This is a genomic window from Terriglobia bacterium, assembly GCA_035712365.1.
Taxonomy (GTDB): Bacteria; Acidobacteriota; Terriglobia; order UBA7540; family UBA7540; genus SCRD01.
Genome location: DASTAW010000038.1, coordinates 57,672 through 114,825 on the forward strand (window position 1 = coordinate 57,672; position 57,154 = coordinate 114,825).

The window sequence follows — 57,154 nt, forward strand, 5'->3', positions numbered from 1 at the left end:
CCGAAACACTCCACTTTTGGCAATCGCTGCTCGATCGCATGCGTGTTGTGCCGGGCGTGGAATCCGCAACTCTCACTGGACTCCGCATCGGCTCCGGCTGGAGCAACAACTCGGACGTTCAGGTTGATGGCAGGAACCCGCGTGGGAACGTTGGTTCAATGGTGCGGTGGAATGACGTGGGGCCGGCTTTCTGCCATGTTCTTGGCATTCCGCTCCTCGAGGGCCGCGACTTCACTGACGCCGATTCTGCCACTGCGCCGAAAGTGGTAATCGTCAACAAGACTTTTGCCGAGCGCTATCTTGCCGGAAGAAATCCCATCGGGCACCTGGTCGAAATCGAGAAGGGCCAGCCATTCACCATTGTAGGAGTCGTTACGGACAGCAAGTACGCGGGCGTCCGTGAAAACAGCATACCCATCGCTTACTTCCCGTATACGCAGATGTCGATTGGCGGCACGATGACGGTCGAGTTGCGCGCTGGCAGCAGTCCGCTCGCTCTGTTGCCTGAAGCGCGCCGCACAGTGGCCCAGTTTGGCCCGGACATTCCCCTTCTCCAGCCCATGACCCAGCAGGCGCAGATGGAAGAAGGATATTCCGAGGAACAGATGTTCGCCCGCCTCGCTGCGCTCTTCGGATTGCTCGCGGGGCTTCTGGTGGCGGCAGGACTTTACGGAACGGTCGCTTATAAGGTCAGCCGGCGGACGCAGGAGATCGGCATCCGCATGGCGCTTGGCGCCCAGCGGCCGCAGGTGCTCTGGATGATTGTGCGCGAAAGCATCGTGGTGGCGCTTGTCGGCGTGGCGGTTGGATTGCCGCTTGCGCTTGCGGGGGCCAGGCTGCTGGGCTCGATGCTCTTCGGCGTGAAGCCGACGGACCTGCTGTCGATCATCGCCGCTTTGGCCGGGGTCGCTTTGCTGACGATCGCCGCCAGCCTGGTTCCCGCGCGCCGGGCGGCGAAGGTCGATCCGATGGTGGCATTACGCTACGAGTAGCGGCGCGTTTATCGCGCCATTGATGATTGGTGGTTTGCGATTGGGCGATTGCATAAGATTATAAATTATAAATTATGAAGTATGAAATGAAGGGCCGACGTTGGTAGCGCAGACTGCCGCTCTTGCAGTCTGCGGCCTTTGCACTGTCCGGGGTGAGGTCGATGACCGCGAAGAGGAGCTTGGGCCAGCAGTGGAAAGAAAAAATTACGAATTACAAATTACAAGTTACGGTTGCCGAGTCGGCGCGCGTGATGCGGCGTGGTTCCCGACTCAGCACCCACAACTCATGACGCAGAACTGGTCATTGGTAATTCGTAATCTGTAATTGCAGAAAGGCAAAGCATGAGCACTCTAATTCAGGATTTAAAGTACGGCCTGCGCCAACTGGGACGAAGCCCCGGCTTCACCGCTGTTGCCGTTCTCACGCTGGCGCTCGGCATTGGCGCGACATCCGCAATTTTCAGCGTCGTTTACGGTGTTTTGTTGCGGCCGCTGCCTTATCCAAAGCCTGATCGGCTTGTAAGCATCTCAGAAGTTGCGTCGGATGGTCACCTGATGGGCTTTACGGACCCGAACTTCCGCGACCTGCGCGCCATGAACCGCACCCTTTCGGGCATGGCGCTGTGCAAGGCCCTGCCAGTTACAATTTCAGGTCCCTCCGGACCCTCCAGAGTGTTTGTCGCGCTGGTCAGCGCAGATTTCTTCCGCGTGATGGGAGTTGCTCCCTTCCGGGGCCGCAATTTCTCTGCCGATGAGCTGCGCCAGGGAGGCCGGCCCGCGGCGCTTGTCAGTTACGGGTACTGGCGGCAGGAAATGGGCACCTCGGACGATCTCTCACGTTTCGTGCTCTCGGTCGAACGGCACGCTTTCTCGGTTGTGGGCGTCCTGCCGCGGGGCTTCGACTATCCGGCTAATGCAGACCTGTGGATTCCGGCTGAAAGCTTTGGCGAGGGAAGTTCCAGCCGAACTGCGCACAACTGGTCGGAGGCTGTTGCAAGGCTGCGCGATGGCGTAAACGTTGCGCAGGCGCGCGGAGACCTTTCCGGCCTGGCTGACCGCCTCTACCGGGAATACAAACCCGAGATCGACATGACGAATGTCAGTGTGGAGCCGCTGCGCTCGGCGCTCACCGCCAAGGTACGCCCGGCGCTGCTGATCCTGCTTGCGGCCGTAGGCTTTCTGCTTCTCGTGGCATGCGCCAACGTCGCCAATCTGCTGCTGGCGAGGGCCGCAGCGCGCAGGCGTGAACTCGCGGTTCGGTCGGCCCTGGGCGCGGGTCGTGCCCGCCTGGTAAAACAGTTGTTGACGGAATCATTATTGCTGTCGCTCGCGGGAGGCGCGTTGGGAGTCTTGCTCGCCTTCTGGGGTGTGGAAGCCCTGCTGGCGCTCGCACCGCCCGGCCTGCCGCGAATCGAAAACGTTGCCGTGAACCTGCCCGTGCTGGGCTTCGCTTTGGGAATTTCACTGCTAGTGGCACTGAGCCTCGGCATGATTACGGCCTTGCGAGCCACAGCGGCCGGGCCGCAGGCTGCACTCGCTGAAGGCGGCCGCGGAGCCGCCGGCTCATTCGCGTCTCGACGCCTGGCGCGGACCCTGATCGGCGCCCAAATTGGGATCACGCTGGTGATGCTGGCCGGAGCAGGACTTTTGGGCCGCAGCCTGCTGCGCGTGCTTTCCGTCGATCCCGGCTTCCGCACGTCGAATATTGTGAGCATGGAACTCGAAATTCCGGCTTCACGCGGCTCTTCTTCTTTTACCCTTGCCACATCCCCAACAGGCATGGAGCCGGCCCGCTTTATGGAAACTCTCTTTGACCGGCTGCACGCTCTGCCGGGCGTCGAAGAAGTCGGCGGAGTGTCGAACTTACCCCTTGGGGAAGATGGTGACTGCGCCGATGGCAAGTTTCTGCTGCTCGATCACCAGCCTGATCTCAATTTTGCAAATCCGGAAGACGCTGCGCGCCTTGAGCACCTCTGGTCCACGGCTCCCGGTGCGAGTGCGGACTATTGCGTGGCGAGCGCAGGCTATTTTAAGGCGCTCGGCATCCCTCTGCTCAGCGGCCGCATATTCAACGATGGCGATAACGCCACGGCGGAGCAAGTTGCCGTCGTCAGCCAGTCGCTCGCTCGGGCCACCTGGCCCGGCCGGAATCCTCTGGGCCGCACCATCGAATTCGGCAACATGGATGGCGACTTGCGGTTGCTCACGGTGGTCGGAGTGGTCGGCGATGTTCACTATCGAAGTCTTGAAAAGCCGCCAGAGCCCACGGTGTACGTGGATTACCTCCAACGTCTGCGTGGCGGCCGGGATTTTACCGTGGTGATGCGCTCCAGCGCGCCGCCCCCGGAAATGATTTCGGACTCCCGGCGCATCATCCGCGACCTCGCCTCGAGCGCCGTGCCGCGCTTTGAAACTTTTAGGGCCGTTTTCTCCGCTTCGCTCCAGACTCGTCGGTTCAACCTGACGATGGTCAGCATTTTTGCAATTGCGGCATTGCTGCTGGCGGCCGTCGGCATTTTTGGAATGATGGCCTACTGGGTGTCGCAGCGCACGAAGGAGATTGGCATCCGCATGGCGCTGGGAGCCGAACGCAGAGACGTGCTGAAAATGGTTGTCGGGCAGGGTATCAGGCTGGCATTGATTGGCGTCGCGATTGGGATTGGCGGGGCGCTCGCGCTCACGCGATTCCTGTCCAGCCTGCTTTACGACGTCAAGCCGACCGATCCGCTCACATTCGCCGCCGTGTCGCTGATCCTTGTTGCTGTTGCTTTGCTGGCCTGCTACATCCCCGCCCGCCGCGCGGCCAACGTAGATCCGATGGTGGCGCTGAGATACGAGTAGCGGCGCGTTTATCGCGCCATTGATGATTTGTGGTTTGCGATTGAGCGATCGCAGAAGAATTATGAATTATAGATTATGAAATCAGTCAGCCGGTGTTGGCTAAGGAAGAAGCTCCGTGCGCCTCAGTTTCTTCCTTTCATCCTTCATAATTCAGAATTCATAATTTCCGCCCGGCGTCGGTCATTGGTAATTCGTAATTTGTAATTGCAGAAAGGCAAATCATGGGCGCGCTAATTCAGGATTTAAAGTATGGCCTGCGCATGCTGGCAAAAAGCCCCGGCTTCACCGCCGTCGCCGTGCTGACGCTGGCCCTGGGCATCGGCGCGAACACGGCCATTTTTAGCGTAGTGAACGCCGTCCTGCTTCGTCCTCTGCCCTACCATGACCCGGACCGCCTGGTGATGCTCTGGGAGCGCAGCCCAGCCAAAGGCATTGGCCAGGAGACAGTCACGGGGCCCGACTTCATCGACTGGCGGCAACAGAATCATGTTCTGGCGAGCATCGCATATTGGGCCGGCTTCCCCGGGTCCACGGAATTCAATCTCGTTGGCGCCCAAGGCACCAGAAAAGTTGCAGGTATCTACGCTTCCTCCGCTCTCTTCTCAGTCCTGGGCGTGAAGCCCTTGATGGGTCGAACCTTTCTTCCCGAAGAAGACAACTACCAGGGCAATCGGGTGGCGCTCGTGAGCCATGAGCTTTGGCAAAACCGTTTCGGCAGCGATCCTCATGTGCTGGGGCGCACTCTTACCGTCGACAGCTACGGCCGGCGGAATTACACAATCGTAGGCGTGATGCCGCCGGGCTTCCGTTTCCCTAATCGGTGCGATCTTTGGCTGCCGGCCGGATGGATTGACGTGCATCTCGGCGAGCGGCGGTCCGGGCACTGGTATTGCGTGATTGCGCGCCTTAAGCCGGGTGTAGCGCCTGACCAGGCGCAACCAGAAATGAGCGCGATTCAGGCGCGCATCGCGAAGGAACACCCGATCGATCTCATCGGTGACGCGGTCGCTGTGGTGCCTTTGCTCGACCAGACGATCGGGCAGTCGTTGCGAGCGACTCTGCTGATTTTGTGGGGCGTGGTGGCCTGTATTCTGCTGATTGCCTGCGCGAATCTGGCCAACCTGCTTCTGGCGCGCGGGGCAGGGCGCCAGAAGGAGATTGCCGTTCGGCTGGCGGTTGGCGCAAGCCGCTGGCGCGTGGTCCGTCAGTTGCTGACCGAGAGCATTCTTCTAGCCCTGGGTGGAGGACTCCTGGGCGTTGTTGGTTCAATTTGGGCCTTGCGCCTGCTTGTCGGAATAGCGGGCAGTCAAATCCCACGGCTGCAGGAAGCCAAGATGGATGGCACGTCTCTCGCTTTCACTGTGGGCCTCTGTTTGATAACAGCTCTGCTCTTTGGTCTCGCCCCGGCCTGGCAAATTTCCAAGCCTGATCTGAACAGTACGCTCAAGGAAGCCAACCGAAGCGGAAATGCGCAGCTCGAGCGAAGCCACCTGCGTCCCCTGCTGGTGATACTTGAAGTCGCACTTTCGCTGGTCCTTCTGATGGGCGCGGGATTGATGACCCGAAGTTTTGTCAGCCGTCTGCAAATCGACCGCGGCTTTCAACCGGACCATCTGCTGACGGCCGAACTGGATTTTTCCGTGTCTGGATTCACCACCTGGGTCGAGCTGACCTCGACCCGTCCTCAGGTAACGTTGAAGCAGATCATGGAGCGAATCAGGAATGATCCGGGAGTCGTGTCGGTCGCGGCAGCGAATGAACTCCCACGTGACGTGGACCAGGGGCTGGCGTCTCCCATCGTCATCGAAAATCGTCCTTCCGCCACTTCTGCCGAATATCCTACGGCTGACTTTGCAGGCGTGTCGCCCGATTACTTTCGCACCCTGGGCATTCCGCTTCTCGAAGGAAGGGCCTTCACCGAGGATGACATTTACGAAACGCCCTGGGTCGCCATCATCAATCAAACCATGGCGGGGCGTTATTTCCCCAATCAGAATCCCATCGGCAAGCGGCTGGCGTTAGGGGACCGGAAAAACCCTGGGCAACCGGGTTCCAACGGTCCCGACACACGGCCGCCGTGGAAGGACATCGTCGGTGTCGTTGCCGATACAAAAACCCTTGGCGCGCGCGCGGAAACCATGCCGGAAGTCTATGTCCCTTACTGGCAGTGGCCCATGCAAAGCCCGGCCCTTCTGGTCCGCACGACGAGCAATGCGGCGCTCTCCGCAGCCGCAATCAGCAGCGAAATTAGAGCGGTCAATAAAAACCTGCCTCCACCAGTCATTCAGAGCATGGACGAAATACTGGCCGATTCAGTTGCCCAGCCTCGGTATCAAACCATCCTTCTCGATTTGTTTGGTATTGCCGCACTGGTCCTCGCGGCGGTCGGTGTTTATGGCGTGATTTCCTATTCAGTGGCGCAGCGCACTCACGAAATCGGCATCCGGATGGCGCTCGGGGCAGGGAAGAGTGATGTTCTCAGGATGGTCGCCGGACAGGGTCTGAAGCTGGCGCTGATCGGTGTCGCGATTGGCATTGCCGGCGCGCTTGCACTGACGCGCTTTCTATCGAGCCTGCTCTATGGTGTCAAGCCAACTGATCCGCTCACCTTCGTTGCCGTTTCGCTCATCCTGATTATTGTGGCGCTGCTGGCGTGCTACATCCCCGCCCGCCGCGCGGCCGAGGTCGATCCGATGGTGGCGCTCCGCTACGAGTAGCGGCGCGTTTATCGCGCCATGGTTGATTGGTGATTTGCGATAGAGCGATTGAAAGAGGCGAAATTACGAATTATGAATTACGACTGACTTCTCGTTCTCAGTTCTGAGTGATGGGTTCTGGGTTTAACCACATGAACCCCTGTGCCTTCCAACGCTGAACCCAGAACCCATAACTCTGAACTCAGAACCTGTTACTCGTAACTTGTAATTCGTAATTGTAGTGAGGTGAATCATGGGCACTCTAATCCAGGATTTAAGGTACGGCCTGCGAATGCTGGCGAGAAACCCCGGCTTCACGGCTGTTGCCGTCCTCACGCTCGCGCTGGGCATCGGGGCGAATACGGCGATCTTCAGCCTGATCGATGCTGTGATGCTGAAATCTCTGCCAGTGCGCGACCCTTCACGCATCGTGCTATTCAATTGGACGGCGCACAAGCATTGGAATGGAAGCATTGAAACCAGTTCGTTCGGTGATTGCTCGTTCCAGGAGACGGAGAACCCTTCCGGGTGCACGTTTCCTTATCCCTATTTCGAGCTGATCAGATCGAATAACAATTTATTTTCCGGCGCTGCCGCCTTTGCCGGCCCGGCGGCGGTTGTCCTCAGCGGCAACGGTCCCGCTCGCCTGGCTGAAGGGGAACTGGTCTCCGGCGACTACTTCACGACTTTGGGAGTGGCCGCGGCGCTCGGCCGCACGCTGGGCCCGGAAGACGACCTGCTTTCTGCTTCTCCCGCGGTCGTTCTCAGTTACGGCTTCTGGCAGAGCGCATTTGGCGGCGACCGCTCCGTGATCGGCCGCACCATCGAACTGAATCGAATCCCCTTCGTCATCGTCGGTGTCACGGCGCCCGGCTTCAACAGTCTCTCGCCTGGCAAGGCTCAGGATTTTTTTGTGTCGCTTTCCGTTCTTCCTCTCAACATCGATTGGGCAAAGAATTCCCGGACGCTGCGCAACTGGTGGCTGGTGATCGTAGCACGCCTCAGGACCGGCATGACGCTGGAAAATGCCCAGGCGGCTGCCAGTCTGGCATTTCGCAATGAAATGGTGAACGGCGAAAAGCCGCTTTCCAAGCCGTCCGACGACCCGAGGGTTGTTCTCGTCCCCGTTCAGCAGGGGCTAACGGGAGACCGTGGTGAATTTTCGACCGCACTCTACGTCTTGATGGCGGCGGCCGGTATGGTTCTCCTCATTGCCTGCGCGAACGTCGCGGGCCTCTTGGTTTCACGAAGTGCGGCCCGGCAGAAAGAGATCGCCGTTCGCCTCTCGCTTGGCGCTCCCCGGCTCAGGATCCTGCGCCAGTTGCTCACTGAAAGCGTGTTGGTCTCCTTCGCCGGTGGCGCTCTCGGAGTGCTCTTTGCTTACTGGGGAGTGCACGCGATCACATCGCTGATTATGGCAGGCTCGAAAGACCCGTTTCCGTTTGCGGTGGAACCCGATTGGCGGCTGCTTGCATTCGCTCTCGTGGTTTCCGTTTCGGCCGGCATTCTTTCCGGCTTCGCCCCGGCTTTGCGAAGCACGAAGCTGGATTTGACGCCGGGGCTCAAGGAAAATATCTCAACCCGTCCGGAAGGCGCCCGGCGGTTCCGCCTTGGGAACCTGCTTGTTGCGGTGCAGGCTGCTCTCTCGATAATCGCTCTGATTGGCGCGGGCCTGCTGGTGCGGACGCTGCAAAACCTCCGCAACGTCAATCCCGGCTTTGACACCCGCAACATTCTGCTTTTCGGAATTGACCCAACGCTTGCAAAGTACACGGATTCGCAGATTCAAAATCTTTACCGTGAACTGAGGGAGAGGTTCGCTGCGCTGCCGGGCGTGATCTCCACCAGCTATTCCTCCGACGCTTTGCTGAGCGGCGGCCTCTGGACAGAGACCGTGCGCGTTGAAGATCAGCCGAAGGGGATGGAAACCGAAGTGGATATGCTCGCTGCCGGTCCGGACTTTTTCAAAACGATGCGCATTCCGTTGCTCGAGGGGCAAATGTTTGCATCGGAGGATTTTTCCCTTCCAGTACGAGCATCTGAGCCTTCGGAATCTTCGCAAAAGGCAGGATCGGCGTCCACTCCTTCTCCGGTGGCAAAACCATCCGCGGCCCCGAACCCGCCAATCCACGTTCTTGTCAACGCCAGGTTCGTACACGAATTTTTTCCAAAAATGAACCCCTTGGGTAAACAGCTCACCGAGGGGGGAAGCTCGGGAGCGAGCGGCGACGACGTAGCAGTTGGCAAACCGAGGTCGAAGAGATGGCAGATCGTCGGAGTGGTTGGTGATGCGAAGTACAACTCCGTGCACCGGGAGATTCACCCGATGGTCTATGTTCCTCTGATGGGCGGCGGAGCCTATTTCGAATTGCGCGCGGCGTCAGATCCTGCCGCACTTGTCCCGGCAGTTCGTGAGGTTGTGAGGCGCGTGGACAGCAATCTTCCGATTTTCGGAGTCAAGACCCAGACGGAAAGCATCGAGCGTCTTTTGTCGAAACCACGGGTGATCGCCCAGCTTTCAACGTTCTTTGCCGGTTTGGCCCTCGTGCTTGCCTGCATCGGGCTTTATGGTCTCCTTTCGTATGAAATTACGCGCCGGACTCGGGAAATTGGCATTCGGATGGCGTTGGGAGCGGAGAAGAGTGACGTTCTCAGGATGGTCGTCGGGCAAGGGCTGAAGCTGGCGCTGATCGGTGTCGCGATTGGCATTGCCGGCGCGCTTGCACTGACGCGCTTTCTATCGAGCCTGCTCTATGGTGTCAAGCCAACCGATCCGCTCACCTTCGTTGCCGTTTCGCTCATCCTGATTATTGTGGCGCTGCTGGCGTGCTACATCCCCGCGCGCCGCGCGGCAAAGGTCGATCCCATGGTGGCGCTCCGCTATGAGTAGGACAGTGGATCGTGATCAGTGGTTAGTGATTAGTGAAGACCCATCGCTATTCACTATGCACTGTCCACTAACCACTGAATTTGCTTCAGGAGGAATGCCGTGGCTATAACGGAACATTTTCGTGAAGTGGTGAACGAACTGCCGGACGCAGCCTTTTTCACGCGGCGCGCCGAAGCCGGATGGAAACTGATAGCGCTCGAATGGGAACGCGCGGGAGAGGTCGGGGGGGCGCTGCCACAACGCGAACCCGTTGAGGAGGTCCCCTATGGTTTGCGCGTGGCGGGCGACTGCCACCACCTGGAACAGGACCCCGAAGAATTCCGCGCGCTGCTGCTTATGATGGAGCAAATCGTCCTGGACCTGCCCTTGTCGAAAGTGGCGGAGGCCCTGAACGATGCCGGTCTCCTCACCCGCCAGGGATTGCGATGGGATCGGGTTTCTGTTTTCAACATGCTGCCGCGTTTGATTGAGATCGGCCCGCGAATGTTTTCAACCGAGGAATGGAGAGTGCGGAGGCGCAGCATCTTCCAGGTTGCTTGATGCGCTTCTCACCTCCACCAGGTTCGGCATTCCCGGCGGACGGTCAGGGTCGATCCAATGGCGGCGCTGCGCTACCAGTAGCGGCGCGTTGACCGCGCCATTTGTGATTGAGTGATTTAGCGATTGAGCGATTGCATAGGAATTATGAATTATAAATTATGCAGCATGAAATATCCGCAGCCTGGGCTGGCTACGGAAGAAGGCGCGCGCCTCAGTTTCTTCCTTTCATCCTTCATAATTCAGAATTCATAATTTCCGCCCGGCGCCGGTCATTGGTAATTCGTAATTTGTAATTGCAGAAAGGCACGTCATGGGCACTCTGATGCAAGATCTAAAATACGGCCTGCGCCAACTGGGAAGAAGCCCAGGCTTCACGGCCATTGCTGTGCTGACGCTGGCGCTCGGCATTGGCGCGAACACGGCGATCTTTTCGGTGGTGAACAGCGTATTGCTGCGGCCTCTGGCTTACAGTCAGCCCGAGCGGCTTTATCTGATCCAGGTGATCTGGCCTCAGATGTCCAAATTTTATCCGCTGATGCCGGCCAACGTGCGCGGCTTTGAGATCTGGCAGAAGCAGTGCCATTCGTTCGAAGGGATCGCCATTGCGCGGGCCGCCAGCGCTGACATGACGGGAGCAGGCGAGCCTGCGGAGGTCCACGGAGTGCGCGCCTCGGCGAACCTCTTCGGCGTGCTGGGAATCCGGCCGGAGCTTGGCCGCGATTTTCTTCCCCAGGAGGATGAACCCGGCCGGGGCCGCGTCGTGATTCTGACGCATCCCTTCTGGCGCGCGCACTTTGATTCCAATCCGGCCGTGGTTGGCCACACCATCACGCTTGACGGGGCGCCTTACGTGGTGGCGGGCGTTCTGCCTGCCTCCTTCCATTTCCCCGCGCAACTGGGACGGCTCACCGTCTTCGGCCGGGAGCTGGACTTCTTCGAGCCGCTCAACGGACCGCAGGAAGACGAAGAGGCCCTGGTCGGTGAATTCGATTTCGCCGCCATCGGACGGCTGAAGCCCGGCGTGAGCGCGGGCCAGGCGGTGGCGGAACTGAACGTGGTGCAGTCGCAGATTGCCCGCCAGGCGAAGGACACGGGCGTCAGCCTCAAGGCCGCGATTTTCCCGCTGGAAAGCGAAGTGACGAGTCCAGCGCGGCAGGGGTTGCTTCTGCTGCTTGCGGCGGTGGGCGCTGTGCTGCTGATCGTGTGCGTCAACCTGGCGAACATGTCGCTGGCGCGTGTTCCGGGCCGCATGCGCGAGTCGGCCATCCGCTCGGCGCTGGGCGCCAACCGCTGGCAGATTTTCCGCCGCATGCTTGCAGAGAGCCTGCTGCTGGGCGCGGCGGGCGGGGCCGCAGGCATCGTGCTGGGCGGCTTTGGCGCCCGCTGGCTGGTTCGGTCCGCTCCGCCGGGATTGCCGCGCCTGAATGAGGTGCACATGGACGCCCGGGTCTTCGCCTTCGCGGCCATCCTTGCCGTGCTGACCGCGGTGCTTTTTGGAACTCTGCCGGCCTGGCGCGCGGCCAGGAGCAACCCGCTGGAAGCCTTGAAATCCGGCACTGCGGCCGCGGGCGAGGGCCGGGGAGCGCGCCGGCTGCGCGAGACGCTGATTGGCTTCGAAGTTGGCATGACCACCGCGCTCCTCATCGTTGCGGGCCTCCTGGCGTCGAGTCTGTTTCATCTGCTTCGAGTCAACACGGGCTTCGCAACCGAAAGTGTGCTGACCGCCAAGGTTAATCTGCCGCCGCAACGATATTCAAAGCCCGCCGACCGCCTCGAATTCTACAACTCCCTGCTCACTCGCCTTCGCTCTCTGCCCGGAGCGCGGTCTGCCGGGTGGGTGGGCGAGCTGCCGCTGGGGGGCGAAACACACGTCACCGGAATTGACGTGCCGCCCGGCAGCGCCTCTCCCCCGCCGGCGAATTTCCGTATTGCCAGCCCGGATTACTTTGCCGCCATGGGCATCCCGCTGGTTCGCGGGCGAGTGTTTAATGAGAGCGACCGCGGCCGGAACGAAGTCGTGGTTTCTGAGAGCGTGGCCAGACGCTTCTGGCCCGGCCAGGACCCCATTGGGCGCACCTGCCTCACCTTCTGGGGGCCGAAAAAAGAAGAACAGGTCGTCGGCGTGGTCGGCGACGTGCGCACGGCAAAACTGGATGAGGCGCCCGTGATGATGGTTTACGTCCCCGACTGGTTCGCGGGCATGGGCCACATCCCCGAATCGGCAGGTATTGTTGTTCGCACGTCAGGCGAAGCGTTGGACCTGGCGGCGGAGGTGCGCCAGGCCGTTCACCTCACAGACGCCGAGGCGCCCGTCATCGACGTTCGCCCGATGTCCAGCATCGTTTCGGAATCCGTCGCGCCGCGCCGGTTTCAGATGCTGCTGGCGGTGTTGTTTGCATGTTTCGCTCTGTTCCTGGCCTCGCTGGGCATCTACGGCGTGATTGCATATTCAGTGGAGCAGCGGCGCAGGGAGCTGGGAATCCGGGCCGCCCTCGGCGCGCAGTTTCCCGATCTGTGGCGCATGGTGCTGCGCCAGGGCATGACACCGGCGCTTGCCGGACTAGCGGCGGGGCTTGGCGCGGCAGCGCTCGGCGGCCAGGTGATCAAGGGCCTGCTGTTCGGCGTCAGCGCCGCAGACCCGGCAACGCTGGCCATCGTGGCCATCGTGGTGGTCCTGGTGGCGCTGGCGGCGTGCTACATTCCCGCCCGGCGCGTCGCGAAAGTTGACCCGATGGTGGCATTACGCTATGAGTAGCGGCGCGTTTATCGCGCCATTGTTGATTTGTGATTGAGCGATTGAAAAGTAATTATGAATTATAAATTATGAAGTATGAAATAGGTGAGCCGGCGCTGGGATTTTTCAAACCATCTGATGTCGAGGTTGTGGGTTTGCTGGTTACCGAGATGCAAAAGATGCTGAAGGGGCTTCGCCGGAAACTATCCACTAACCACTTCTTGTGAAGCGGGTCAGGCCACCTCTTCGAGCGCATGGGCTTCTCTGGCGCGGCGGACATCTGCCATCGCTACCCGCAGCACGTGCGAGAGCTGGTCCGTTTCAAAGGGAGGGAGCATGAAGTCAAACGCGCCATACTCGATGGCCCGCACGTAGAGCTCGATGTCAACCCGTTGCCCCACCACAATCACATTCACAGGCACGGAGCTTTTCCGGGCCATGTCTACGACTTCGCTCCACGTCCCTTCCGGGAATGTCGTGGAGGTAAGAATCAGCTCCGGATGGCTTTCCAGCAGCAATCCCGCGAATTCTGTGCGGCTCTCGACCGTCACTGTTTCCAGCCCGTGATTTTCCAATTTCCGGCCCAACTCCTCAAGGCAGGCGCTCCCGTCGGAGACGAGTATTGCGAACGCTTTTTCTTGCGACACTTTTCTCTCCTTCCAGACGGCTGGCAGCGGACTCCTGCCGGCCTGTCCCAGCCGCTCGGAGAACATTCTCTTCCTTCTTACTCGTATCCACTAACCGGAAGTTTCAACTTTACGAGAGTGCAAGGAGTTGCACAATCCGGTATACTTCGTATTCCGGTTGTACGTGGTTCTACGTAAGCCCCGTCATATCTTTCGATTAGCGTCAGCATCCGCAAGCGCCAGCAACCCATCGGAAGATAACCAAGGGGACAGATGGAAGGGAAAGGCAAGCTCAAAAAAATTACCAATTACCAATTACGAATTACCAGCTTTGAGTTATGGGTTCTGGCTTATGAGTTATGGGTTCTGGGTTGAAAACCGCGATGGTTACGCTCGTAAACCCTGCGTCGGTAACTCGTAATTTGTAATTCGTAATTTCTTTCCTCGTTGCGCCCAGCCCGTATTTCGGATTGCAGACTTTATAATTCAGCACTCGGAACCCACAACTTTGGAGTGACTCGTAATTTTGTGTGTTCCTCGTTCAGACTTCCACGACGTGGTGCTTTATCGCATACATCACAAGTTCGCTCAAGGAGCGGACCCTCAGCCGATTCATAATCTGGTAGCGATGGGTCTCGGCCGTCCGAGTGCTGATGTTCAGGGCCGTTGCAACTTCCTTGTTGCTCTTCCCCATGGCCAGCAATTTTAAGACGTCCAACTGGCGCGGCGTCAGTATCTCCTGATTTGCATCGCCGCCCGCAGCCGCAGCCTCGCCGTCGATGACGGGGGCCGCGGCGGACGATGTGGAAATGTTCGGGGTAAAGAAAGCGCGGTTCTCGCACAACGCCTGCACAGCTTCCATCAGCTTCTCGTCCAGATCGGATTTCAGGACGTAGGCATGCGCGCCCGCCTCGATGGCCGCGCAAAAAATATCTTTGGAATCGTGCATGGTGAGCATCAGGATGCCGATCTGGGGATCAAAATCGTGTACTTGCCGGACGGCTTCAAAGCCCGTCATGCCCGGCATTGAAATGTCCATGACCACGATGTCCGGCTTTAGCCGTTTCACCTTTTCGAGGGCTTCAAAGCCCGTCGAGGCGTCACCGCACACCTCCCAGCCATTGCGGGTTTCCAGCAATGAGCGCACGCCGCGGCGGACCATCGGATGATCGTCCGCCAGGAGAATTCGAGTGGTGTTCATAGGCTCAATTTAACTCCTGCCCTGTCTCCCGTCTTCTGTCTTCCGGCTTCCGGCTCCTGACTTCTGGCTTCTTGCTCCTGACTTCTGGCTTCTGTCTCCTGGCTCCTGCCTCCCGACTTCCGGTCAATTCCCTGCGCCTTCCAAATCCAGGGTTGCGCGGACTGTCGTGCCATCTTTGCCTGTTTCAACTTCCAGATTACCACCAACTTCCTTCATTCGCTCGCGCATTCCTATGATGCCCATACTCTCTTTGCTCCCCGCAAAGCCTTTTCCGAAATCCCGGATTTCGGCGGTCACGCGCCCATTTCTGGCCTCGATGGTGATTCGCGCGCTGCCGGACCCTGAATGCCGCCGAACATTGGTAAGGCATTCCTGGATGATGCGATATAAGGCAATCTCAATTTTTTCGTTCATCCGGCCCAGGGAATCTGAGATCGACACTTCTGTTCGTATTTTTGCTCGCCTGGAGAAATCTTCGGCGTACCAGCGGACCGCCGCGGCAAGTCCCATCTGTTCCAGGACCAGAGGGTGCTGCAGATAGGAGACGGTCTGCACTTCCTTGATGCAATTCTGCAGTTGCTTTTGGAACTGCGACAGGCTGCCCCGCGTCTCTTTATCGAGTTGCGGTTTGCGCCCAACGGCGGCCACCGAGGCCAGCAACGCTCCGAGCGATGATCCCAACTGGTCGTGCAGTTCACGCGCCAGTTCCCTCCGCCGGTCATCGGATTCGTTCATCAGGTACCGCGTGAGTTTGCCAAGTTGCTTTTCCATTTGGACCTGTTTTGTAATGTCAACGGCCAGCCCTGCCGTTCCGCCGTCTTCCGTCAGAGTGGCGCTGGCGACAATCCACGCGTCGCTCCCATCCTTCCGCTTGATGGCGACCAGCTCATTGTTCAGGTTCTTTTCTTTCACCAGGCGGTCGTGAAACTCCGCTTGCTCCTTTTGAGTGATGTTGGCATTCAAGTTCCTGGCCTGCAAGGTTTCTTCGCGCGAAGCATTGCCGAGCATCCGCGCAAAGGCCTCATTGCAATCCAGCAGATGGCCGTCCTGAGCATAGAAAACTCCAGCCAGGTTCCTTTCAAAAATGAACTTGTAGCGCTCGAGGGACGTATCGAGCGCGTGTTTCATTCCGGTCATTTCAAGCCAACTGATGACCGCTCCATCAATCTTGTTTTCCGTCGTCTTGTACGGGCGGATGCGCATGGAATACCAGTTGCCGTCAAACGTCTCAACGTCCAGCGTCTTGACAGCAGTATTGTCAACCGCCTCGGCGATCAGCTTCTCGAACGCGGAGAGCTCAAACTTCAGCTTGACGTCGCTCACGGGGCGCCCGATGTCGGCGTTCACAATATTCATCAGCTTTTGAACGCTGGGGGTAAATCGCCGGATTCTCAGGCCGTTTCCCAGCATGAGAATGGGTATGTCGACGCTGGCCAGCAGATTAGACAGGTCGTTGTTGGCGATATTCAATGCGTGGTTGCGGTTTTGCAGCTCCTCGTTCAGGGTCGTCAATTCTTCGTTGGCGGACTGCAGCTCTTCCTTGGCGGTTTCCAGTTCTTCGTTGGTGCTCTGCAGCTCCTCGTTCGATGACAGGCCCTCTTCGTTCGCGGACCGCAGTTCCTCATTGGTCGCTTCCAGTTCCTCGATGGTGGATTGCAGGGTATTCCGGGTCTGGCCCAGTTCCTCCTTCAGATGGCTGATTTCCCTGCTCGCCGTTTTGGAAGGAATATTCCGGCCTTTATGACCTTTGGCGGCTTTGCCTGGTTCTGCCGCCGGGACGGCCACTGTTGCGTCCTGGAATAACACCAGGCAATAGCCGTCAGAAGCCGCCGGGCCCTTGATCGGAATGACCTCGATGTCCACTGCAACCGTATGGGCGTTCTGTTTCATCAGTACGCCCCGCTTCCTGACGGGATGGTGGCTCCTCGTGGCCTCCTGCACAGCCGCCCGCAGGTCCACGTGCAGGCCCTCCCGCGCCATTCTCGCCAGGTTCAAACTTGCATTCCCCGGGGCGGGCTCGAGATAGCGCCCGGTCCTTCCCTGGAAGTGGACCACCTTGAAATCGTCATCGATGATGACGCCCGGCGGACTGAAACGATTCAGAAGGATCCGGTTTGCCTCTTTCTGCAAATTAAAGTTGTCGTTCAGCTCAGGCTCAATCTCCCTTCGGGGCGTCCCCGGATCCGCAGCAGCCCGTCCAGCAAGGTCCATGATGTGGGACCTCGCGCCCGGCCTGGCCCTGTAGAGCTTGTGCTTCTTGTCAACCAGCGAAAAATATTCCGCAAATGTTCCGATCGTCTCGGAACTGCCCAGCAATAGAAATCCGGTGGACTTCAGCGCGTAATGGAAAATGGGAAGTATCCGTTTTTGCAGGACGGGTCCCAGATAGATCAGCAAATTGCGGCAGGTGATCAGGTCGAGCCGTGAAAAGGGAGGGTCTTTGCCGATGTCGTGCCGCGCGAAAATACACAGGTCCCGAACGCTTTTATTGATCCGATAGCCGTGCGGCGTTTTCATAAAGAAACGCCTCAAGCGCTCCGGCGAAACATCGGTTGCGATGCTTTCGAGGTATTCTCCCTGGCGGGCCTTCTCCAGCGCGGCTTCGTTCACGTCCGTCGCAAAAATCTGCACTTCCTGATTGGCGGAAACCTCAGAGAGGAACTCCAGCAGGACAATGGCTACCGAGTAGGCTTCCTCGCCCGTTGAACAGCCCGAAATCCACGCTCGGACCGGCGTCCCGGCGGGCCGGTCTTTCACCAGATTTGGAAAGACCTCGCGTTTCAGCGCTTCGAAAACTTCAGGGTCCCGGAAAAAGCCCGTCACGTGGATCAACATGTCCTGAAACAGCGCGTCCACTTCGTCGCGGTGCTTCTGCAAATACGATGTGTAAGCCTCCAGCGAGTCCAGCTTCAGCAGCATCATGCGCCGCCGGATGCGCCGCCAGATCGTGCTCGACTTGTAGTGCGTAAAATCCACGCCCGTCGCTCCGCGCAGCGTCCGATAGATCTTGCGGCGTTCGTTCTCGCCCGCGGGCAATGCTTCGTCCCCGGCTTCTTCCCGCGGCTCCTGGCGCAAATACGGATGCCGGGCGATCCGCAGCAGCTCTCTGGCGATGGATTCGATGGGCAGAACGAAATCCACATATCCCGCGGCGATGGCATTGCGCGGCATCTCCGCATGCTCGGCCTGCTCAGGGTCTTGCGCGAAGGTGGTGCCTCCGCCTGCCTTGATGGTCTTCAGCCCCAGCGTGCCGTCGGAGGCGGTCCCTGACAAAATCACCCCAACCGCCTTGGGGCCGCGGTCCTCAACCAGGGAATCCAGGAAATGATCGATGGGCCTGTGAGGCTGCGTCCCGGCGCGGGGGACCAGGTGCAACTCCCCGCGGCGCACTTCCATATCGCTGTCTGGCGGAATCACATAAACATGATTGCTTTCGATGCGCGTGCGGCCTGTCACCTCGGTCACTGGCATCTTCGCGGTGTGGCCCAACAACTCGGTCAGCGCGCTGGCATGCCTGGGAGCCAGATGCTGTACCAGCACCAGCGCCATTCCAGGATCACCAGGCAAGTGCTTCAGAAGCTCAGTGAAGGCCTGCAAACCGCCCGCCGAGGCTCCGACGCCCACAATCAGGGGAACTTTGTCGGTGGCTGGGACGTCAACACCTCGCTTGGGCGCGGGTTTCAGCTTTCTTTTTCGTGGCTGGCGCCTGGTGATCATGCTGGCCCCATCGATAAAAAGATCAGGGTCCGCCCCCTGGCTCGTGGTCTGGAGCGGGAGACGGCGCAAAGCTTCAAGTCAGCACAAATTGAGCGAGTTATCCGGCTCCATTATTGCCCACGCATAGATAAAGATCAAGTGGATGAACTCGTCCAGTAGATTAGTGACGCCGCCGGGTGGCGCATACGTTCCGGTGTTTGGAATGTATGCGGCACGTCAATGATGTCACCGGGTAGCGCATACGTTCCGTAGTTTGGAATGTATGCGGCGCGTCAGTGATGTAGAATGGCGCAATGCCTCGGCAGAAGCACTACTACGGCGAGAACCATCTTCACTTTCTAACCCGGAATACCTATCGCCGGGTGCGGCTGTTTGACTCAGAAAAATTCCGGCAGCGTTGGGTGGAAACGCTGGGCGAACTGCGGAGCGAACTGGGATTCAAGATCGTCGGCTACGTCCTGATGCCGGAACATTTTCATCTGCTGCTGTGGCCCTCGGCGGACGCGAGTCCATCCCGGATCCTGCACAAGCTTGAAGGCCGGACGGCGCTGTTTGTCCTGAAGAATCTGAAGGAGAACCCACAGCGCCCGTGGTGCCGGAAGATGCTCGACCAGGTGAGGCTCCCTGCAACCGTTCATCATCACGCGCATTTCCGGGTCTGGCAGCGGGGCGGCTATGACTTGAACGTCTGGAGCGCAAAGAAAATCGGCGAGAAATTGGATTACATGCACAACAATCCCGTGACGCGAAGGCTGGTGAGCGAGCCGGGCGACTGGCCGTGGTCAAGCTGGAGATTTTATTTTCTGAATGATACTTCGCTGTTGCCCATGGACCCTGTGGTGTGACCGCATACATTCCAAACTACGGAACGTATGCGGCACCCTCGTACGCGCCACCCGCGAGACTCTGTGCCCTTTAGTTGTGGTGTTCAGGCTCTGCGGCTTTTCGCCCTCAAGACCCGCAGAGTATCAGCACGCTGACACTTTGCGTTACCTCTTTCATCCTTCATCCTTCATAATTGAAAGCCGCGGAGGTGGCAGATGGGAACGTTACTCCAGGATTTAAGGTACGGCCTGCGGCAGCTCCGCCGCAATCCGGGATTCACTGCGGTTGCGGTGCTCACTCTGGCGCTCGGTATCGGCGCCAACACCGCAGTGTTCAGCGTGGTGAACGCGGTTTTATTGCGCCCGCTGCCGTTTCCCAATTCGGACCGGCTGGTCAGCGTCACATCGACCATCCGGCGCAACGGCAGTTCCGGCAGCGCTTCTTATCCTGATTTCCTCGACTGGCGCGCCCGCAATCACGTCTTCGACGGCATGGCGGCTTATCGCCAGGACAACTATACGCTGACCGGCGGTGAGTCGCCGCTCCACGTCAACGTCGTGGTCGCTTCCGCAGATTTGTTCAAAATTCTGCAGGTAACGCCCGCATTGGGACGCTCCTTTCTTCCGGGCGAGGACGCGCCGGGCGCCTTGGGCGGGACCAACGCCGTCATCCTGAGTTATGGCCTGTGGCAGAGGCGGTTCAACGGCGACCGGCGCGCTTTGGGGCAGGTGATCGATCTCAATGACAAGCAGTACACCGTGGTTGGCGTCATGCCCGCAGGCTTCCAATTCCCCATTCAGTCCGAGGCCATCGACCTGTGGACCACCATGGCTCCTGACCTGACGTCCCTGGCTGGCGGGAAGTCAATGGCGTCACAGCGGGGAGCCCACTATCTCGAGGTGATCGCGCGGCTGCGCACCGGCTCGACCGTGGGCCAGGCCCAGCCGGAAATGAGCCAGATTGTCAGCTCGCTCAACCAGGAGCATCCGGAGAGCAAGCCGCGCTACGCGCATGTGATTCCGGAACTGGAACAGGTGGCCGGCCAGGCCGGCGCCGCGCTCTTGGTCCTGCTGGGCGCTGTGGGCTGCGTGCTGTTGATTGCCTGCGCCAATGTTGCAAACCTGCTGCTGGCGCGCGCTTCCAGGCGGCAAAAGGAGATGGCCATCCGGTCGGCGCTGGGCGCAACGCGCGGCCGCGTCGTCCGCCAGGTGTTGACCGAAAGCGTGCTGCTGGCCCTGGGCGGCGGAGCCCTGGGTACGCTCGCGGCGGTGTGGGGAATAGAATTTCTCAAACTCCTGGCTCCGCAAGGCGGGCCTCGAACCGATCAGATTGGAATGGACGGCCATGTTTTTGCCTTCGCTGCCGCCTTGTCTGTGCTTACAGGGATTGTGTTTGGGCTTTTCCCGGCCTTCCGGTCTTCCAAATCCGAGCTGGAGGAGTCCTTAAAGGAAGGCGGCCGCAGTTCTCCCGGCGGCGAGCGGCGAGGTCCCGCGCGCGGCATGCTGGTGGTGGCAGAAGTCGCCGTAGCTCTTTGCCTGCTGGTGGGCGCGGGTCTGTTGATTCAGAGTTTCGTAAGGCTGCGCAGCGCCGATCCGGGGTTCGATGCCCACAACGTTCTTACCTTCAATCTTGTGCTGCCCAGCCGGTACTCGCAGGCCCAGCGCATTCAATTGTACGAAGAGGCCATCGCCAGGATGCGCGCGGTCCCGGGAGTTCGCTCGACCAGCGCGGTAATGCCCCTGCCTCTCAGCTCCGACGAAGTCAGCACCTCTTTTGATATCGAGGGCCAGCCCAGCGTTCCTGGGCACGCCCCGGACACCAACTACACCTTTGTCGAGCCCGGATATTTTCACACCATGAGCATCGCGCTTCTCAAAGGGCGCGATTTCACCGGGCAGGACACCCTGAAGTCCAGGCCGGTTGTCATCATCAACGAATCGCTGGCCAAACAATTTTTTGCCGGCCAGGACCCCATCGGCAAGCGCTTGAACGCCCACATCGGCAACGGATACAGCAAGCCCCCGATGCGGGAGATCGTCGGCATCGTGCGAGACGTGAAAAACCACGGGCTCAACTCCACGCCAGGGCCGCAGGTGTACGTTCCGCTGGCGCAAAGCCCCCTGGACGCGATGACTTTCGTCGTTCGCGCGGCAGTGGACCCGGCCAGCCTGGCGGGCGCGGCGCGCGCGCAGATCAAGTCGCTCGACAAAGACTTGCCGCTCTTCGGCGTGGAAACGCTCGAGGAATACGTTGGCCGCTTCCTGGCGCCGCCGCGGTTTGTTGCCCTGCTGCTGGGGATTTTCGGCGGCATCGCCCTGCTGCTGGCAACCGTGGGCATCTACGGCGTCATCTCCTATTCCGTGTCGCAGCGCACCCACGAAATCGGCATCCGCATGGCGCTGGGGGCGGAAAAACGCGATGTTCTCCGGATGGTCGTCGGGCGGGGAATCAGGCTGGCGCTGATGGGCGTGGCAATTGGAATTGCCGGGGCGCTGGCGCTGACGCGGTTCCTCGCAAGCCTGCTCTACGGCGTCACGCCCACTGACCCGCTGACGTTTTTCGCCGTCTCGCTCATCCTCATTGCTGTTGCTCTGCTTGCCTGCTACATCCCCGCCCGCCGCGCCGCCAAAGTCGATCCCATGGTGGCGCTGCGCTATGAATAGACCAGGGATTGGGGATCCGGGGTTTGGGGTTGGGGTGGCGCAGGCGCTCGGCCTGCGGTTGTTGCCTTTGGTTTTGGTGGCGCAGGCGCTCGGCCTGCGGCCTTTGCTGCAGCGGCGTGCTTACCGCGTCATTTCCGATTGGTGATTGAGTGATTTGGTGATTGCGCGATTGCAAAAGAATTATGAATTGTTAATTATGAATTATGAAGGATGAAATGGCCGCCCGCTGGCGTCCCGCAGTGCGGGATCGCCCTCTTTGCGATATCTGTGGGCGCCTCGCCGGGTGCCCGAGCCAATTCATTCATCCTTCATCATTCAGAATTCATAATTTCCGCCCGGCCTGCGCCCGCTTCGGACACTTCCACGCCCTCGGCGGCATCTTCGCGGCTTCGTACGCTTCCATCGCAGAAGTAAGATAATCGAGCGAGCCTGAATCGATGAGCCTATAGAGGGCAGACTTACCGGCCTGCATCGGTGCGTAGGCGACGATGTCGCATAACACCAGGTCCGCGGCCCCGGTCCGGCTGCCAACCGCGTCTTTGTCCTCAGGCGTTGCCAGGCATTCAACCAGCGAATGGCGCTCGCCGATGGCGGGCGCGAGCAGGCTGCGGGCCGCCGCCAGGAACGCCGGGCTCACCGACGCAACAGCCACCACGGACGGTTCGCGCAATTTCCGAACCCTGTCCAGATGCTCGGCGGCATTTGAAAAGGTCACGGCCACAGGCGGAAATTCTTTGGGCGCAAGGCGTTCCACCTCGCCCAGCGCGTACTGCGGCGTGGCGATCAGGGCGCCCATTGCCAGGGTGGGATCGGCTGCAAGCCCCTGGCGCGAACAGCCCTCGACCGGCCATCGGCTGGCGCCGCGAATTTCCTCCTCCAGAACGCTCCGCAGACCCGATTCCTCTTCCACCACCAGGATGTGATCAGGCGGCTCGGCCATGAGGCGCTCACGTACTCTCTGGCGAAGTTCCTTCAAGGAGTATCCGCTTTGGCGCGCTAAAGCGATCGTTTGATTGATCAGCGCGTCGAGACCGGAAGCAGCGCGCGCTCCGGCGGCCGCCTCTGCTCCGCGAACAATCAGCCGGCTTCCGCGCCGGCGCACCAGCCAGGTGCGCCGCACCAGTTCCTGGTATGCTTCGCTGACCGTGTTGCGATGGACCTTCAGCCGCCGCGCCAGCTCGCGCACGCTTGGCAGCGCCTCGCCAGCCTTGAGTTGCCCTGTGGCGATCAGATAAACAATCTGCTCCGCGAGTTGCCGGCGAACCGGAACGCCGCTGCCTTTCTGGATTGAAATATGCCCCCGCGCGAGCACCCGGCAACCTCCTTATTCGAGCGGCCCTGATTGTACCGCCATCCCGTTCAATATGACACTTTGCAAACTGGCATTTGACCCCCAGCGCGCGGGGCGATTCGACCTTAGACTGGGAGCCGAAAATGAAGGGGCCCATGCGGGCGGCCTTACCAATGACAGGAGACATGCCATGAGAGGTCCAGAAACCGAGCGAGCGCTTGAATTGATCGCCGATTCCGATTACGGTATGCGTGTACTGGCGGGGGCCATCAGCCCCGAAAAGATCCCGTATAGCACGGGGCCCGCCGTGGTGAAGAAGAAACTTAAAGCTCGGATATCCCAGGCGGCGCCGAAACTGCCGGGCATGCCTGAGCAACCGGCCCCGGCCCATCGTCCCGTCAATGGGTACTCACATGTCCTCAAGCGCCAGGGTTTTGTATGGCTCCTGGCGGCGCAGGCGCTGGCCGTCTTCGATGACAATACCTTCAAGCAGCTTTTGTTTTTCTACGCCGCCGCGACGGTTACGGATCCTGCCCTGCGCTCCAGCATCATTTCGCTGGGCACGGCGCTTTACGTACTGCCCTACATCATTCTTTCTTCCTGGGCCGGGCAGGTCGCCGACCGGTTTTCCAAGCGGCGCGTGATTATCGCGCTCAAAATCGCCGAAGCCATGGTCCTGGCTTACGCGACGTTTGCCACCAGCCAGGGCCGCATCAGCGCCATGCTGGCGGCGCTTTTCCTTCTGGGCGTGCACGCCGCCTTCCTCGGTCCCGCCAAGGAAGGCATTCTGTCGCAGATTTTTTCCGATGACGACCTGCCGCGCGCCAACGGCCTGATGGAGCTCACTGTTTATTCGATGATCGTGCTGGGCCCGGTAGCGGCCGGCCTGTTGCGCGACCGGTTCTCCGCCCAGCCCTATATTCCCGTTGCCATGCTGATTGGCATGGCGCTCGCCGGCCTGGCCTTCGCCACCGGGATCACTCGGGTCGAGGCGGCCGGAGCGGGAGAAAAATTCCATTGGAATCCGGCGGGCGAATTCTGGCGCGACTTCGGCGAAATCCGCCGCTCTCGCGCCCTGCTCCAGACGGTCCTCGCCATCGCCTATTTCTGGTTTCTTGGCGCAGTCTATCTGCAAAACGTGATTGGCTACGGACGCGATCTTCTTCATCTAAGCGACCCCGGCATCAGCGTGCTGATGGCGGCGGTTTCGGTAGGCATTGGCCTGGGCGCTTTCGTGGCCGGCAAGCTTTCCGGCGATCACGTGGAAGTGGGCCTGGTCCCAATCGGCTCGGTGGGGCTTGGCGTGTTCGGCGCGTTTCTCTATTTTGCGCATGGCTCGTTTACCGCGGCCCTGGCCGGCCATTTTCTGCTGGGATTTTCAGGCGGAATTTTCATTGTTCCTCTTCAGGCCTTCCTGCAGGCCCGGGCGGGCGAGCATACCAAGGGCCGGGTGATTGCCGCCTCGAACGTGCTGACGTTTACCGGCGTGATTCTGGGCGCGGGCCTGTTTGAACTGCTATCCGGGCCGGCCCATCTGGCCGCGAACCAGGTCCTGCTGGTGATGGCGCTCGTTTCCTTCGGCGCTACGGCCTATATCATGACCGTTTTGCCCGACTTCACCATTCGCCTGGCCCTCTGGCTGCTGACGCATACTTTCTACCGGGTCCGGGTCGTGGGCCGCGAGAACCTGCCGCGCCGCGGCCCCGCGCTGATCGTCTCAAACCACATCTCATTCGTTGATCCATTCCTGATCGGCGCTGTGACGGACCGCTTCGTGCGCTTCCTGATTTACCGTAAGTTTTATGAGGCGCGCGGCATTCACTGGCTGGCCACGCTGATGGGCGCGGTCCCGGTTTCTGAATCCGACCCGCCGCGCCAGATTATCGAGTCGCTTCGCCAGGCGCAGGAGCAGCTTCGGAAGGGCGAACTGGTCTGCATTTTCGCCGAAGGCGCCATCAGCCGCACGGGCAATATGCTGCGTTTCCGGCGCGGTTTTGAGCGCATCACGCGCGGCGTGGGCGCGCCGATCATCCCCGTTTATCTCGACCGCGTTTGGGGCTCGATTTTCAGCTTCGAGCGCGGCAAGTTCTTCTTTAAGTGGCCCCGCCGCATTCCTTATCCCGTCACTGTAACCGTGGGCGCGCCGCTTGCTCCCGACACGGACGCTTTCCGCGTCCGCCAGCAAGTGATGCTGGTTGGCGCGGAAGCTTTCGCGCGCCGCGACGCTGTCCAGCGTCCCCTGCCGGAACTCTTTCTGGAAAGCGGACGGCGCAACTGGCGGCGGTTCGCCATGGCAGATTCCTCCGGGCGCCGATTGAATTTTGGCCGGGCTCTGACGGGCGCGCTGCTTTTTCGCAGCCTGATTCGGCGCTGCTGCGCCCGCGAACAGAACATCGGCGTGCTACTGCCGCCTTCGGTCCCGGCGGCGCTCCTGAACCTGGGCATCAGCCTTTCCGGCAAAGTTCCCGTGAATCTAAATTACACGGCCTCGAAGGAAGCCTTCGACGGAGCGATTGAGCGCGCCGGAATTCAAACGATCTTCACCTCGCAGAAGCTTCTTGAGCGCCTGGGCATTGAAAAGCTTCCCGGCATGGCCATGATCGAAGACGCCGCGAAAGGATTTTCCGGCTGGCAAAGATTGGCCTGGCTCGCCGCGGCGCGCCTGCTGCCCCTGCCGCTGCTGCGCCGCTGGCTGCTTCCGCGCGAGATGAAACTCGATTCACTCGCCACCATCATTTTCTCCAGCGGCTCGACGGGCGAGCCGAAGGGCGTGATGCTTTCCCATCGGAATATCGTTTCCAACATCGAAGGCATCGAGCAGGCCGTCAAATCAGACCGGAACGATTGCCTGCTCGGCATTCTTCCTTTCTTCCATTCCTTCGGATTCACCGGGGGCCTGTGGTTTCCGCTGCTCGCGGGTTTCGGCGTGGTTTATCATTCAAACCCGCTCGAAGCGCGCAAAATCGGCGGGCTTTGCCGAAAATATCGCGTAACGATCATGATGACCACGCCAACCTTCGCATGGTCTTACGTCAATAAGTGCGCGCCGGAAGATTTTGCCGCGTTGCGGCTTGCCATCGTTGGCGCGGAGAAAATGAAGCCCGAACTGGCCGCCGCCTTCAGGGAGAAATTCGGCGTGGATCTTTATGAGGGATACGGCGCCACGGAACTCTCTCCAGTGGTTGCGGTCGGGGTGCCGGGCTATTTCCAGCAGGACGAAAAGCAGCCTGGGTCGAAGCCCGGCTCGGTCGGCCATCCCATCCCCGGGGTAGCCGTCCGCGTGGTGAATCCGGAAACTTTTGAGGAACTCGGCCCCAACCAGGAGGGCCTGCTGCTGGTCAAGAGCGCGGGCGTCATGGCCGGATATCTGGGCGATCCGCAAAAAACCCGCGAAGTTGTGCGCGACGGATGGTACGCAACCGGCGATATCGCCGGTCTTGACGAGGACGGATTCATCAGAATCACCGGCCGGCTGTCGCGGTTTTCCAAGATCGGCGGCGAGATGATCCCGCACATCCAGGTGGAAGATGCGCTGCAGCGCGCGCTCGGTGCTGTCGAGGCGAAACTTGTGGTCACGTCCTTGCCGGACGAAAAGAAAGGCGAAAAGCTCGTGGTGCTCTACACGCCACTCGAAATCGGCATCGACGTATTGCTCAGCCGCCTGCGCGAGCAGGGTCTGCCGCCGCTCTGGACTCCGCGCAAGGAGAATTTCTATCCAATTGATGCCTTGCCGACTCTTGGCACAGGCAAGCTGGATTTGAAGCGAATCAAAGAGACAGCCGCACGGCTTGCCGCGAGCGAAAGCCGGCTTGCCGAAGCTGACACAAATGCTCAGAGCTTGAATGAATGAAATGAGGGGAAGCCATGGTTTTCGTGTTTTTTCTCCTGGTGATGGTTCTCTTTTTGTTGTTTATTCTTTGGCAGCGCCTGGACCGCAGCGCCAAAGCATGGAAAAGTCTTGCCGACCGGGTTTATGCCCTCGAGCAGGGAGCGCGCAAGCTTGAGTTGTTTTCTTCGCGTCTCAATGCGCCCGAGCAGCGCATCCACACAGATCTACCGGCCGGCCCCGCAGCGGTCAGCGCGCCTCAAGTATCGCAGCCTGAAACGATAGGAATACAATCGCCACTGGGTTCCTCGGCGCCCTTCCCGGCGCCACACGCTAAGAGCGAAGTCCCCCCATTGGGCGAGCCTGCCGCTCCGGGCGTTGCAGGTGCGGCTCCATATGGCAACCGGATACTCCAGCAAGCGCAGACCTCAAACGTGGGAAGCGATTCACCCGGGACCGCCCGGCCTCGAGGGGCATCGGTTGCGCCAGCCCTGGTTGTCTCACAACCGCCCCGGTCCCGCGTCCGGGAGTGGCTCAAGAAGGCCATCAATTATGAGGAAATGATCGGCGGGAACCTGTTCACTAAACTGGGCATTATTTTCCTGGTTCTCGGCCTCAGCCTGTTTGTTGCAACCCAGTGGCGCCACTTAGGGCCAGGGCTGCGGATTCTGATTGGATATCTTGCCAGCGGGCTCATGCTCGCGGCCGGGATGATCTTCGAACGCCGCGAAAAATGGCGCATCTTCGCGCGGGCCGGAATTGGAGGCGGCTGGGCGCTCCTGTACTTTGTAACCTACGCCATGCACCACGTTGTTGCGCCGCCCTTGATCTCCTCTGAGGCGATCGACCTGGTCCTGATGATCATGGTTGCAGCCGGCATGATATCGCATACGCTGAAGTACCGGTCTCAGGTGGTTACGGGTCTCGCTCTTCTGCTTGCTTTCACGACGGTCACCATCAGCCAGGTCAGCATTTACAGCCTCGTGGCCGGAGCGCTGCTGGCTATCGTCCTGGTGATCATCGTATGGCAGCTCGGGTGGTATGAACTGGAAATTTTCGGCATCGTTGCAGCTTTTCTGAACCATTACCTCTGGCTGCGCCCGATCATCGCGCGCGTGGGCGCGCATCACGTTTTTCCCGAATATACCGCCAGTTGCGCGCTGCTGATTTTTTACTGGGCTATTTTCAACGCTTCCTATATTGCCCGGCGAATCCGGGAGAGGCGTGAAGAAACCGTCTCCACGGTGGCTCTGCTGCTGAATATTGGCCTTTTCCTGGGCGTGATGGGTTATCAGTCAGTTGACCCGCCGCGCACCTTCCTGTTCTTCCTGTCAATCGGCGCGGCGGAATTGGCTCTGGGCCAGTTGAAGATCACGCGGCGCAGGCGCACCGCAACCGCTCTCCTCACGAGCGCCGGAGCCATTCTGCTGGTCGCGGCCTTCCCCAGTAAATTTTCCGGGCCACACCTCTCCGTGCTATGGCTGGCTGAAGCAGAGGCTTTCGTTCTGGCCGGCATTTTTGCGCGGGAAATCATATTTCGATGGCTTGGCCTGTTTGCGCTGGTGCTGACTGCCGTCCAAATGCTGATCGGCGAAGCGGCAAATGTCGCAGCTTCGCGCTGGGGCGATGGTCCTTTCCGGGCCGAGCCACGCCTGGCCGTGCTCTTTGGCTTCGCAGCAGTGATACTGTATGCCAATGCCCACTGGCTGACGCGGCGGTGGGGTGCGCTCATCCATGATGAACTTGAAGACTGGTTTTTTCACAGCCTTTCCTATCCAGCGGGCGTTCTGGCGCTCGCAACGATCTGGCTCGCGAGCCCGCGCGCATGGGTGTCGCCCTTGTGGGCGTTGCTGGCGCTGATCTTGCTTCTGGCAAGCCGGCGCTGGTCGATCTCTGAATTGCGGACCCAGGCGCACTCGATCGCTGCGATCGCATACATCCACGCCCTGTTCGTAAATTTACCTGTGGCGGCGCCGCACGATCACTGGTTACGGGCCGTCAGTGTGGCCTCGACCGCAGCGTTCCTTTATGCAGGATCGCGGTGGGCCGCGACGACGGAAGGCGCGCGAGGGCTTCCCTCGGTCTATCGGGCGGCGGCGTCTTCCCTTGTTGCTTTTCTGGCCTGGTATGAGCTGCGGCCGGAATACGTCGGACCGGCGTGGATCGGGTTTGCGCTCCTCCTGATGTTTCTGGGCAGGAGAGAGTCGCGTCGGGACCTTCAGGCGCAAGCGCATATTCTTTCCGCCGCGGGTCTCATGGGTCTGCTGACCGTCAATCTTGGTTTGGGCAGCTTCGGCCATTTCAACCCAGTGCAATTGCTGACCGTGGGAACGTCTGCCCTTGCGCTCTATCTTGGCTGCCGATGGGTTGAAAGCGCCGGCTCCACACGCTTTTTACGCCTTCCGGAAGCGTATTCGTGGTCAGCGTCAATCCTGCTTGCGCTGCTCGCGTGGCGGCAGCTTGAAGCGGTTGCAGTGGCCGTAGCGTGGACGGTACTTGGCTTGTTGCTGTTTGAAATCGGGTTTGCACGGCTGTCCATCCCCCTGCGCTCACAGGGATACGCTCTTTTTACGGCCGCCTTTGTCCGGATGTTGTTTTCCAATCTGAACGCTGCGGGAGCTTCCGGTAAACTGAGCCCGCGTTTGTACACGATGGTTCCCGTCGCGCTCGCTTATTTCTATGTCCACCGTCGCCTGAGCGACGGGCCGGAAGACCATTTGTGGCGCGGGCGGCTCAAGGCTTATGAATACCTTTGCTATCTGGGCGTCGCCACCGTTGCGATACTCGTGCGATTTGAGCTCCCTGAAGCCTGGGTAGCCGCTGCCTGGGCCGCCCTCGCCGCCGGCCTGCTCTGGATTGCCTGCATCACCGACAAGAAGCTCTTTCTTACTCAGGGATTGCTGATGGGCCTGGCGGCGGGTTACCGGGCGGTCCTATTCAATCTCTACCAGCACAGCTATTTCGGCGTAAGCGCGTGGCAAAGCCGGCCGTTGTCTGTGAGCGCCGCGGCGGCCCTGCTGCTGCTTGCGCTTATCTTTGCCTTCCGGCTTCGATCCGGAAAAGAAGCAGACTTGCGGGCAACGCGGACGTGGACCGGCCGCGTCTTCAGCTTTCTCTACAGGCGCCCGGAACAATTTTTCTTCCTCGCGCCCGTTGCCCTGATCGCGATGGTTCTAAGTCTGGACCTGCCCAGCCACCTGGTCACGTTCGCGTGGGGGCTGGAGGCGGTGGCGATAATTGTCTTCGCCCTTGCAGCGGGGGAGAGGAGCTACCGCCTGACAGGGCTGGCGCTGCTGCTGCTTTGCATCGGTAAAGTTGTGTTTGTGGACCTACCCCGCCTCTGGGGAACTTCCTACTTCTATTTGACGCTGATCGGTCTGGGAAGTTCACTCGTGCTCGTTTCCTATCTTTACACCCGCTACCGAGAAAAATTCAGGCGATATTTATGAAACGATGGATTGCGCTTTGCCTTATCATCCTCCTTGCCGCCGGAGCAGTAGTATTGAGCCAGAAGCAGAAGGGGGATGCTCCAGTGACCCCTGCGGGGCTGCTCCGCTGGGTGGCGGACGCAGAACGTGAATTCACGCGAGTTCCTGCTTCAGTCGTGCGCCTTACTGACGAACGCGAAATACAAATTGGCGATCGACTCGCCGCCGAGTACTCCGCCCGCTTTGGCCCCAAGGGTCCCGGTGACACGATCATGGCCGCTGACGTTCAGAAAGTGGGGTTGCGCCTGTCAGCCTACGCCCATCGAAAACTGCCCTACCGGTTTCACTACGTTTCCGATAACGATTTCATTAACTCATTTGCGCTGCCGGGCGGACACGTTTTCATCGGCAGGGGATTGATGCTGCTCATGGACAGCGAAGACGAACTTGCTGCCGTGCTGGGCCACGAAATCGAGCATATTGACCATTACCACTGTGCCGAACGGGCCCAGACCCAGGAGGCGTTGGGGAAAATTCCACTTGGTGGACTGATTGGAATTCCGATCGAGGTATTTGAAGCGGGCTATTCCAAGGACCAGGAGCTTGAGGCCGACCGCGAAGGCACACGCCTTGCCGTTCGGGCAGGGTACTCGCCGCTCGGCGCGATCCGCATGTTCGAGACGTTTGATGGCCTGGAACACGCGCCAGCGGGCCGTCCGCAATCGCCGCAGCAGGAGCTTTCCCGCGTGGCCGAACAAACGCTGCAAGGATATTTCAGGTCTCACCCCGCACCCTCGGAACGCATCGCGCAAATCAAACGAATGATTGCGGAGGAAAACTGGACGAACCTGCCGGCGCAGCGGGCCCTTCCGCACCGATAACTCAGCGGCCAGCGCTGGCAACTGGCAGTTCGCAATTCCAGAAGGGTAAACATCGGCGCGCCGGTGCGCTAGTAAGATAGGCTAGTTACAAAAACGCTCGATAAAATGGGACGCATGGGATTTTGTCCATATTCTCGTGTTGAAATTTTCATCCTTTTCATTTCAATCACTTATGAAAATTCCATCTCGCCGTGGATCGGGTCCAAATGAAAACTTGTTCAAAATACGCACAGCGGGTAAAAATTGCACTTGCTCATCGCAACCGGCTAGTGCCGCCTCCGCTTTCAGGGTAAGATAGAGACGGCAGCGTGCCATGCAGTCAACTGAACCCCCCATCCCGCGCATCCTCATTGCCGACGACCAGGTTGACGTGCTCGAGTCTCTGCGCCTGCTGCTCAAAAGCGAAGGCTATCAGATCGCAAGTGTCACCTCGCCCTCCGCGGTGCTTGCGTCCGTCGAGCAGTCGGACTTCAACTGCGTCCTGATGGACCTCAACTATGCGCGAGACACCACTTCCGGCCAGGAAGGACTCGACCTGCTGGCGCGGCTGCAGGCATTGGACAGCTCTCTGCCGGTGGTGGTGATGACGGCGTGGGGAAGTGTGGAAGTCGCCGTGGAAGCCATGCGCCGCGGCGCACGCGACTTCATCCAGAAGCCGTGGGACAACGCGCGACTGCTGGCCATTGTGCGCAGCCAGGTGGAACTGAGCCGCGCCTTGCGTGAAGGGCTGCGGCTGGAGTCCGAGAATCGTCTGCTGCGGCAGCGTTCGGCCCCGATGATCATCGCCAACTCACCGGCCATGCGCGCGGTTCTGGACCTCGTTCACCGCGTCGCGCCGTCGGACGCAAGTGTTCTCATCACCGGCGAGCACGGTTCCGGAAAGGAAGTCGTGGCGCGCGCCCTGCACGAATTTTCCAACCGCCCTAAGGGTCCCTTGATCACGGTCAACGCAGGCGGCATTCCGGAAGGCGTCTTCGAGAGCGAGCTTTTCGGGCACGTCAAGGGCGCCTTTACAGATGCCAAAGCCGACCGTGTCGGTTATTTCGAGCTGGCCTCGGGCGGCACGCTTTTTCTGGATGAGATTGGCAATGTGCCGCTCAGCCAGCAGGCCAAGCTGTTGCGTGCCATCGAGACCCGTGAAGTGAGCCGGGTGGGATCATCGAAAACCTATCATGTGGATGTGCGCTTTCTTGCGGCGACGAATGCCGATTTGAAGGACGAGGCCCTCGCCGGGCGGTTCCGGGAAGACCTGCTCTTCCGCATCAATACCATTGAGGTCCGCGTGCCGCCGCTGCGTGACAGGCGCGAAGACATACTTCCGCTGGCCCACAGCTTTCTCGGGCAGTTTGCATCGCGCTATAGCAAGAGCATAACCGGCTTCGATTACGCAGCCGAGCAGTCGCTCAATTCCTACTCATGGCCTGGAAACGTGCGCGAACTGAGTCACGCTGTGGAGCGCGCCGTACTGCTGGCGCCGGATTCCATTATCCGCGCGGCAGACCTCGGCCTCACCCAATCATTGCGCGGCGAAGTCCGGCTGGAAGAAATGCCTTTGGAAGATGTCGAACGCTTGCTGATTCACAAGTCGCTCGAACGTTACCGCGGCAACGTCAGCCGCGCAGCAGAAGCTTTGGGTCTCAGCCGCAGCGCCCTCTACCGGCGAATGGAGAGGTTCGGAATCAAGGCGGCCACGAGCGAAGAGGAAACAGCTCCCCGGCGCGACTGAAGAAGCTCAGGCAAACAGGACTGAGCACGCGGCAACCTGTCAGGATGATTGCGGATGGGATCGTACGCACATCGCGGCGCACCGCTGCCACCAAACGAAGTTGGGTCCGCCGATTCAACCATGGCAAACGCGTTGGCCGGGCAACCGGGACCAAAGGCCCGGCCCTCGAATGTGACACGCCGGAATCACAGATTCGGCTTCGTGCAGCGCGTGTTGGGACTCGCACTGCTAGCCGCAGTTCCTGCCCTGGCCCTGGCGCTTGCGCTGCTCTGGACGGGAAATTTCAGCAGCCAATTGCAGTGGACCCTTACCGTGTTCATCGCGCTGTTTTGGCTGGTTGTCGCGCTGGTGTTGCGGCACCAGATGGAAATGCCCCTGCGGACGCTCTCCAACCTGATCTCAACTTTGCGGGAAGGCGATTACTCGTTTCGGGCGCGCGGCTCCCAGGGTGACGATCCGCTAGCTGAAGTCATGCGGGAGGCGAATGCGCTCATCAACATTCTGCATGAGCAGCGCCTGGGGGCGATGGAAGCCACAACCCTGCTCCGCAAGGTGATGGAGGAAATTGATGTGGCCGTTTTTGCCTTCGGCCCGCGTGAGCGATTGGAACTGGTGAACCGCGCCGGAGAGAGGCTACTGGCTAAACCTGCGGAGCGCTTGCGCGGGATGACGGCCTCAGAACTGCGGCTCGAACACTGTCTGAAGGGCGACCCGCGCCGGATTGAGCGGACCCTGCAACTGTCTTTTCCGGGCGCCCAGGACGCCTCTGGCCGTTGGGGAATCAGCCGCAGCAGTTTCCGCCAGGGCGGGCTCCCCATGGAACTTCTGGTGATCACCGATCTTCGCCGGGCCCTGCGGGAAGAAGAGCTGCAGGCCTGGCAGCGCCTTGTGCGCGTGCTGGGCCACGAGATCAATAACTCGCTGGCTCCGATCAAATCAATTGCCGAAAGCCTGGAAAATCTGCTGGGGCGCGAGCAGCCTCCGCCCGACTGGAAAGAGGACGTCAGAAGCGGCCTGCAGGTGATCAGCGGCCGAGCCGAATCGCTCAGCCGTTTTACCCGCGCCTATGCCACCCTTGCCAAACTGCCCAAGCCCAAATTGCGGCCTGTCGAGGTCGATGCCTGGGTGCGGCGCGTGACGGCGATGGAAACGCGAGTTCCGGTCACCCTGGCCCCGGGCCCCGCGCTTACCGTTCGCGCTGACGCCGACCAGCTCGATCAATTGCTCATCAATCTCGTTCGGAATGCGGCGGAAGCGTCCCTCGACGCAGGGAGTGGAATCGGCGTCGGGTGGAAAAAGAACGGCGCCAGCCTCGAAGTATGGGTCGGAGACGAAGGACCGGGCATAGCCAACCCCGGCAACCTGTTTGTCCCGTTCTTCACCACCAAGCCCGGCGGCGCCGGCATCGGGCTCGTCCTCAGCCGCCAGATTGCGGAAGCGCACGGCGGAACGCTCACGCTCGAGAACCGTCCCGAGGGACGCGGCGCGACTGCCCGGCTGCTTCTTCCTCTCAGTGCGTAGCCCGCCATTTCTCTCCTGAAAGATGCTCTTGACAGAGCTGGCTCCCTGGCAGTAGAGTGCCTACATCCATATGGCGAAAAAGATCCGTTATCAGAACCGGATTGAGCTGCTGCAAGGCACCTTGGACATGCTGATTATGCGGACCCTGCAATGGGGGCCGCAGCACGGTTATGGCATCAGCCGGGCAATCCGCACAGGCTCAGATGACGTGCTCACCGTTGAAACCGGATCGCTTTATCCAGCGCTGCACCGTCTCGAAAAGCAGGGCTGGATTGCGGCCGAATGGAAGCTGAGTGAAAACAGGCAGCGGGCAAAATTTTACCGGCTGACTGCCGCAGGCCGGAAGCATCTGGTGAACGAGCAGTCGCGCTGGGAAGAATTTGTGAAGGCCGTAAGCGGCGTGATGAAACCGGCCGGAGAACAGCCGTGAAGTTTCGCTTGCACTTCAAGCGACGAAGGGAACGCGAACGGGAGCTGGATGAAGAGATACGCGCGCATCTGGCCATGGCCATCCGCGAGAGAATCGAGCAGGGCGAAGACCCCGCCGAAGCCGAGGCAAACGCCCGCCGCGAGTTCGGCAATGTTCTTCTGGTGAAAGAAATCACCCGCGACCAATGGGGCTGGCGCTGGCTCGAAACATTTCTGCAAGATGTTCGCTACGGCCTCCGACAGCTTCGGCGTAACCCTGGATTCACCACAATTGCAGTTCTCACCCTTGCCCTCGGCATCGGCGCCAATACTGCGATTTTCAGCGTCATTGACGCGACATTACTGCGTCCCCTGCCATATTCCGATCCCGCTCGGCTTGTTGATCTTTCAACATTCCATTTGAATGGGAACGCCACGGTCATAGCTCCGGACTTCAAGGTCTGGCAGAAGCAGAGCCAGATTCTCGACGGCATCGGCGCATTCGGCCTCGGCTTGGTGAGCGAATACGGCCCCAGTGTGAACCTGAGCGGTACAGGCGGGCCCGACCGGGTGACGGCGGTGCCGGTGACGGTCGGGTTTTTCCGCATGCTTGGGGTGCGACCCATCCTCGGCCGAGAATTCACCAGTGACGAGGGGCAGGCAGGGCACAACCAGGTTGCGTTACTCGGGGCAGCCGTGTGGAAGCGAGACTTTGGAGGCGCTCGGGGCATCCTGAATACAACAATCCGATTGGACGGTACTCCGTACACGGTCATCGGAGTCATGCCGGCCGGCCTACTCTACCCGCCCGGGGATATCTGGGTCCCGGAAGTGCTGGACAATTCAAATTCGCTTCCCCAGAGCGCCGACTGGCCTATGCTAACCGTTATCGGGCGGCTGAAGTCAGGCGTGGGCCTCACGGAAGCGGAATCGGTTCTCCAAGTCGTTTCAGACCGGCTCAGTCCTGAATTCTCACCCGGCCGAAGGCTGGCGCGTAGGCGTTGGCGCGTTCAGGTGGTCCCGCTCCACCAGTTGCTGGTCGGCGATGCACAGCATCTATTATTGATTCTCCTCGCGGCGGTCGGCTTCGTTCTGCTGATCGCGTGCGCGAATCTTGCCAATTTGCTTCTCGCACGCGCGGCCGCGCGCAAGAAAGAGATGACAATAAGGGCGGCGCTGGGAGCGGGGCGCTTGCGGCTTGTGCGGCAGGCGCTCACTGAAAGCCTTTTGCTGGCCATCCCGGGGGCGTGCGTCGGGCTTGGCGCTGGGCTGTGGGCCGAGAAGAAAGCGTTGACGCCGCTGGTCCCGCCTGAGCTTCCCTCAGCGATTGGCCTCGATTACAGGATTCTGGTTTTCGTGATTCTTATCTCGGCCAGCGCAGTGATCTTCTTCGGCTTGATTCCCTCCCTCATTTCGTCGCGAATCGACCTGAACGAAGCCTTAAAAGAGGGCGGAGAGCAAACCGGTCAGGGGCGTGGCACACAGCGCCTACGCGGTCTCCTGGTCATGGGTGAAACAGCGCTCGCTCTAATCCTGCTGGCGGGCGCTGGCTTACTGGCCCGCAGTTTGCTCCAACTCACCGGGGAAAAGCTTGGGTTTAATCCCGACAAACTCTTAATAGCCGATGCATGGCTTCCGGCAACCCTCATAGACCAGCCACAGCGCCAAGCCAACTTCTTCCAGGAGGTCCTGGAGCGATTGCGTGCTACACCAGGAGTCGAAAGCGCCGCCGCGACGACACACTACCCGGTGAGCATCTTCAACGCGCTGGCAAACGGCGTAGAGGCGACAGGCGGAAGATCGTCTGTCCGCGGCAAGCCGTTCTCGCTCGCTTACATCAGCCCAAGTTATTTCCAAACCATGGAGATTCCGTTGCTCAAGGGCCGGCCCTTCAACGGCCAGGACGCGCCGGGACGCCGCGATGTTGCCATCCTCAGCCAGTCGGCCGCTCAGCGCATCTTTGGCAATCAGGAGGCCGTGGGCAAGGAGATCAGCTTCAGCGGCCCCAAAGCCTCACGGATGACAGTCGTAGGCGTGGTCGCGGACACCAGGAATTACACGCTCGAGCGCCAGCCTTGGCCCGAAATTTTCATGCCTTTTCAGCAACAGCCGTCCCCCTTCATGACATTCGTGGTGCGTACTAAGGGCAAGCCCTTGCAGGTCGCGGCAAGCCTGAAACAGGCAGTCCAGGATGTGGACCAGAATCAGCCCGTGTCAAATATTCAGACCATGGACGACGTTATAGGGAAATTTGTCGCGCCGCGCCGTTTCAAGCTAGTCCTGGTAGGGATCTTCGCGATATTGGCGCTGGTGCTCAGCGCGGTCGGGCTTTATGGCATCGTTTCCTACTCGGTTGCCGAACGGACGCACGAAATCGGAGTCCGGATGGCATTAGGGGCGCAAAAGGGAGATGTTCTCCAAATGGTCATACGGGAAGGCCTCACGCCAGCCCTGCTCGGCGTCGCCGTTGGTGTTGTGGGTGCACTCGCGCTCACGCGCTTCTTGTCGAGCCTGCTTTATGGCGTCGCGCCCACAGATCCGCTGACATTCGTCGCCGTCTCACTCATCCTGATCGCCGTGGCGCTGGCGGCCTGCTACATCCCAGCCCGTCGCGCCACGAAAGTTGATCCTATGGTGGCGCTCAGATACGAATAGGGCAGTGGTAAGTGAGTAGTGGTTAGTGACAAGCAACAACCGAAACATGGGTGTGAGATAGCGGCGGGTTTATCCCGCCATCGTTAACTGCGGATTTACGATCAGAGAGGCGGTCGCCATGCGACGGACACGAGCAACGTTGATTCGTTTTAGTGGCTTTCTCCGCCGGCGGCGCGAGCGGGAGCTGGACGAAGAACTCCGAGCGCATCTGGCCATGGCCGTCCGCGAGCGGATCGAGCAGGGCGAAGACCCTGCCGCAGCCGAAGCAAACGCGCGGCGCGAGTTCGGCAACGTCCCTCTGGTGAAAGACGTCACGCGCGACCAGTGGGGCTGGGGCTGGCTCGAAACCTTGCTGCAGGATGTGCACTACGGCGTCCGCCAACTCCGCCGCAACCCGGGATTCAGCCTGGCGGCGATTGCCATTGCGGCGCTGGGGATTGCAGCCACCTGTGTTGTCTTCAGCTTTGCAGAAGCGGCGATATTCGGCGCCTTACCTTACGAGAACTCTTCGGGCCTGGTGGAAGTTGGCATGACCGACCTGAAGAACTATCCTGGCTGGAGTGGGGTTCCGGTTCCGGCCTTTTTAAGCTGGCGCGACCACGCCGGCAGCATTGGACAGTTTGTAGCCAAGGGTTCGCGTTTCAACAGCAAGACACTGGTTGGCGGCGCTGAGCCGGTTCAGGTGTTCGACAACCAGATCTCCGAAGGAACTTTTCAGTTGCTGGGCGCGCGGCCGCTCATGGGCCGGGATTTCACGTCACACGACTACAATTCCGGTGGAAGTCGTGCAGCTATCCTGAGCTATCCACTGTGGCAGCAACTGTTCAACGGCCGTTCTGACGCCATCGGCAGATCGATCACGCTGGATGGCGTTGGATACATCATCCTGGGAATCATGCCGCCCGGCTTTCAGCTTCCCGAGTCTTCTGCGGCGTTGCAGCCGGCCTGCTGGACTCCGCTGATCTTCGACGCAAAACAGAAGTCTGACACTGGAAATTTTTCCCTGACCGTCTGGTCGCGATTGAGGCCGGGAATTTCCAGCGAGAAGGCCCTGGCGGCGCTGAGTGTATCAGCTCTTCAGGTTGTGAACCCGACGGGCGCGCGCAAAAAATCGGACTGGCGCATTCAGGTGACGCCGTTGATGGACAAGTTGATCGACCACTGGCGGTCGATTCTGATCTTCCTCTTCGGCGCCGCAGGATTTCTCCTGGCCATCGCCTGCGCCAACGTGGCCAATCTGCTGATGGCACGGGCCAGCACACGTCAGAAGGAGATTGCCGTCCGTACGGCCATCGGCGCAAGCCGCGCGCGTGTGATTCGCCAACTGCTGACCGAATGCCTAATCCTGAGTGGGGTTGCGGGCGCAGTAGGAATTCTGCTGGCGCACTGGGGAATTGGGCTGGTACGCGGGCTGCTGCCCCGTGCGCTCGACACAGCCAACTTCCAGCAGATGGGTCTTGATCCGCGAACCCTGGCGGCCACAGTGGCCGTATCAGTGGCGGTGGGGGTTGTTTTCGGCCTCGCGCCTGCTTTCCAAGCTTCGAAGGTTGATCTGGTCGAGTCACTTAAAGAAAGGCGCGCGAACGCGGTCCCGCGTAGAGGGCGGTGGAACCCACAGAGTGTGCTCGTCGTCGCTGAGGTCGCGCTGTCGTTAATTCTGCTGACGGGAGCGGCATTGATGTTGCGCAGTTTCCTGAAACTTGAGGGCGTTGAGCCCGGATTCAATCCACAGGAGACGTTGACCATGCGCGTGCTGCTGCCTAAATACCGCTACCCCAAACTCGAGGATCAGATCGAAGCATACCAACAAGTTCTCCGAAAGGTTAATGCGCTGCCAGGGATCCAATCGGCCGCTCTTGTAAGTCCGCTTCCTCTGGTTGGATTTCATAGCACGGTTGTGATGGCCGCGCAGCCCGGAATGTCGAACATCCCTGAGAACGGCAGTATTGGTAGCGATTTTCACGCGGTGAGTCCGGGATACTTCAAAACGATGGGTATTTCCCTGTTGCGCGGCCGCTTCTTTACGGACCAGGATACCCAGGATTCGGAGGGAGTTGCTATTGTTGACAAGGCTTTCGTGGACCGCTACTGGCCGGGTCAGAATCCCGTGGGAAAGCTATTTTATCCCGCCTATCCGAAGACGACTCCGGCGGTGCGCGTGGTCGGCGAAGTGGACGGCGTGAGAGACCTGGCGCTGGCGGACAAGCCGCGCCCGGAATTGTACAATCCCTTCACGCAATACTTTCTGGCCGCGTTCGCAGGGACGCTGGTTGTGAAGACTAGCACACCGGCAAGCGCGTCAGTTGAGATGGAAAGGGTCATCCATTCGGTTGACCCTGAGGCGCCTATCTCCCAGATCGAAACAATGCAGGAGGTGCTCGGGAAGAGCGTCGCGGAGAAACGCTTGTACCTGACCTTGGTGGGCGTTTTTGCCGTGCTCGCATTGTTGCTGGCCGCCGCCGGCATTGCCGGGACGGTTTCCTATGCCGTCAGCCGGCGAAAGCACGAGGTGGGGATCCGTATGGCGCTGGGCGCCCGGCGCTCGCATGTGCTCTCAATGATATTGGGCCAGTTCGCAGCGCTTGTGGCGGTGGGGATTGCGCTTGGAGTGGCGGGGTCGCTGGTGCTTACGCGATTCATCGCCAGCCAGCTTTACGGTGTAAGTCCCACCGATCCGGCTACGTTTATTGCCGTCTCGATGCTTCTGACTGCTGTGGCGCTCGTGGCTTGTTACATCCCAGCTCGCCGGGCGGCAAAGGTCGATCCCATGGTGGCGCTGAGATACGAGTGAGGCAGTGGTAAGTGGTAAGTGATGAGTGCCGAGTGAAGAGCAAAAACGGAGGCACGCTGTAGCGGCGCGTTTACCGCGCCATCGCCCATCTGGCGGCGTAAAGCCGCCGCTACAGAAGGGCGTCGGCCGTCGCAAACCGACCCACTGGTGGCGCTACGGCATGGGCAGTGGATAGTGGATGGTGGTTCGTGATGGGCGATTACAAACTCTGAAGATGAGCGCGGAGACAGCGAGGCAATGGCAGAGTTATTCCCGATATTCCTGAAACTGAACGGACGGAAGGCTCTGGTGGTAGGCGGAGGGAAAATGGCCGCCGTGCGCGTGAGGCAGTTGATCAGCGCGGGGGCCAGGGTCACGGTCGTTTCGCCGAAGGCCGGAAGCGAAATCGAGAGGCTGGCTAAGGCAAAATCGCTGGTTCTCGTCCGCCGGGGATTTAAGCGGACTGACCTCAGCCGACGCTACTTTATCGTGATCGCGGCAACCAATGACCTCAAAACCCAGCAGGCTGTTTTTGAGGCGGCGGAGCGCCTTGGCGTCCTTTGCAATGTTGTGGACAAACCGGACTCCTGCAACTTTTATATGCCGGCAATTGTCCAGCGCGGCGACCTGAAAATTGCCATCAGCACAAGCGGACGGAGTCCCGCGCTGGCTGCAAAGCTCCGGCGATACATCGAGGAAGCCGTACCGGAAAACGCTGCCGATTTGACTGAGATAGTGGGCCGCCTGCGCTCGAAACTGCGGCTGGAGATCCCCGGCGACCTGGCTACCCAGAAGAAGCTGGTGGACGAGTTCGTCGAGACGGCACTGAAGAAGAGGCGCGTCCGGCAGGGTCTGCGGGCGAGGTTTTTCTAGCGCCCCAGGCTGGCCGGCATGGGGCTAATCACCCCCGGTGGCCTGCGCCTCAGCGGCAGACGGCGGGTCCAAAATCGGCGCCCCGCGTCCTCCGCTCGTCTGCAAATTTTCCTATCTGACGAGTATTCCTTTCGCACTCCTTAGTTTCAGTTTTTCCATGGCCTGTACATATGTTGCTGATTCTAATAGACCTGACCCAAAGTACAGGCATGGAACTCAACGTGCGAAACGTAGGGAGGGGAAAGCCCTGCCAGCCTGGTTAAAATAACTCCACATACCGGAGTTGTCTCTGGCAGGGCCCGGAGGAGGGTCTATGGGTCCAGTTAAAGAGAAGTGGAGCGTAGAGTACGCACACCCAGAGTACACGCCACCGATTGATGACACTGAAATACATTCTTCAGGGGAGTGGGACGGTGATCAGTCCATCGATTCGGTGGTCTCTCACAGACGGGGGACGGCAGGTTTGTGGACCGCGCTGGCGGTCCTTGCGGTGGCGCTGGCCGTTATGGCGGCCTATGGCTATTCTGTGATCAGCCAGCATAACTCCGAGCTTTCGGGGTTGTCCGGGCGCATGGGAGCGATTGGGGAGCTTCGCGCGCGGGCGGCCAAAGTTGAGGAAGGCTTCAACGATTGGCGTGCCAAACAAGCAGGTTTGGCCGCCCAGATTCAGAAGATGGATGCTGATTGGCGGTCCGGGTTGGACGATGCCCGCCAGCGCGCAGCCGCGATGGTGGGGAGTGCCGCTCAAAAAGAGAACAGGGATCTGAATCTGCGCACAGCCGCGCTGAACGCCCATATCAACGAGATCATTTCGCAGCAGCAGGCGCAACAGGTCCAAGTCGCGCAGCTTGAAAGTGAGCTGGCGAATACACGTCAGGAGTTGGCCGCCACCCGAGCAGCTTACAACCGCGAACTTGCGGACGTCCGCCAGCAGCAGGTGGTAAGCCAGCAGGCAGTTGCGTCCCTCGATAATCAGCTCTCAACGAGCCTGGTGGATTTCGAAGTCGCGAAGAACCGCGACGAGGAGATTGTGCAAGGAGTGTCCGTACACCTGGGCGGGACGGACCTCGCACATCAAAAGTTCCGCGGGTGGATCTGGCTTGCCGGAAGCGGGCGCAGGATATGGGTCCATGACCAGCCGGCGGCGCTTCCCGTTACGTTTTACCCCAAACCCGACGGGCTGGCGTATGAATTAGTCGTAACGAAGGTGAAGTCGAACGAAATTGCCGGCTATCTCCTCGTGCCGAGCATCTCAAACACCCAGCAGGCAAATGTCGCTTCCAACGGTAAGCCCATGAGCAGGTTGGGGGAAGGGGGGTTTTAGCGCAATATAAATAAAGGACCGCAATATACCTGCCAAATCGCCGTTCTTCTGGCCATCCTAAAAGCCGAATACTGAAAAACTTGGAGTGGAAGTGTGGAATTTCTCCCTTGAGCCTTCCCTTTGACCCAGAAGGTTGTACAATGTAACGCGGCGCGGGGGACTGCCAACCTCGCTGTGTGGAACAACCATCGGACGCTCCCCCCGGATGTCGTGGATTTAGCATCCGGAGTGCGGGTCCCGAGGACTTGGAGAGGTACTGAAGGTTTTCAGGGCATTGGGTACAGAGGTTCGAACCGCTAAGCATTTTCTTTCCCGGTACTTCCGATACATCGCCGTCGTCGGGGGCGGGTCCCGCACCTCAAGGATCATCAGTGCAGTCGCGCTGGCCTTCGCGCTGATACCCAGCGTAGGCGTACGGGCCGCGGCTGCCACGGCGCCCGCTGAGGAGGTCCACCCTCTCCGCAGGATTGACAATGACCTGCTGGATGATATTTCACGCCGTTCCTTCCGCTATTTCTGGCAAAACACTGATCCTCGAACTGGACTGATCCTGGACCGCGCGCGCTTTGACGGCAGGCCCGAAGAGGAGTCCTGGCGTAAAAACGTCGCGAGTATTGCCGCAACGGGTTTTGGCTTGACGGCATACTGCATCGCCGCCGATCATCGCTGGATAAGCCCCGATCGGGCCAGCTATCGCATCCGCACGGCTTTGCGTTTCTTTGCCTATCACGCTCAGCAGAAACATGGGTGGTTTTACCATTTCCTTGACGCCACCACAGGGAAAAGGGCATGGAAAAGTGAGGTTTCATCAATCGACACCGCGCTGCTGCTGTCGGGAATTCTGACCGCGAGGCAGGCCTTTCCTGATGATCCCGAAATCGTCCGGCTGGCGAACTTGATTTATCACCGTGTGGATTTCCCGTGGATGCTTGACGGCGACCCCTTAATACTATCGCACGGCTGGAAACCGGAGACAGGCTTCCTCCCGTACGGCTGGGACACGTACAGCGAAGCGGGGATCCTCTACGCATTGGCGATTGGGTCGCCGACGCACCCCATTCCTCCAGACTCCTGGTTCGGCTGGAAGCTTCCGATTGTTCACGCTGGTGGCTATGCCTATATCGGCGGAGGCCCTCTTTTTATTCAGCAATATTCTCAGGCATGGCTGGACCTCAGGAACCGCAGCTACAGGGAGGTTCCGGTGGAAGATCGGGTCGTTCCGCGCGTGAACGTCCTCGAAAATGCGATAGTGGCCACGCGGGCCCAGCAGGCACTGGGGATTGATCTCTCACAACGGTACCGCGGGTATTCGTCGAGAGTATGGGGCATCACGGCGTCTGACAGCGCGAAGGGCTATGTCGCGTGGGGAGGCTCAGCCAACGATTCCCGAATCGATGGCACAGTTGTTCCCAGCGCCGCCGCCGGCTCCGCCATGTTTGCTCCTGACATCTGCATTCCTGCATTGCGGGCCATGCTGCTGCAATATGGCCGGAAGGTTTATGGACGATACGGCTTTGCCGATGCGTTCAATCCCACGACGGGATGGGTCAGCCGCTACGTCATCGGGATCGACGTCGGCATCACGCTTCTCAGCGCTGAAGACCTGCGCACGGGAAACGTGTGGCGATGGTTCATGGGCAACGCTGACGTTGAACGGGCCCTGGACATGATCGGGCTTGTGCCGGACCCGCCGGTTGAGGGGCGGCAACTGAGCAAAGCGATCGCTGATACCCGGGAAGGGACTGCCGACCCGCAGAAGCGAACGCCACCCACGAACGCAGACGTGGATGCAGAAATCCGTGTAGGCACCCGGCACCAGATCCCCGCTTCGGCGTTTAAATTCAAGATTCCTATCCCTCCACGGCAAACAGAATAAGGTCTGTGTTCACCTCAGAATAGCCGATAGCCGGGCTACGCGTCCGCCAGGGGTTGGAGGCCGGTTCTCCAGTCGAGGTTCTCTACATCCTTGGCCGGGAAGCACGGGTGGCTTCCGCACTCACCCTGACTCGTGGGCCGGTTCTGCAAGGGCACTTCGCGTCGAGGTTTCCTTCCCCGGAATTTGCGGAGATCGCTTCCAAGGGTTTGCCGGTTCGAGCTGTTCGGGCGCTGCGCGAGGGACCTTTTCATGCAGGAGAAGCTCAGTCGCCATCACCTGGCTTTCCAGGTGAAACCACCTTTGCAGAGAAGACCTGGTGAGCAGGTTACAGACTGCCAGCAGGCTCATCCCCTGATGATGGGCCATCCAACATCGAACCAGTTCGCCCTCTGCCGTTCCACTCGTGCGGCTGTCAGAGTAATCAGTGGATTCGAAGAAGCCGAGTCGGCCGAACCAGCCCTTTTCCCACATCAACTTTAAGTTACGAACGGCGGACGTGGAGTCAACCAGCAGTGCCAGGAAGCTTGCGTAGGGAGCAATGACGATATCTTCTAATGCATTCGGGTCCACAGCCAGGCCAGGCAGACCAAATGCCGCATATTGGTAAATGCCTTTGTGGTCCCGGGCGCTGAAGGCCGCTTCTGAAATGCCCCAGGGAACCTTTCTCCTCCTCGCGTATTTCTGCTGGCAGAGCACCGCCGAGTGCATGCCCTCGTCCAGCATCGTGCCCGAATGCGAGCGCATCCAGAGCAAGGGCATCAGGTACTCGAACATGGTCCCACTCCATGAGACCAATACCGGCGTGCCTTCTTCAAGGGTTTGCGTCCTCCCCAGGTGAAACCAGGCTTCCTGCCTGATGTCGCCTTTAGCAATCGCAATAAAAGTGGCAGTTCGGGCTTCGGAAGCGAGCAGGTCATAAACGGCTGTTGTATGCTGCTGGGCCTCGACATCGTACCCAACGTGCAGAAGTCTCCTTTTCTGGTCGTAGAGAAATCGGAAGTCCATTTCTCTTAGAAGTTCCTCGGCCTCGCCCGCGAGGCGCTGAAGCCTGGCGGAAAGATTTGTGGCTCGATCGAGGCTGGCCCTGAGAAGTGAGGATAGAGATCTCACGCTATCTGTGGCGCCGGGTGTGCCGGATTCCGGTGACCGGTCGTTCAGCTCTCGTTCCATCTGCGGCAGGACCGCGGGCAGTGAAGCCAGAGAGACATCGTGCCCCGGACTGTCCAAATGAAGCTGCCTGTACTCTTGCAAGAGCCAGGGCGCCAGAGTTTTTACGCTGGTCTGCACGTTTTCGATCCGCGCAAGCGTTTCCGACAGCCACCATGACAGGTCGTCTGCCGAGCCCTGGTCGCCACTTTCGCCATCCGGTCGGTTGCTGCAAAGTGCATCCATGACAGCTTGAATTTCCTTGTGAAGGCCGGGCAGGGACCAGGTCCAATCCGAAGCGTTTTCTCCGGCTCGATCGGCCCATGAGACTACCTCCTGGATGCGCAATACAACTTCCGGCGCCAGGGTCTTCTGATGGGCTATTTGCTGAATGAGCGAAAGATGGTCGCGGATGCCCTGGCATAGCTCTCTCGAGAGAAGTGGCTCGTTTACGAGCCCGAGGCATGCCTGCTTCAGGGTCCACAGGCAGGCCGCGAGGTTTCCGCTGTCCACCGTCGAAACGAATTTTGGAGGAAGCGGGTCAAGCGTATGCAGGTCATACCAGTTGAGAAAATGCCCGTTGAACCGAGAAAGACGTTTTGCAGAATTGATCGTTTGTTCGGTTTGCTCGATCAGCTCGGTGAGTGTGAGATAGCCAAGGTGGTGGGCTGCCAGGCGCGCGTTCAACAGAATTCCGAGGTTTGTGGGCGACAACACGTTCATTACTGCAGGGGGTTCCTGCTGAACGCGGTCGGGTATCAGCCAGTGAACTCCGGCATTGCTGAACTCCCGGAAGTACCTCCAAGTGGAGAGGGACGCAATCCTCAGGAAGGCGACGTCCTGTGGCTCCAAAGGTTTCGTGCGTCTGCGGGGCGGGTGGTTAATCCATTCCGTGAACACAGGGGCAAGCAACCAGAGGCCCAGTATGGGTGCGGCCGCCGGCAATGCAGGAGGCCGGAGAAATGCCAGGGAGATGCCCGTTGCCAGGGCGAACCACGGGGTGAACGCCAGGTAAGCTTCGACAGCCGTCTTTTTCCTGCTGCCTGCTTCTGCTTCAGCGGACGTTTCCCATTCCAGCAGGTTTCTGCGCGTGACGGTGAGGCGTGTGAGAGTTCTGACGATGGCGTCAAGCATGACGAACGCCTTGTGGGGCAGGAACACCAGCATGACAAATACCTGCAGATGCCCCGTGACGAAAGCGTTCGCGCGCTCCTTCAAAAAGCCCTTAAGGTTGTCAGCCCTCCACACCTGGGCCAGTGAGATGAGGGTTTCGACATACGTGGGCAGCAGCAGTAGCGCAATGATGACAGCCGTCCAGTAGAGGGCGCCGCCGCGGAAGGCAAACCAGCCGGCCAGTAATAGCAGGAAGAGGTTCAACTCGATCAGGCTGCGCCTGAGATTGTCGAAGATTTTCCAGCGGGACAGGAGTGTGATTGGGTTCGGGACCCGCGCGCCAAAGAAGTCGGGCACGTGAGGCAACAGCCATCGCAGGATCTGCCAGTCGCCTCGCACCCAGCGATGCATCCGGCGCGAATAGGCGCTGAAGTGTGACGGGTAATCGTCGATCACCTCAATGTCGGAAACGAGTCCGGCTCTTCCGTATACGCCTTCAATCAGGTCATGGCTCAGTAGAGCATTGGACGGAAACCGATTGCCCAGCACTCGCTGGAAGGTTTCGACCTCATAAATTCCTTTGCCTGTAAAACTGCCTTCCCCAAACAGGTCCTGGTAGACGTCGGAGACGGCCCGCGTGTAAATATCAAACCCGGTTTCACCGGAATATATGCTCGCCAGCCGTGACTTGCGGGCGGATTCAACGCTGATTCCAATCCTGGGTTGCAGGATGCCGTAGCCCTCAACAACTGTATTTGTTTTCCTGTCAATCACGGCACGATTCAGCGGGTGAGCCAGCGCTCCGACAAGCTTGTAAGCGGTCTCCCGGGGCAGGCGCGTGTCCGAATCGAGCGTGATCACGTATCGGACCCGAGGCAGAGTGGAGAGGTCGCCGACCTTGACCGGGAAATTATCTTCCTTGCCCAGGATCAGCTTGTTCAGGTCGAGTAACTTGCCCCTTTTCCGTTCCCATCCCATCCACCTGTTTTCCTGCGGATTGTAAACACGGTGACGATGGAAGTGGAAGAAACCGCCTCGGCGCTCCTGCGCGTACTTGTCGTTGAGTTGTTCGACAAGCGAACTGCACAATGCCACCAGGTCATCGTGCTCGTCCGTGGGTTTCGAGGCGTCGGGCGAGTCCGTCAGGAGGGCGAAATGTAAATTGGGGTCGCGATTTCCCAGGTAGCGGACCTCGAGAGCCTCTACAATGTGCCGCACCTCCTTTTCGTTCAGCAGAAGGGAGGGGACCACAACGAGAGTCGAGAACTCGTCTGGAATGCCGCCGGAGAAGTCCAGCCTCGGAAGCCGGCGCGGCCGCACAAAGCGGACGGTTAGCTGGTTCATCAGACCGACTGCGGCCTGACTTGCGGGAATCAATAACAGCAGGCCCGGAATGAGAGGGATCACCGTTCCCAGGTGCCATAGCAACAGAAAGACCGCAACCAGCGTTGTGAGTTCGACGCCCGCAACATAATAGACTTCCGGCCATCCAAGGATGAGGTCGCTTATTCTCTTTGCTAACGAGGGGCGATACCCGATAACTCTTTTCAGTTTCAGGCTGCCGTGGTCCATCAGGTAATATCCGGCGCTGCTGCGGCGATCAGTGGCACGCTGATTCACTCCCCATTTCCGTTCCTTGGCTTTCCGCGCGCATAGGATGGCCCCCTTTGCAACCTCGGTTTCACTCAGCTTCGTGTGCCGGGCCAGCTCGGATACGGCGTTTCGATAGAGTTCGCGGCTTTCAAAGTCCATCCAGGGATAAGCCCCAGAGGGGTCTGACCGCAGAATGCGGTCAACGACACAGGTTGCCTCAAAAAACTCTTTCCACTCCATTTCAGAAATGTCACGAAGGCTGGTGATTATCGTCGAGGGAAGGTGAGAGTGAATCTCCGGAGAGCCATCTCCCGATGCAGGGACGGCCATAAGTTTCTCGCCTGCGATTCCAAGCTCTTCCAGCAATGCAAACTGAAGCAGAAGTTTCAGCGCCCGGAGCTCACCGATCTCGAGAGCGACCACCTGCTGAACTCCGGTGACATACTTTCCGAGCGCCTCTTCTGCAAACCGGAACTCTACCGCGGTCAGAAAGCTGCTCGCGATCTGATAGACGCGCGGAACAATTTCATCCTGCTCCGGTGAGGGTTGCAAGCCGGGCAAATCCCGCAACGATTTGAAGGCATCCCGAAATTCTTTTACAGTGCTGCGAAGAAAGCGCGCATTGTCGTGAATCCAGCGATGTTGCTCAGCGGCTGGGCTGTTTTCGGGAGTCGCCTCGCTGCGGAGCAGTAAAGTTCGCTCAACGGATGCCCGGGTCCGTTGCCAACGCGGGTTGAGGACCTTGGGACGGTTCAAGGTTCCGGCGGCAACCCATTTCCGAGCCTGATGCGTGCCGAGCGCCCGCAGCCACTCATTCCGAGATTCATTCGAAATTTCTCTGGCCTGCTCACTGTTGCCCAGGGGACGCTTCGTATCAGCGGAGCTGATGCCAGCGTCCGGGACCTTCGGGCAACCATGAGAATGCTTATCGAAGATTCGGTTCATAACAAAATCTCTTGTTTTCCACGTTACCGGTAGCTGGCGGCCTGCATTTCGAACATTCTTGAATAGCGTTCTCCGCGTGCCATCAGCTGGCTGTGGCACCCGTCCTCGACGATCTTGCCGCCTTCCAGGACAAGGATTCGGTCCGCCATGCGGACCGTGGAGAAGCGATGGGAAATCAACAGGGCGGTCTTTCCAACCGTGAGTTCGGAAAATCGCTCAAAAACTTCCCGTTCAGAACGAGCATCAAGCGCCGCCGTCGGCTCATCAAGGATTAGTAACTGCGCATCCCGGAGGTAAGCTCTTGCCAGAGCGATTTTCTGCCATTCTCCGCCGGACAGGTCCACACCGCCCTCAAACCGCCTGCCGAGCATCTGCTCGTACCGCCCCGGCAGCTTACGCAGCACGGTGTCGGCAAGGCTTTTGTGAGCGGCCATCGAGATTCGGCTGAGGTTATCGCGGTCCTCGATTTTCCCTGCGGCAATGTTGTCGCGCCCGGTCATTTCGTAACGCATGAAGTCCTGAAAGATCACCGCAATTTCCCGGTGCAGGTCTTCCAGGTCATAATCTCGAAGATCGACTCCATCCAGCAGGATTCTTCCTGCGGTCGGATCGTAGAGCCGCGTGATCAGCTTGACGAGGGTTGTTTTACCCTGCCCGTTTTCGCCCACCAGGGCCACTCGCTGGCCGGGTTCGATTCGAAGGTCAAGGCGGTCAAGAACGGCACGCCTGGTTCCGGGATAGGCAAAAGTCACCTGGTCGAACTCAAACCCCTGGCGTATGGGCCGCGGGGCCGGAATTGCATTGGGCTTGGACTGCACCCTGGGCTCGAGACGGAACAGATTCAGGAAATCGGTGAGGAACAGCGCCTGGTCGGCGATGCTTGTAAAGCTGGAGAAAATCTGCTGGATGTTGCTGCTGGCGCCGGCGATGGCGGTGGCCAGGTAAATCAGGGACTTAAGTGAAAGGTCTCCATGGATCGTCCGATAGATCACGAAGGCGTATGCGCCATAATAGGCGGTCGCACTCAGCAGCGAGAACAACGAGCTGGCAAGGAGCCGGCGCTTTGAAAGCGAAACATTCTGCGTATAGATCTCGTCGGAAAGCGCGGCATACCTGCCCGTCAAGTACGGGCTGAGTCCGAACAGTTTTAGTTCCTTGGCGCTTTCTTTGCTTGCCCCTAGCTGCCGGAGATAGTCGAGCTCACGCCGCGCGGGCGTCTGCCGAAATCTCAACGAGTATCCCAGAAAGGCGAAGTGGCTCTCGCCGACAAACGCCGGCAGAACGCCGACGATGAGGAGCAGGAGAATCCACGGTGAAAAGATGCAGATGGTAATCGAAAAGGTGAGGGCCGTGACGAATTGCTGGAGGGCCCTGCCTGCGGACGAAATCATGCTGACGCGGTCTGTTGCCTGGACCCTTGCCCGTTCCAACTTGTCGTAGAAATCGGGGTCTTCATAGGTTTCCAGATCCAGCCTTGAGGCATGGCTCATCACCTTGATGCTGACATGCCGGATGAACTTATCGGCCAGGACGCTCTCACAATAGCCAATCATGCGCGAGAGGACACTGCCCCCAAGCGCCAGCCCGAATTCGGCTGCTACCAGCCACCAGAATTTTGGCGCCAGATGCTGGTGGGCAGTAACAACGGAGGCGACTTCGCCGATTATGGCAGCCGAAACTGCCGCAATGCCAATTGGAATGAGTGCTGAAACTATCTGCAGCGCCAAGCCGGCAATCGTCACGCGCGGCCCAGATTCCCACACGATGCGAAGCCCAGGCGGAACGTTTCGTAGCGCCCGAAGGCGGTCTCTCCAGGCATTCCCAAAGGACTGTTTTGAGGAGTTTTCCTGCATTTGGACCCTAAACTTTGTCGCAGGCTCAAAAGCCGTCAGGATGGGCGAAAAGCTCTCCCCTTGCGCACTCTATCATAACTGGCAATCCAGTTGCCTAACCATCGATCTCCATGGCTTGATCAACCTCTCTGCTTCCAATGAGTTGCGGCTTCGGATTCAGGGGCGGAGCGGAGGCTGTCGCGGGAATTCAGTAAAAACTACAGACTTCGTGAAATAAGAACCTGATTCTCTGTGCGATTGATGGCTGCTGCGGATCCCCTTGCGGCCTCTCACCAAGGATAGGCGCCCGCGACAAGTTCTCGGGTTGAAGGAGCCGGAAGTCCCGGATTTGGGGTCGTTGCCTTCTTGGCCCTCTCCAGGGCGCACAGGTGAGGTCCGAAGAATTCCAAAGCCCAAGGCTTCAAGTCGGAGCAGGCGAGCCTGAGCGGACCCGTCTCCGCCGTTCACCGGCGCCACCACCGTCCCGCCCTGGTCGTTATTGCAACGCATGTTTTCCAAAAGTGGAGGAGCGCGGAGAGCAAACCTCTAGCCCCAAAAGGCCCTCGCTTTTCAGCTGGCAATACACATGTAGCGTGGTGCGGGACCGGGCGGAGACACTTCGTTTTCAACAAATAGGCCCGTGCCAAGCTTCCGCAATCGAAGTGAGGCAAGGGAGTGCGCCGCTCGAATTCCTGCGTCAATTGCGGCTTTGCGGCTACAACCGGGAAAGGGAATGAGGAAAGCCCTCGGCCGATTTTGCTTGACTTTTGTTGGCTACTATGGTAGCCTCACTGATGACGGCAGGGGATGTGTACGCCGGAAGCCAACAGTCTGGACAGGCTCTGAATTTGCTCTCACAAAATCGAATGCAATTGCCGGTAGAGTTTGGCATTAAAATTGTGGGACAAAAAAATGTGTTTTTTGAAAAACAAAGCGGAGAAGTTGCTGAAAACAAAGGATCGGCCCTGAAAAACAAACCGGAACAAAGCTAAAAACAAAGCGGAGAAGTTATTGAAAACACGTAGCTGTGGAAAAAACAAACCGAAACGAACCTAAAAACAAAGCGGGCCATGTTATTGAAAATACAAGGCACGATTCTATGCCGGCGCGCCGACGGCCCTGGCCGTCTCCCCCAGCAAAGCCCTCCTCCTCTCCTCACTCACACACTTCGATCCACAATGGGGGTACACCTACCCTTCCAATTCCAGCCTGCGGGCCTGCTTGACATTCGAGATGTCCACGTATACAACGACTGTATCAAAAGCGAAGAAGCCGATCTCCCGCGCCCAGACACGGGAGGCACGGTAAAGGGCAGTTAGTGACAGACGCTGGTGAGGCGAACAATGGCGCCAGAAGAGCGCACGAGCAACTCAAAACGATTTCAATCCCGTGGAATGCGGGGAATCAATAATGACAGTTTTGTCCACGAATGGCCTGAAGCGGGCCTGACGCTGTTCCACAGCCCTTACGATCCGAATCCTCAGATCAAGGTCGAAGATGGGCGCATCACCGAAATGGACGGCATTCATGAACGCGATTTTGACTGGATTGACAAGTTCGTTGCCTGCCATGCTATCAATATTCAGCTCGCTCAGAAATCAATGGCGATGGACTCCCTGGCGATTGCGCGGATGCTGGTGGACATCACGACGCCTCGAGACCAGGTGATTGATGTCTTCTCCGGTCTTACTCCAGCCAAGATCATGGACGTCGTGGACCATCTCAATGTAGTTGAGATGATGATGGCCTTGCAGAAAATGCGCGCCCGAAAGACCCCCTTCAACCAGGCTCATGTAACCAACAGGCGCGAAAATCCAGTCCTGCTTGCTGCCGATGCCGCTGAAGCCAATGAGCGCGGATTTTCTGAACTGGAGACAACAGTTGGCGTTCCGCGCAATGCGCCACTGAGTGCGATGGCTATCCTCATTGGGTCTCAGACCGGTCGAGGTGCAGCGCTAACCCAGTGCGCCGTGGAGGAGGCTCTGGAATTGCGCCTTGCCTTGCTGGGGCTCACAACCTATGCCGAGACTTTGTCCGTCTACGGTACGGAGCAAGCCTTCTCCGACGGGGACGACACTCCGTGGTCCAAGGCATTCCTGGCTTCAGCTTATGCGTCCCGCGGCATCAAGGTGCGGTTTACATCGGGGTCCGGTTCCGAGGCCCTCATGGGACATGCCGAGAAGAAGTCGATGATCTACCTGGAGGCCCGATGCCTGATGCTCATCAAGGGTGCCGGGTCACAAGGCGTCCAGAATGGTTCGATCAGTTGTATCGCTCTTCCAGAATCCTTGCCTGGCGGGGTGCGCGCGGTCCTGGCGGAGAACCTGATTGCCACGCTACTCGATTTGGAGCTGGCGTCCGGCAACGATGCGATGGCGTCTCACTCCCAGATTCGCAAGTCCGCGAAACTGATGCTGCAGTTTCTGCCCGGCACGGATTTTATTTTCTCTGGCTACAGCGTAATGCCGCGGGAGGACAATCTCTTTGGCGGCGGAAATTTTGACAGTGATGATCTGGATGACTACACCGTGCTTCAGCGCGATATGCAAACGGATGGTGGACTCCGTCCGGTTCGCGAAGAGGTTATTCTCGATGTCCGCCGTCGCGCCGCACAGGCAATTCAATCCGTTTTCCGGGAATTGGCCCTTCCCACGATTACTGACGCCGAAGTGGAGGCAGCAGTCACGGCGCGAAGTAGTTGTGACATGCCGGTGCGTGATGCCGTGGCTGACTTGAAAGCCGCCGATGAATTTCTCAGCAGACGGCTCAACGCGCTGGATGTACTCAGGGCCTTAGCCAGGCATGGGTTTTCTGATGTGGCAGAAAAGATTCTCTCCGTGCAGAAATTGCGTGTTTCAGGCGACTATCTTCAAACTTCCGCCGTGCTGCTACCCGGCGGTGCAGTCTCAAGCGCAGTGAATGATGCCAATGATTACCTGGGGCCGGGTACTGGCTATCATCTCAGTTCTGCGCGCGCGCAGGAGATAGCGGACCTACCGCAAGCCGGCGACCCTCGTCAGATTGGCGTTGAGACGGATACGTGGTCGGCAGACTTCTTCCAGGAAATTGGAGAAGCGTCGCCGGGCAACGACGCCTGTGAAATTGTTATCGCGCTTGGACCGGCGTTTGGTGCCAGCCTGAAATCAACGATCCTGGGGATTCCCCATGGCAAGGTCTTGCTTGCGTTAATCGAGGGAATCGAAGCCGAGGGCGGGACGGCCCGTGCGGTTAGAATCTATGCGACCTCGGATTGTGGTTTTATCGGGCATGCAGGCGCCCTGCTGAGCGGATCAGGCGTCGCAATCGGGCTGCAGTCTAAAGGGACCACGGTGATTCATCACCGCGACCTGGAGCCTCTCAACAACCTGGAGCTGTTCCCTCAGGCTCCTGGCCTGACGCTGGATTCCTACCGAGTCATTGGAAGAAATGCCGCGAAATACGCCAAGGGAGAGCCTGTGCTGCCGGTCCCGATCCAGATCGACAATATGGCCCGATTGAAATTTATCGTAAGAACAACCGTTCTGCACCTGCGGGAAACCAATCAAGTGCGGAGTGGCAGGCCGCCGCAGGAAATTCGCATCGTCAAGGGGTGATGGTCGAAACTGGAAGGAAGGTGATTGAATGAGTGATGAATCCGGAACCCAGAGTTATCCGCTCTCCGAGCGCTATCACGACCGTTTGCGAACACCCTCGGGAATTCCATTCGACGATATTACCGTTGAATCCGTCCTGGATGGGCGCATTCAAATGGATGATCTGCGGGTTACGGCCGAGGCATTGGAATTACAAGCAAGGGTAGCGGAAGGCTGCGCGCGGCCGCAGTTGGCGGAGAATTTCCGCCGCGCCGCAGAGCTGGTTGATGTGCCCGAGGAGAGACTTCTGGAGATTTACCGGGCTCTTCGGCCGGGCCGTGCTTCAAAGGCGGGCTTGCTGGCACTGGCAGAACAGTTGGAGACCCGCTGGCGCGCTACCAGGTGCGCCAACCTCATCCGAGACGCTGCGAATGCCTGCCGGAGTTAAGCCTGATCACGGGCATCGGGCAATGGGACTGCATCTGGCTGGTTCTTGAGCGGTAACACAAGCGCTGTAGCAGCCTTGAATCGGAAGATATCATAACAACCTTTACCGAAATAACCCTGTCCGTGGATGTTCTCCAGCGCGTTGATAAGGAGTTGGAGTATGAAATTGGGAATAGACAGCTACTGTTATCACAGGTTCTTTGGCGAGGTCTATCCCCAACAACGCCCGCCTTCCTTGCGAATGACTATGGAGGACTTTGTCAGCAGGGCTTGTGAACTGGGCGTGGTGGGAGTCTCCCTAGAATCCTGTTTTTTCCCCAGCTTCAGCTCGGAATATCTCTCAGGGTTGAAAAAGAGTCTTGATGAACATGGACTTGATCGTGTTTACGCCTGGGGACATCCGGACGGCCTTGAAGGTGGGAGAAACCAGGAAGCCTATGAGGATATGATCCTCAATCTCGATTACGCGCGTCAGATCGGGGCCAAGGTCATGCGAGTGGTGGGGAGCAGTCTCGTATTTCGCAACGACCCGCACCAACCGCAGCTCGAGCGCCTTACGCGGATGTTTCGCGAGGCTGCCAGGGTGGCCGAGGAGTACGGGATCAAGCTGGCAGTGGAAAATCATATCGATTTTAATGCAGATGAAATGGTTCAACTCTTAGAGGCCGTTGATTCACCCTACCTCGGCATTAACTTCGATACCGGTAATTTCGTTCGTCTCCTGGATGATCCTGTAAAAGGCATGGCCAAGCTGGCATCTCGAGTTTACGCGACCCACATCAAGGACCTGCAAGTGCAGAAGAGAGTTCCAGCCGACGAATGGTTTTTCTTCTCTTCAGTTCCAGCAGGGGACGGAATCGTTGATATTGCGAAGCTTGTCGAGATACTGACCGCATCGGGCTTTGACGGGATTCTTGCGGTCGAAATCGACTTTCTGCATCCGAGTTACGGCGATGACGAAGATGCAGCGGTAGCGAAGAGTATCACAAAATTGAAATCGATGATCCGGACGTGAGATTGTTGAACCCCGTCAGAGCGTCAGGCAAGAGACCGGTTTCAATTTGCGGGCACATATCCCCCGAGTTTTGTTCCACGAAGGCAGGGAAAGGACAGCCATTTTAGAAGCTGGACATGCCTTTCAGACTTTCCCGGGTTAAGAGCGCGGCGCTATGATCAAGAAATCGTCTCGTCAAAGAACTGAGGAACACACGCTTCTTCGCGGTTCACGTAAGTGGAGTTGGGCGAGCATGTTGTTTTTTCTTGGCGTGGCGGCCGTGTTTCAGCCGAGACTCGCCCCGGGAACGGACGAACCCTACGAGAAAGAGACCTTCGCGTATAAGCATTTGAAAGGTTGCGCCTTGTCAGTCGATGTTTTCCGAGCTCCTACGACGGTCGTGGAACCCGTTATCTTCTGGATTCATGGAGGCGCACTCATTGGAGGTTATCGTGGTAACCTTCGCGCAGACCAGGTAGGCAAATACATTGAGGCGGGGTTTACTGTCGTCTCCATTGACTATAGACTCGCTCCGGAAACAAAACTTCCCGAAATACTCGACGACATACACGATGCCTACGAATGGGTCCGTAACGAGGGCCCTTCACTCCTTCACATTGATCCCAACCGTCTTGCCGTTGTAGGACATTCGGCAGGAGGCTATTTGGCGCTCACCCAGGGTTATCTGGAATCACCGCCACCAAAGGCCATCGTGTCCTTCTATGGGTACGGCGACATCGCTGCCAAATGGTATAGCGAGCCTGATCCATTCTACTTGGGCCAACCACCCGTTTCTGCAAGGGAGGCCGTCCAGTCGCTGTGCTCAGGTTACCCATGCGGAGGCGAGCCACCGGAATCTAGATGGCGTTATTACCGGTATCTCCGACAGCAAGGGCTGTGGCCGAAAGAGGTGGCCGGCTATGATCCACACAAAGACCCGCAGGCCTTTCATCCCTACTGCCCTGTGCGCAATATCTCAGGAAAATTTCCGCCTACACTGTTGATCCACGGGGACAAGGATACCGATGTACCGTTCGAACAATCGGAAGAGATGTACAGGGAACTAAAGAGTCTGTGTGGCAACTCCATCTTGACACCTGGTTATAATGCGGGTGAGAGGAGATCCGCAGATGAAATTTTTTGATTACAATCCCGATCAAGCTTACCTGCTGCCGCCCTCGGTGGGGGATGTTCTGGGCAGCAATCAT

The 57,154-nt window shown here is 59.0% G+C and carries 31 protein-coding genes and 1 pseudogene (1 of these 32 running past the window's edge); 26 read left to right on the forward strand and 6 right to left on the reverse strand.

Annotated elements, in window-relative coordinates; translation table 11 throughout:
- The 7 genes from VFQ24_11110 to VFQ24_11140 all read left to right on the forward strand — a co-directional run.
- Window positions 1-992: the final stretch of an ABC transporter permease gene (locus VFQ24_11110; protein ID HET9178894.1), read on the forward strand. 1,489 nt of this gene lie to the left of the window's left edge; the window shows 992 of its 2,481 coding nt (coding positions 1,490-2,481); its start codon lies beyond the left edge, outside the window; the stop codon is at window positions 990-992.
- 342 nt (window positions 993-1,334) lie between these two features.
- Window positions 1,335-3,833: an ABC transporter permease gene (locus tag VFQ24_11115; GenBank protein ID HET9178895.1), complete on the forward strand. Its 2,499-nt coding sequence runs from the start codon at window positions 1,335-1,337 to the stop codon at window positions 3,831-3,833.
- Window positions 3,834-4,054: 221 nt separating this feature from the next.
- Window positions 4,055-6,550, forward strand: coding sequence for an ABC transporter permease (locus VFQ24_11120; protein ID HET9178896.1), 2,496 nt, complete (start codon window positions 4,055-4,057; stop codon window positions 6,548-6,550).
- A 232-nt stretch (window positions 6,551-6,782) separates the two neighbouring features.
- Window positions 6,783-9,419, forward strand: a complete 2,637-nt coding sequence (locus VFQ24_11125) for an ABC transporter permease (protein HET9178897.1) — start codon at window positions 6,783-6,785, stop codon at window positions 9,417-9,419.
- A 99-nt stretch (window positions 9,420-9,518) separates the two neighbouring features.
- On the forward strand, window positions 9,519-9,959 hold the full coding sequence (locus VFQ24_11130) for a hypothetical protein (GenBank protein ID HET9178898.1): 441 nt from the start codon (window positions 9,519-9,521) through the stop codon (window positions 9,957-9,959).
- Window positions 9,960-10,281: 322 nt separating this feature from the next.
- Window positions 10,282-12,714 (forward strand): ABC transporter permease, encoded by a 2,433-nt coding sequence (locus VFQ24_11135; protein ID HET9178899.1) that lies wholly within the window; start codon window positions 10,282-10,284, stop codon window positions 12,712-12,714.
- Window positions 12,715-12,782: 68 nt separating this feature from the next.
- Window positions 12,783-12,920 carry a hypothetical protein gene (locus VFQ24_11140; GenBank protein HET9178900.1) on the forward strand — a complete coding sequence of 46 codons (138 nt, stop codon included), beginning with the start codon at window positions 12,783-12,785 and terminating at the stop codon, window positions 12,918-12,920.
- A gap of 6 nt (window positions 12,921-12,926) precedes the next feature.
- Here the strand turns inward: VFQ24_11140 and VFQ24_11145 are convergent, their stop codons facing one another.
- The 3 genes from VFQ24_11145 to VFQ24_11155 form a co-directional block, all read right to left on the reverse strand.
- A complete protein-coding gene (locus tag VFQ24_11145) occupies window positions 12,927-13,340 on the reverse strand; it encodes a response regulator (protein ID HET9178901.1) in 414 nt (137 codons plus the stop codon).
- Window positions 13,341-13,860: 520 nt separating this feature from the next.
- Complete coding sequence (locus VFQ24_11150) at window positions 13,861-14,520, reverse strand: response regulator transcription factor (GenBank protein HET9178902.1); 660 nt, start codon at window positions 14,518-14,520, stop codon at window positions 13,861-13,863.
- A 123-nt stretch (window positions 14,521-14,643) separates the two neighbouring features.
- On the reverse strand, window positions 14,644-18,237 hold the full coding sequence (locus VFQ24_11155) for a chemotaxis protein CheB (GenBank protein ID HET9178903.1): 3,594 nt from the start codon (window positions 18,235-18,237) through the stop codon (window positions 14,644-14,646).
- Between the two features lie 293 nt (window positions 18,238-18,530).
- Here VFQ24_11155 and VFQ24_11160 point away from each other — a divergent pair, with 293 nt between their 5' ends.
- Window positions 18,531-19,082 carry a transposase gene (locus VFQ24_11160; GenBank protein ID HET9178904.1) on the forward strand — a complete coding sequence of 184 codons (552 nt, stop codon included), beginning with the start codon at window positions 18,531-18,533 and terminating at the stop codon, window positions 19,080-19,082.
- Between the two features lie 195 nt (window positions 19,083-19,277).
- The gene (locus VFQ24_11165) at window positions 19,278-21,725 is read left to right on the forward strand and encodes an ABC transporter permease (protein HET9178905.1); all 2,448 of its coding nucleotides are present in this window, start codon (window positions 19,278-19,280) and stop codon (window positions 21,723-21,725) included.
- Between the two features lie 322 nt (window positions 21,726-22,047).
- On the opposite strand, the gene VFQ24_11170 is transcribed toward VFQ24_11165, so the two are convergent.
- Entirely contained in the window at window positions 22,048-23,037 is a 990-nt protein-coding gene (locus VFQ24_11170; GenBank protein HET9178906.1) for a GntR family transcriptional regulator, read from the reverse strand.
- A 169-nt stretch (window positions 23,038-23,206) separates the two neighbouring features.
- Between VFQ24_11170 and VFQ24_11175 the strand changes: the two genes are divergently transcribed.
- From VFQ24_11175 to VFQ24_11225, 11 genes are all read left to right on the forward strand, one after another.
- Entirely contained in the window at window positions 23,207-26,866 is a 3,660-nt protein-coding gene (locus tag VFQ24_11175) for an acyl-[ACP]--phospholipid O-acyltransferase (GenBank protein HET9178907.1), read from the forward strand.
- Window positions 26,867-26,880: 14 nt separating this feature from the next.
- Window positions 26,881-30,291: a DUF2339 domain-containing protein gene (locus VFQ24_11180; GenBank protein ID HET9178908.1), complete on the forward strand. Its 3,411-nt coding sequence runs from the start codon at window positions 26,881-26,883 to the stop codon at window positions 30,289-30,291.
- Window positions 30,288-31,151 carry a M48 family metalloprotease gene (locus tag VFQ24_11185; GenBank protein HET9178909.1) on the forward strand — a complete coding sequence of 288 codons (864 nt, stop codon included), beginning with the start codon at window positions 30,288-30,290 and terminating at the stop codon, window positions 31,149-31,151. Before VFQ24_11180 ends, VFQ24_11185 begins: the two co-directional genes overlap by 4 nt.
- A gap of 313 nt (window positions 31,152-31,464) precedes the next feature.
- Window positions 31,465-32,877: a sigma-54 dependent transcriptional regulator gene (locus VFQ24_11190; GenBank protein ID HET9178910.1), complete on the forward strand. Its 1,413-nt coding sequence runs from the start codon at window positions 31,465-31,467 to the stop codon at window positions 32,875-32,877.
- 54 nt (window positions 32,878-32,931) lie between these two features.
- Window positions 32,932-34,398: an ATP-binding protein gene (locus VFQ24_11195; protein HET9178911.1), complete on the forward strand. Its 1,467-nt coding sequence runs from the start codon at window positions 32,932-32,934 to the stop codon at window positions 34,396-34,398.
- A 70-nt stretch (window positions 34,399-34,468) separates the two neighbouring features.
- The gene (locus tag VFQ24_11200; GenBank protein ID HET9178912.1) at window positions 34,469-34,828 is read left to right on the forward strand and encodes a PadR family transcriptional regulator; all 360 of its coding nucleotides are present in this window, start codon (window positions 34,469-34,471) and stop codon (window positions 34,826-34,828) included.
- Window positions 34,825-37,461 carry an ABC transporter permease gene (locus VFQ24_11205; GenBank protein ID HET9178913.1) on the forward strand — a complete coding sequence of 879 codons (2,637 nt, stop codon included), beginning with the start codon at window positions 34,825-34,827 and terminating at the stop codon, window positions 37,459-37,461. The genes VFQ24_11200 and VFQ24_11205 overlap by 4 nt, the downstream gene beginning before the upstream one ends.
- A 118-nt stretch (window positions 37,462-37,579) precedes the next feature.
- The gene (locus VFQ24_11210) at window positions 37,580-40,252 is read left to right on the forward strand and encodes an ABC transporter permease (protein ID HET9178914.1); all 2,673 of its coding nucleotides are present in this window, start codon (window positions 37,580-37,582) and stop codon (window positions 40,250-40,252) included.
- Between the two features lie 237 nt (window positions 40,253-40,489).
- On the forward strand, window positions 40,490-41,104 hold the full coding sequence (locus VFQ24_11215; GenBank protein ID HET9178915.1) for a bifunctional precorrin-2 dehydrogenase/sirohydrochlorin ferrochelatase: 615 nt from the start codon (window positions 40,490-40,492) through the stop codon (window positions 41,102-41,104).
- Between the two features lie 313 nt (window positions 41,105-41,417).
- Window positions 41,418-42,428 (forward strand): hypothetical protein, encoded by a 1,011-nt coding sequence (locus VFQ24_11220; protein ID HET9178916.1) that lies wholly within the window; start codon window positions 41,418-41,420, stop codon window positions 42,426-42,428.
- Window positions 42,429-42,702: 274 nt separating this feature from the next.
- Window positions 42,703-44,304, forward strand: a complete 1,602-nt coding sequence (locus tag VFQ24_11225) for a glucoamylase family protein (protein ID HET9178917.1) — start codon at window positions 42,703-42,705, stop codon at window positions 44,302-44,304.
- Between the two features lie 120 nt (window positions 44,305-44,424).
- Here VFQ24_11225 and VFQ24_11230 read toward each other — a convergent pair whose 3' ends face one another.
- Window positions 44,425-49,101, reverse strand: coding sequence for a glucoamylase family protein (locus tag VFQ24_11230; GenBank protein ID HET9178918.1), 4,677 nt, complete (start codon window positions 49,099-49,101; stop codon window positions 44,425-44,427).
- A 23-nt stretch (window positions 49,102-49,124) separates the two neighbouring features.
- Window positions 49,125-50,828, reverse strand: coding sequence for an ABC transporter ATP-binding protein (locus VFQ24_11235; GenBank protein ID HET9178919.1), 1,704 nt, complete (start codon window positions 50,826-50,828; stop codon window positions 49,125-49,127).
- An 899-nt stretch (window positions 50,829-51,727) separates the two neighbouring features.
- On the opposite strand from VFQ24_11235, the gene VFQ24_11240 reads away from it, so the two are divergent.
- The 6 genes and pseudogenes from VFQ24_11240 to VFQ24_11265 all read left to right on the forward strand — a co-directional run bounded on the left by VFQ24_11240 (window position 51,728) and on the right by VFQ24_11265 (window position 57,090).
- A complete protein-coding gene (locus tag VFQ24_11240; GenBank protein HET9178920.1) occupies window positions 51,728-51,925 on the forward strand; it encodes a hypothetical protein in 198 nt (65 codons plus the stop codon).
- Window positions 51,926-52,276: 351 nt separating this feature from the next.
- A pseudogene (locus VFQ24_11245) lies at window positions 52,277-53,962 on the forward strand (propanediol/glycerol family dehydratase large subunit).
- 78 nt (window positions 53,963-54,040) lie between these two features.
- Complete coding sequence (locus tag VFQ24_11250) at window positions 54,041-54,526, forward strand: glycerol dehydratase reactivase beta/small subunit family protein (protein HET9178921.1); 486 nt, start codon at window positions 54,041-54,043, stop codon at window positions 54,524-54,526.
- 28 nt (window positions 54,527-54,554) lie between these two features.
- Window positions 54,555-54,953, forward strand: coding sequence for a diol dehydratase small subunit (locus VFQ24_11255; protein ID HET9178922.1), 399 nt, complete (start codon window positions 54,555-54,557; stop codon window positions 54,951-54,953).
- A 159-nt stretch (window positions 54,954-55,112) separates the two neighbouring features.
- Window positions 55,113-55,967 (forward strand): sugar phosphate isomerase/epimerase family protein, encoded by an 855-nt coding sequence (locus VFQ24_11260; protein ID HET9178923.1) that lies wholly within the window; start codon window positions 55,113-55,115, stop codon window positions 55,965-55,967.
- A gap of 154 nt (window positions 55,968-56,121) precedes the next feature.
- A complete protein-coding gene (locus tag VFQ24_11265; protein HET9178924.1) occupies window positions 56,122-57,090 on the forward strand; it encodes an alpha/beta hydrolase in 969 nt (322 codons plus the stop codon).
- Window positions 57,091-57,154: the final 64 nt, after the last annotated feature.

What these genes read in the sequence shown, in the direction of transcription:
- VFQ24_11185 (HET9178909.1), top strand. Translation starts at nt 30,288, where the DNA reads ATGAAACGATGGATTGCGCTTTGCCTTATCATCCTCCTTGCCGCCGGA.
- VFQ24_11215 (HET9178915.1), top strand. Translation starts at nt 40,490, where the DNA reads ATGGCAGAGTTATTCCCGATATTCCTGAAACTGAACGGACGGAAGGCT.
- VFQ24_11210 (HET9178914.1), top strand. Translation starts at nt 37,580, where the DNA reads ATGCGACGGACACGAGCAACGTTGATTCGTTTTAGTGGCTTTCTCCGC.
- VFQ24_11220 (HET9178916.1), top strand. Translation starts at nt 41,418, where the DNA reads ATGGGTCCAGTTAAAGAGAAGTGGAGCGTAGAGTACGCACACCCAGAG.
- VFQ24_11240 (HET9178920.1), top strand. Translation starts at nt 51,728, where the DNA reads ATGACGGCAGGGGATGTGTACGCCGGAAGCCAACAGTCTGGACAGGCT.
- VFQ24_11255 (HET9178922.1), top strand. Translation starts at nt 54,555, where the DNA reads ATGAGTGATGAATCCGGAACCCAGAGTTATCCGCTCTCCGAGCGCTAT.
- VFQ24_11180 (HET9178908.1), top strand. Translation starts at nt 26,881, where the DNA reads ATGGTTTTCGTGTTTTTTCTCCTGGTGATGGTTCTCTTTTTGTTGTTT.
- VFQ24_11120 (HET9178896.1), top strand. Translation starts at nt 4,055, where the DNA reads ATGGGCGCGCTAATTCAGGATTTAAAGTATGGCCTGCGCATGCTGGCA.
- VFQ24_11165 (HET9178905.1), top strand. Translation starts at nt 19,278, where the DNA reads ATGGGAACGTTACTCCAGGATTTAAGGTACGGCCTGCGGCAGCTCCGC.
- VFQ24_11140 (HET9178900.1), top strand. Translation starts at nt 12,783, where the DNA reads ATGAAGTATGAAATAGGTGAGCCGGCGCTGGGATTTTTCAAACCATCT.
- VFQ24_11115 (HET9178895.1), top strand. Translation starts at nt 1,335, where the DNA reads ATGAGCACTCTAATTCAGGATTTAAAGTACGGCCTGCGCCAACTGGGA.
- VFQ24_11175 (HET9178907.1), top strand. Translation starts at nt 23,207, where the DNA reads ATGAGAGGTCCAGAAACCGAGCGAGCGCTTGAATTGATCGCCGATTCC.
- VFQ24_11135 (HET9178899.1), top strand. Translation starts at nt 10,282, where the DNA reads ATGCAAGATCTAAAATACGGCCTGCGCCAACTGGGAAGAAGCCCAGGC.
- VFQ24_11200 (HET9178912.1), top strand. Translation starts at nt 34,469, where the DNA reads ATGGCGAAAAAGATCCGTTATCAGAACCGGATTGAGCTGCTGCAAGGC.
- VFQ24_11265 (HET9178924.1), top strand. Translation starts at nt 56,122, where the DNA reads ATGATCAAGAAATCGTCTCGTCAAAGAACTGAGGAACACACGCTTCTT.
- VFQ24_11260 (HET9178923.1), top strand. Translation starts at nt 55,113, where the DNA reads ATGAAATTGGGAATAGACAGCTACTGTTATCACAGGTTCTTTGGCGAG.
- VFQ24_11160 (HET9178904.1), top strand. Translation starts at nt 18,531, where the DNA reads ATGCCTCGGCAGAAGCACTACTACGGCGAGAACCATCTTCACTTTCTA.
- VFQ24_11230 (HET9178918.1), bottom strand. Translation starts at nt 49,101, where the DNA reads ATGAACCGAATCTTCGATAAGCATTCTCATGGTTGCCCGAAGGTCCCG.
- VFQ24_11190 (HET9178910.1), top strand. Translation starts at nt 31,465, where the DNA reads ATGCAGTCAACTGAACCCCCCATCCCGCGCATCCTCATTGCCGACGAC.
- VFQ24_11195 (HET9178911.1), top strand. Translation starts at nt 32,932, where the DNA reads ATGGGATCGTACGCACATCGCGGCGCACCGCTGCCACCAAACGAAGTT.
- VFQ24_11155 (HET9178903.1), bottom strand. Translation starts at nt 18,237, where the DNA reads ATGATCACCAGGCGCCAGCCACGAAAAAGAAAGCTGAAACCCGCGCCC.
- VFQ24_11125 (HET9178897.1), top strand. Translation starts at nt 6,783, where the DNA reads ATGGGCACTCTAATCCAGGATTTAAGGTACGGCCTGCGAATGCTGGCG.
- VFQ24_11150 (HET9178902.1), bottom strand. Translation starts at nt 14,520, where the DNA reads ATGAACACCACTCGAATTCTCCTGGCGGACGATCATCCGATGGTCCGC.